Consider the following 55,598-nt stretch of genomic DNA (forward strand, 5'->3'; position numbering starts at 1 on the left):
TCCGTCAGCGCTTCGCGCTGCCACCTCCCCATGGCTTCGCCACAGGGAGGATCATGGGTTCAAGCCGCCACCGCCTGCTGCGACGCGAGGAAATTATACGGATCGATCCCGCGGCTGCGGTAGGCGCGGTGCGCTTCGTGATATAGCGTCGGTTCACCAATCCCCAACCGCGCGCGCGCCGCGTCTAGTGGCTCGGCGAGCAGGGCGCGGATGTCCTGTTCGATGATCGCCTTCGCCGCCTTGCCATGGCGCTGACCCTGACGGATCGCGCCGAACACCGGCGCCTTGGCTTTCACGCCGCGCTTCACTTCATAGCCACCGGCATAGGCGATGAAGAAATTGCCGTAATTGCCCGTCTGGCCATAGGTGAAGCCGAGCACGCACTGTTCGCCCAGCGCGTCGCGGCCATAGCCGGTCAGGATGTGGAACAGATCATGCGTGTCGCGCAGGCGGTTGGCGTACCATTGCACCTGATCGTCGAACTTGGGGCGTCCCATCTTATCGGCTTCGGCGACAAGACCTGCGGCCGAAAGCCCCTCGCGGCGCATGAAGGTGACATAGGCGTGGCCGACGCTGCCCTCGGGCAATTCGTCAATCCACGCATGATCGTCGAGCAGGTCGGGCAGATAGGGCTCGCTGGCCATCAACTGACGGCCCTTGTCGCTCTCAACGAACGCGCGGGCGTCGTCCATGAAGCCCTTGCGCGGCAAGCTTTCGAAGATGTGGAATACCTGCTCGGTATCTTCCTTGTCCTTGATCAGTTTGCGAAAGTGCGACAGCGCCTTGAACGGGCGAAAGGTCGGCATCTTGCGGTCGGGATGGGAGAAGATGGTCGGGGTCATGGCTGCTCTCGTGCGAATCTGGCGATGATGATCAGATAGCATTACTGACATGGATGTCAATAATGAGTTAATCGCGAGGCCTGTGTTTCAGAAACCGCTCGACGCTGGCAGCGATGAACGATAGCCCCTGTATCGATATCGGAACGGGGATTGGGCATGATAACGGGGACGAGAATAGAAAGTCTCGACGCGATCCGCGGCGTTGCGGTGATGGGCATATTGGCGATGAATATCGTCGCCTTCGCGCTGCCCTTCCCGGCTTATTCCAATCCTGCCGCGGGCGGGCCGCCGGGCGATCTCGACCTGGCGACCTGGTTCTTCAACTTCGTCTTTGTCGATTCCAAGATGCGCGGCATGTTCTCTTTGCTGTTCGGTGCAAGTACCTTGCTCGTGATCGACAGCGCCGTGGCGGCAGGGCGCGCGCCTGCAGGAGCACATTATCCGCGCATGTTCTGGCTCGCGCTGTTCGGCCTCGCCCATTTCTACCTGATCTGGTTCGGCGACATCTTGTTCCTCTACGCCATTTGCGGGCTGTTGCTGTTCCTGTTTCGCAACCTGTCGGTCAAAGCATTGCTGCTCTGGTCGCTGCCGTTTTTCCTCATCGGCATCGGCATTCCGGCAAGCCTGTGGGCCATGCTGTCGATGGCGCAGGCCGGAACGCTGCCCGCTGAGGCGGCGGCGGGGATGCAGGAGGCGCTGCGTCAGATGAACGCCGAAATGGGGCCTTCGACGCCACTTCATGCTCAGGAAACCGCGCTTTATCTCGGCAGCTACGCCAGCATCCTGGGCCACCGCACCGGTGAAATGGCGGGCGACCCGCTGTTTTTTGTCGGGATGTTCCTGTGGGAAACAATGGGGCTGATGCTGATCGGCATGGCATTGTATAAATCGCGGATGCTGACCGGCGAATGGGATATGGCGCGCTATCGCAAATGGGCCGTCATTTGTTTCCTGATCGCAACCCCGCCGCTGGTTGCTTTGGCGCTATACCAAATGCAGTCGGGCTATGGCGCGGTGTCGATTTTTGGCGCTTCGATGGCACTGTCGATTCCCTTCGACACCCTGATGACCGTCGGCTGGACGGCGCTGATCATGCTGCTGATCAAATCGGTGGCCGGAGACGCGGTGCGCGCGCGGCTCGCGGCCACCGGGCGCATGGCGTTCACCAATTACCTCGTCACCTCGATCGTCATGACGACGATATTCTACGGCTATGGGTTGGGGCTGTTCGGCAGCGTCGGGCGCACTGCGCTCTATCTGTTCTGCTTCGGCATGTGGGCGGCGATGCTGCTCTGGTCGAAACCCTGGCTGGACCGCTTCCATTATGGGCCGCTCGAATGGCTGTGGCGCAGCCTGGCGCGCTGGCAGGTGCAACCGATGCGGAAAGCGGCGCCGGTTCAGTAACCGACGGCGCGGCCGAATCCGGCTGGGCGGCGCTGGACGAGCGGATTGGCTTCGCGCTCCAGCGCGCTCAGCGTTTCCTCGAACAGCCGCCGCAGCTCGACGACGCGCGGCAGATATTCTTCGGGGCTGATCTGGCTCTCGACGCAGTGGCGCCCGAACATTTCGATATCTTCGGCAACCGCGCCGAGTTTTTCACCGCCGAACTGGCGCGCTTCGCTTTTCAGCGTGTGCGCGGGCATCACCAGACCGCGCGCATCGCGGGCGCGCATCGCCTCTTCGATCGCCGCCACCGATTTGGTGCCGTCTTCACGGAAATAGCCCAGAATGCGCACGAACGCCGCCCCCAGCTGGGTGCGCGTGGCGCGAAATTCATCCCAATCGACCAGGATTTCGTCCAATGTAATGTCCCTTGGTATGCAAAGTCGGTCGTGGTCCCATCCGACCCATGCCCAAGTTCGGTAAAAAAGAGGTTACGACCGGCGGCGCATGCGACCGAAACCGGCCCATTTTGGGTCAGCGGTGCACGCGCCAGCGGCCAGCGTCGTCGGTCGCGGCTTCCTCCTCGACCAACCAGCCATGCTCGTTCGCGAGCGCGACGACTTCGCGCCCCGCCTGCGGGTCGTCGGCGATCAACAGCACATCGGTCGCATCGCGCATCGCGCGCGCCAGCCGCAGCGCCGGCCAGGGGCAGCGCATCCCGCGCGCGTCGACGATCAGCGTCTCCCCGGCGTTACGTCCGGTCATTCGTCATAGGGGTTGCGCGAATTGCGGAAATTCAGCCGCACCGGCACGCCCTGAAACCCCAATTCCTTGCGCATTCCGTTAACCAGATAGCGGGTGTAGCTGCCCGGCAGGCTGTCGGTGCGCGTCCCGAACACGACAAAGGTCGGCGGCCGGGTGCGCGCCTGGGTGATGTAACGCAGCTTGATCCGCTTGCCGCCCGGCGCCGGCGGCGGATTGGCATCAACCGCGCGTTCGAACCAGCGATTGAGCGCCGAGGTCGAGACGCGGTTGGTCCAGATCGCCCGCTGTTCGAACGCCACGCGGACCAGCGTGTCGATGCCTTTGCCAGTCGCGCCCGAAATCGTCAGCACCGGCACGCCCTTGACCTGGCTGAGCCCGTCTTCCAGCGCGGCACGCACGCCGTTGAACAGCGACGATGGTTCTTCGGCGACATCCCATTTATTGAGCGCGACGACCAGCGCGCGGCCTTCCTGTAGCACGCGGTCGGCGATGTGCAGGTCCTGCGATTCCAGCCCCTTGGTTGCGTCGAGCAGCAGCACGACGACCTCGGCAAAATCGACCGCGTGCAGCGCGTCGGCGACCGACATCTTCTCCAGCTTGTCCTGCACCTTCGCGCGCTTGCGCATCCCGGCGGTGTCGAACAGCTGAATCTCGTGAACTTCGCCGTCGTCTTCCCATTTCCAGTCGACGCGGATCGAATCGCGGGTAATCCCCGCTTCGGGTCCGGTGATCAGCCGGTCCTCCCCGATCATCCGGTTGATCAGTGTCGATTTGCCCGCGTTCGGTCGGCCGACGATGGCGAGCTTCATCGGGCCGAGCGGCGCGTCCTCGTCTTCGGAGGCGGCGGCGACTTCCTTCTCGATTTCGTCAAACGGCTCGACGATCGGGCGCAGCAGGTCGAACAGATCGACCATCCCGTCGCCATGTTCGGCGCTGAGTGCGACCGGATTGTCGAAGCCAAGCGAATAGGATTCCATCAGGCCGTTTTCGCCCTGTTTGCCTTCGGCCTTGTTGACCACCAGGATGATCGGCGTGTCCTCGCTGCGCAGCCAGCGGGCGATTTCCTCGTCAAGCGGCACAACCCCGGCGCGGCCGTCGATCATGAACAGCGCCGCATCGGCCTCGCGCACCGCCTTTTCGGTCTGGACGCGCATCCGCCCCGGCAGCGTCGCGGCGTCCTGATCCTCGAAACCCGCGGTATCGACGATACGAAATTCCAGCCCGAGCAGATTGGCGTCGCCCTCACGCCGGTCGCGCGTCACCCCGGGCTGGTCGTCGACCAGCGCCAGCCGCTTGCCGACCAGCCGGTTGAACAGCGTCGATTTGCCCACATTCGGGCGGCCAACAATGGCGATCGTCGCGAATCGCGACATGACAATTTATCCCTGTAGTTGCGCCGGGCCGCCCCGGCCCGGACGCGTGTCAGCGCCAGGCCGTGATCTGCCCGTCGTCCGCCAAAATATACAAAATATTGTTCGCCACCACCGGCGCCTGCGACAGTGATGATTTGAATTCGGTCGATCCGAGCAACGTCCCATCGGTCGGCGAATACTCCGCCATAATCCCTTCGCTGTTGACCGCGATCAGGCGGCCACCCGCCAGGATCGGCCCGGTCCAGCGGATCGGATCCTTTTTCTTCTTTTCGGTTTCGATACGAAAACGCGAAAGCTGCTGAAGCCAGCGTACCTTGCCCGACGTGCGCGCGACGCACAGCAACTTGCCGTCGTCGGTCATCGCATACACCCATTCGCCAACCACATAGGGGGTCGAGATGCCGGCGATCGAGATTTCCCACGTGCGCTGCCCGGTGAGCAGTTCATAACTCGCCATGCGGCCACCCTGGCCCAGCGCAAAGACGCGGCCATTGTCCACCACGGGATCGGCATCGACGTCAGTCAGCGTCGATACTGACAGCGCCATCGAGGTGCGCGCCAGCGCGTCTTCCCACAGGTCGCGGCCGTTTTCGTAGCGATAGGCTTGCACCTCGCCCGACGAGAAGCCGGCGACGATCGTCCCCTGCCCCGCCGCGGGCGACGCGGCGCCAAACACGCTGCCGGGTTCCAGCGACGCCGTCGCCTGCCACAGCACCCCGCCGTTCGCCGCGTTGAGCGCGATGATCTGATTGTCCTGGCTGATCACATAGACCCCGCCAAAGGCAATCGTCGGCGCACCGCGCAGCGGCCCGGCGGGCTTCACTTTCCAGATCACCGATCCATCGGCGACGTTCAGCGCCGCGACATCGCCCGCGCCGCTGGTGGCGTAGACGACATTGCCATCCACCCCCGCGCCGCCGCCGAACAGCGAATCCTTGAAATCCTTGCCCGTGCTGCCGATCGCGGTGCGCCACAGCGGCGCACCGGTGTCGGCGGCCAGCGCGGTCACGACGGCATCGGTGCCGACGGCGAACAGGCGATTGTCGGCGATCACCGGCGACGCGGCGAGCCGCTGTTTGTTGGTGCTCCCGGCGATATTGCCCTGCCACAGCATGCTGCGCGTCGCGCCCAGCGCCGGGTGGCCCATCGATTTCGACGCATTGCCGCCCGACTGCGCCCATGCGGCATTGACCGCGGGTTCGGGCAAGACAACTGCGATCGCCGCGGTCGCCGGATCGACCTTGATGCTGGCGTCATTCGACAGGATCGACACGCGATCGCCGATCGTGGGGGTCTTAGGCCCGCCGTCGCCCTTGAACACGCCGCAACCTGCGAGCGACAGCGCCAGCAGCGCTGCGGTCATTCCTAAACGCGTCTTCCGCATGTTATTTCGTTTCCTCAACTGGGGCGGCTGCCGCCGCTTTCGGCGCGGCATTGCCTGTCTGGTCTTTCGCGGCGCTTTCGGCCGCACGATCGGCGACGGCATCGACGCCGAGCATCCCTGCCATCTGGACCGATCGCGATTGCAGCGATTTGGCGACGCCGGGCAGCTTGGCGATACGGCCGTACAGCGCGCCCGCCTGATCATATTGGCCCAGTTGGTAATGGGCGGTCGCCGACAGTTCGGCGGCGCTGGCGAACCAGCTCGACACCGGATCCTTGGCATCGACCAGCGGCTTCATGCGCGCAATCACCGCTTCGGGTTTCAGGCTGTCATATTCGAACGCCGTCTGGCGGATCAGCGCCAGATCGCGCAGCGCCTGATCGAGCTTGGTATCGGCGGCGACTTTGGCCATCAGCGCCGCGGCCGCCTTCAGATCACCGGTCTGCGCCTTGATATTCGCCTGCTGCATCATCGCGACAGCGCGATAGGCAGGCTCACCGCCCGCGGCCAGCTTGTCGAGTTCGGTGGCCGCCGCGCGCGGCTGGTTCGTCGACAGCTTTTCGAACGCTGCGATCAGTTCTTCGGCCCGCTCGCCGCGCACCGCGTCCTGGCGATGGTCCCAGTACAGATAGCCGCCGAACGCCAGTACGGCGGCCAGCACCCCGCCAATGATCCAGCGGCCATAGCGCTGCATGATCGTGTCGAGCCGGTCCTTGCGGACGGCTTCATCGACTTCCTGCAACAGCGCGGCATCGTTGGTCGGGCTCAAGGCCAATCAAACCTCCATATATCGTTCAGGGCTTTGGGCATAAATCCCACCGCGGCTTCCTTAGCGACGGCGCAGAAAAAGGCCAAGCGATTCACTTGGCCTGAAATCCATACTGCACGCTGCGTCAGCCAGCGTAGATCTGATCCTCGGTCGGGAATGAACGAGACCTGACCTGATCGGCATATTCCTTCACCGCACCGCTGACCACGCCCGCCATGTCCTGATAGCGTTTGACGAACTTCGGGACGCGTTCGAACATGCCCAGCATGTCCTCGGTCACCAGCACCTGCCCGTCGCATTGCGCCGACGCGCCGATGCCGATGGTCGGACAGGCGACCTTGTTGGTCACTTCGATCGCAATCGATTCGAGCACACCCTCGATCACCAGCGAAAAGGCGCCAGCCTGCGCGACCGCCACCGAATCCTCCACGATCGACCGCGCCTCTTCCTCGCTCTTGCCGCGCACACCATAGCCGCCCAGGATATTGACTGCCTGCGGGGTGAGCCCGACATGCCCCATCACCGGGATGCCGCGCTGGGTGAGGAATTCGATCGTCGGGGCGAGCGCGCGCCCGCCCTCCATCTTGACAGCCGCGGCGCCGGTTTCCTTCAGCAAATGCGCCGCGTTGGTGAACGCCTGTTCGGGACTCGCTTCATAGCTGCCGAACGGCATGTCGACGATGACCGCGGCATGATAGCTGCCGCGCACCACCGCGGCGCCATGCAGCGCCATCATTTCCATCGTCACCCCGACCGTGTGCGGCAGCCCGTAAATCACCTGCCCCAGCGAATCGCCGACCAGCAGCATGTCGCAATGCGGGTCGAGCAGCTGCGCCATGCGGACGGTGTAGGCGGTCAGCATCACGATCGGCTCGCCGCCCTTGCGCTGGCGGATGCGCGGCACCGTCAGGCGCTTCATTGGCTGCGGCGTCGGGTTCGCGCGGCTGGTCGAGGTGTCGAAGGTGAGCGTTTTGGGCAGGGTGGACATGGGGCGCAGGCTTAGCGGCTAAACCCCGACCGCGAAAGCGCGAAGCATGCCAATGTAATTTCTTCTTGACTTAATGTTCGTCATAATTAACATTGCGTCACATTCAACGAACATCGGAAACTTCGCATATGTCATTTCGGGAAAAGACCCACTGGGCGGCCTTCATCGGCATCTTCGCTGCCTTTGGCTGGTATTTCGTCGCCTATCCCTGGCACATAATCGATACTCCGGCGGGTGTCGGCGCAGTCGCGGGGATGCTGGTACCGGTCACCATCATCATCATCGCGGCGATGGCGGCAACCGCGGCGTTCTTTGCCATCCGGGCGCCCAAGGAGGTGTATGTAAAGGAGGACGAGCGCGAACGCGGCATCCACCTGCGCGGCACCCATCTCGCTTATTATCCGCTGGTGCTCGGCTGCTGGGCGAATATGATCGCCATATTCTATCGCTTCACGCCCGGCGTCTATCTCAACATTCTGATCGCCACCGTCGTGCTGGCCGAACTCGTCCGCGTCGGCGCGCAACTCTATTATTACCGCCGGGGATATTGACCGGTGGCGCTTCCCTTCACCAACGATATCCGCACGCTGCGCTTTCTTGCCGGGGAAATGACACAGGGCGACCTTGGCGACCGCGTCGGCGTCACGCGCCAGACGATCGCGGCAATTGAGCAGGGCAAATACTCGCCGTCGCTCGAGGTCGCGTTCCGCATCGCGCATGTGTTCGGCAAGCCGCTCGAAGCGGTGTTCCAATGGGAGACCGACACCGATTGAGACAGCGCGGCCGCGCGGCCCGGCCCACGCCTCTCCCCGGGGGCGTCGGGCCGGGTTTGGAGCTGTTTTGGGGTGGTGAGCTGCCGTTCGTTTCTTCGTCACCCCGGACTTGATCCGGGGTCCATGAGGCCATACGCCGCCCGCTGCTGAGAGGGCGCATGGATCCCGGATCAAGTCCGGGATGACGAAAGTTTATGGCCGCAAATAGTCGTTAGCGGTCATTCTGCCGGCAGTCTGGATCAGCGCCGTACCGCCCCCACAGCCTCGCGCGGATTGTCGCTGAACAGCCCGTCGATGCCGGTGCGCAAATAGGCCGCGATCTCGGCGCCCAAGTCACCATGCCCTGCCGGGTTCACCCCGCCCTTGTCGCCCAGCGGCAGGAAATAATTCTCGCGGCGGAACGTCCACGGATGCACCTTCAGTCCCACGGCGTGGGCGTCACGCACCAGGCTGGTCGGTTCGGCCAGCGACCCCAGCGCGCCGCGCGGGATCACCATCGCCTTGTTCGGGCCGATCCCGTCGGCATAGGAGGCGATGGTTTTCAGACCCGCGGGTGACGCCATGGCGGCATAGCTGGTGTCGGGCCGGTCGGGTGGCCCGCCTGCCGCGTCCATCAACTGGATCAACGGCAGGTCGCTTTTCGCGCGCAGGTCGATCAGGTTCCGCACCTCGAAGCTCTGGATATAGACCGGCGCCTTGCGGCCGCGATAGCCGAAGCGGTCGAGCAGCGCGAGCAGCGGCGCCTCGTGCGGCAGGCCGATCGACGCAAAATAGCTGGGGTGCTTGGTTTCGGGATAGACCCCGACAGGTATCGTCCGGTCCTGATTCACTTCGGCCAACAGCGTCAGGATTTCCTCAAACGTCGGAATATCGAACTGGCCGTCATAATCGGTCGAGCGCAGTTTCGGCAGCCGCTCGCGCGCGCGCAGCGTCTTGAGCTCGGTCAAAGTGAAATCTTCGGTGAACCAGCCGGTCACCTCGCTGCCGTCGATCATCTTAGTCGTTTTGCGCGCCGCAAATTCGGCGCGATCGGCGACATCGGTGGTCTCTGAAATCTCATTCTCGTGCCGCGCCACCAGCACGCCGTCCTTGGTCAGCACCAGGTCGGGCTCGATAAAGTCGGCGCCCTGCGCAATCGCCAGCCGGTATGCCGCAATTGTATGCTCAGGCCGCTCGCCCGACGCGCCGCGATGCGCGATGACGATCGGCGGCCGGCCGTCCAAGGTGGATTGCGCCGTCACCGGATCAGCCGCGCAACCGGCGAGCAGCGTCAGGGCCAGCCAGGCCGCCATCCACCGGATCATGCCGCAAACCGCGCCTGCCAGTCGGCGGCTGAAAAGCCGACGCTGATACTGTCGGCTACCTCAACGACCGGGCGGCGGATCATCGCGGGTTGATCCAGCATCAGCGCCTTGGCCGACGCCGCGTTCAAGCCGTCTTTCTGCGCATCGGGCAGCTTGCGAAAGGTCGTTCCCGCCTTGTTGAGCAGTTTGTCCCACCCCAGCGCATCGATCCAGCTCTGCAGCCGTTCTGCGTCCAGCCCATCCTTGCGGACGTCGTGAAAGCGGTAGGCAACGCCCTGCTCATCGAGCCAGCGCCGCGCCTTTTTCACCGTGTCGCAATTCGAAATGCCATAGAGAATCATCGTCATGGCGCATGGATTAGCAGGCCGCGATGACAAGTTCGAGGCGGCGCGGCCGCAAATATGCTCATGCAATCGGCGGCCGATCGGCGAGCCGCGCGTTGGCACTGGCCAGCTTGCCGCGCAGCGCCCGGGCAAAGCCCTCGTGCAGCACGCTGGCGATCGCCGGGTTCGCCGCCAGATAGGCGCGGAGCGCCGCCGCCGGAACGAACCACAGCCGTGCATTGCTGCCCAGCAGCACCGTTCCCGTCGCGTGGGTGCCGTCGAGCACGGTCGCTTCGCCGATCAGCGCGCCGTCGGACAATTTGCCGACCTCGGCGCCCTCGCGGTGGATCGCCGCCTGCCCTTCGGCCAAATAGAAGAGGCTGGGTGCCGCCTGATTCTCGCGGATCAATATCTCGCCGCGCTTCGCCGAAATCCAATGCCCCTGATCGATCAGCCCGCGCGCTGCCACGGGGCTCAGCGCACTGAAATGCTCACGCCGCAGCGCCTCTTCTTCAGCCGAAAAACTGACCTTGCGCTCGCGGAGCCACAAGCGCGCCAGGATGCCGAGGTTGACGACGAGGATCGCCAGCACGAGCATGCCATAACCGACATCGGGTTCGCGGAACAAAACCAGCGGCACGGCCACCAGCGCCGCCGCGGCGAGCCCGATCCGGACATAGTCGATGCGCACGACAAAGCTGGTCGCCAACAGCAACAGCAATGCCCCATAAACAAACCATGCGGACTCGAAATTCGCCATAGCCAGTCGCTTTGCGTGGAGACCCGGAATCGGGTCGTTGCATGTATAACGTCGCCGATAGCCAGATGCCTTGGACCCGCGGATTCCATTCCAAAGCTGTGAAACAAACTATCAGTTTTTGGGCCCCAAGAAAAGCATAGGTGCGCAAATGTCACGATAATGCTAATTTTCGCGTTTGGAGGAAGGGTGCGCATTGCGTCCAAGCGACATTCGCGCCATGGCGGCGCCCGGTTTGAACAGTGAAGACACAGGCAGATGACGAAGAATTGGCAACCGCATAGCTGGCGCTCGCACGAAGCCCGGCAATTGCCCACATATCGCGACGCCGATGCGCTCGCGGCGGCGGAGCGCGAGCTCAGCAATTACCCGCCGCTGGTCTTTGCCGGCGAAGCGCGCGATTTGACCGCCGACCTTGGCCGCGTCGCCGAGGGCAAGGCGTTCCTGCTGCAGGGCGGAGACTGCGCCGAAAGCTTTGCCGAATTTCATCCGAACAACATCCGCGATACCTTTCGCGTGCTGCTCCAGATGGCGGTGGTGCTGACCTTTGCCTCGAAGATGCCCGTCGTGAAGCTCGGCCGCATGGCGGGCCAGTTCGCCAAGCCGCGCTCGGCCGACATGGAAGAGATCGATGGCGTGTCGCTGCCCAGCTATCGCGGCGACAACATTAATGACATTGCCTTCGACGCCGCAGGCCGTGAACCCGACCCGCAGCGTATGGTCAAGGCGTATAATCAGTCGGCGGCGACGCTGAACCTGCTGCGCGCCTTCGCCAACGGCGGCTATGCGAACCTGCACCAGGTCAACGCCTGGACGCACGACTTCATGGACCGCAGCCCGTGGGCGAAGAAATATCAGGAAACCGCAGGCCGGATTTCCGAAGCGCTCGCCTTCATGGAGGCGTGCGGCGTCACCCCCGAAACCGTCCCGCAGATCAAAGGCACCAGTTTTTACACCAGCCACGAAGCGCTGCTCCTCCCCTATGAGCAGGCGCTGACGCGGCAGGACAGCCTCACCGGCGGCTGGTACGATACCTCGGGCCATTTCCTGTGGGTCGGCGACCGCACCCGTTTCGAAGGATCGGCGCATATCGAGTTTCTGCGCGGAATCGGCAATCCGGTGGGTATGAAGTGCGGGCCGAGCCTCGAGCCCGACGTGCTGCTGCGCCTGCTCGACACGCTGAATCCGAACCATGTGTCGGGGCGGATGACGCTGATCACCCGCTATGGCCATGACAAGATCGAGGCGCATCTGCCCAAGCTGGTGCGCGCGGTGAAGGAATCGGGCCACCCCGTCGTCTGGTCGTGTGACCCGATGCACGGCAATGTCATCAAGACACCCAACGGGTACAAGACACGCCCGTTCGAACGCATCCTTGCCGAAGTGCGCGGCTTTTTCGCTGTGCACCGCGCCGAGGGTACGCATGGCGGCGGCATCCATATCGAGATGACCGGCCAGAATGTCACCGAATGCACCGGCGGCGCGATGGACGTGACGCAGATGGACCTTGCAGACCGCTATCATACGCACTGCGACCCGCGGTTGAACGCGGGGCAGTCGCTGGAACTGGCGTTCCTGCTGGCCGAAATGCTCAATCAGGAAATGACCGAGCGGGCGAAGCAGGCGGCTTAGCTCTCACCGTCGCCCCCGCGAAGGCGGGGGCCGCTGGAAGTTTACGGATCGACGCCGTGCAAGCCCGGTAGCGGCCCCCGCCTTCGCGGGGGCGACGGCGCAGCTACTTCCCCGGCCACGCCTTCACGTCGCCAAATGCCCGCCCCAACGCGACGTGCAAGTCGGCATCCTCTGCCGCGCCGCCCAACGGGATCGCGTCGCTGAAATTATCGCTCGGGCCGTGGTAGGCGCCGCCCAGAAACGACTGCAGCAGCGGCATGTTCGAAAAACTCCCCCCGACCATCAGCGACGTCACGCCCTTGGCGCCCAGCGCCCAGCCGTCCTGCCGCTGGATGAAGGCATCGGCCTCGCCATCCTCGTCGAGCTTGCGGCCGAGCTTCGTCGCGGCGGCGCGCACCACCGCGTCATAGGCGGGCTTGCCGCGGCCGATCGTCGCGACCGGTGTCCCGCGCGGTGAAATCGCGATCGTATCGACATTCAGCGCGACGGTGATGTCGGACAGCGGCACCACCGGATTATCGGCAAAATAATGCGCGCCGAGCAGACCCTTTTCTTCCGCCGTGGTCGCCAGGAAATAGATGTCGCGATCGGGGCGCTGCCCCGACGCCAGCCGCTTGGCGACCTCGATCAGCACCGCGATCCCGCTCGCATTGTCGACCGCACCGTTACAGATGCGATCGGCCTCGCCTTCCGCGCCGCAGATGCCGAGGTGGTCCCAATGGCCCAGAAACAGCACCGCCTTGCCGTCGGGCTTGGCGCCGGGCAGCTTGGCCAAAACATTGTTGCTGACAAAAGGCCGGATTGCCGATTGAGTCGCCAGATCGGCGGTCACCGGCAACGCAATCCCCTTGTAATCGGGCGACTTGGCGGCCTCGCGAACCGCGGCGCCATCCTGCCCCGCTTTTTTCAGCAGCGCATCGGCGGCCTCAAGCGACAGAAAGCCGCTGACCGGCGCGCCGGGTTTGGCGCTGGCCAGCCGCATCGCCGTGCTGCCCGCACTTTCGCGCAGCTGCGCCCATGGGACCGCATCGGTCGCGATCACCAGCACCGCCGCGGCGCCCGCATCGGCCAACATCTGCCGCCGCTCGCGATAACGCGGCAGCTTGTCGCCGAACGGCGCATTGTCGAACAACATGATCGCCAGCTTGCCGGTGACGTCGGCATTGACCTTGCCCGCGCCATCGACGCCATAGCCGACAAATACCGCGGGGACGTCGGACAGCGACATTGACGCGTCGCGCCCGGTCAGGATGATGCCGTCATCCTCGATCGCGAAATCGCGGCCGTGCACCTTGAACTTGGCGTTGCCGCTAACGGCGCGACTCTCGACAAACGGGATCGGCTGCAACCAAGGCGTTGTGCTGCCCGGTACGGCTTCGAGGCCAGCCTTGGCCCATTCGCCGACGATATAGGCGATGGTGCGATCCTCGCCGTCGGTGCCCGGGGCGCGCCCTTCGAACGCGTCGTCCGCCAGCACCTTGATATGCGCGGCGAGCTGGGCCTCCGTGACCGGCGCGTCAGCCTTGGCGGGCACGGCGGAGGCGGCGGAGGGCAAGCTGGAGATGAGGGCGACGGCCGCGATAGCGGCGTGGAAACGAATGAACTTCATGGGGCCGCCGCATGGCATTTCCGCCGCGGGCAGGCAAGGCGCGTTCGTCGAACGACGAATGGCGTCAACAAAGCCCCTCCCCTTCAGGGGAGGGGTTGGGGTGGGGTCTCGCGGCGTAGCGCAAGGCCGACAGACCCCCCCCCGCTGCGACTAGGCAGCAAGCTGCCAAGTCTTGCTGCCCCTCCCCTAAAGGAGAGGGGCTTAAACATTATCGCCCCGCCCGCACCAGCAGCGCCCGCGCCGCCGCGACGTGCATATCCTCGATCATCCGTCCGTCATGCCGCTGCGCCCCGCCGGTGGCGGCGGCAACCAACGCCTCAGCAGCGGCGATCTCACGCGCCGACGCGGCAAAAGCGGCGTTGCACGGATCGACCTGCGACGGGTGGATCAGCGTCTTGCCGTCGAAACCGAGCCGGCGTCCTTCGGCGGCTTCGGTAGCAAAGCCAGCAGCGTCGTCAATCGCGTTGTAAACTCCGTCGAACGCCCAAACGTCCGCGGCGCGCGCCGCCATCACAATCCCCTGAATCGCGTGGCTCATCGCGCCGCGATCCATGCCGTCGGGCAATTTCAATTCATGCGCAAGGTCATTCAGGCCCGCGATCAACCCAGCCACCGCAGGGTCCGTCGCGATGTCCCGCGCCGCATAGATTGCCGTGGGCGTTTCGATCATCGCCAGCACCGGCAGCCCCAGCCCGCGCACCGGACCCAGATCAGCAGGGGCATCGACCTTGGGCAGGACCACCGCATCAAGCTTCAGATCGGCAAGCGCGTCGATATCCGCCGCCTGCTCCGCCGTCCCGGTCGCGTTGATCCGCACCGCGACGCGCTTGCCCGGAAAGCCCGCCAACACCGCGGCGCGCATCGCGGCGCGCGCTTCGGCCTTGCGATCGGCCGGAACGGCGTCCTCCAGGTCGATGATCAGCATGTCGGCGGCCAGCCCACCCGCTTTTTCCAGCGCGCGGGCGTTCGAGCCGGGAACATAGAGCAGCGAGCGGGGCGCGAAGATGTCTTGGGTCATGCGCTTTTGTCTGGCGCAACCGGGCCATTCTCGCAATAAAGGAGTGAGGCCTCACGGTCAGGTTCGCAGAGGGGATTTTCGATGGACTATTGGTTTCCGATCGCACTCGTCGTGCTGGCGGCGGTGTTCCTGCTGTGGGCGCTGACCCCGGTTCGTCAGGGTTTCAGCTACACCATCGAACGCTTCGGCCGCTACACCCACACCGCTCAGCCGGGCTTGAACTTCATCATGCCGATCTTCGATCGCGTCGGCCGCAAGGTCAATATGATGGAGCAGGTGCTCGACATTCCCGGCCAGGAAATCATCACCAAGGACAATGCGATGGTCGCGGTCGACGGCGTCGTCTTCTTCCAGGTGCTCGACGCCGCCAAGGCCGCCTATGAAGTCAGCGACCTGTATCTGGCGATCATGAACCTGACCACGACGAACCTGCGCACCGTCATGGGATCGATGGACCTCGACGAAACATTGTCGAAGCGCGACCATATCAACGCCCGCCTGCTCGTCGTGGTCGATGAGGCGACGACGCCGTGGGGGGTGAAGATCACCCGCGTCGAGATCAAGGACATCCGCCCGCCCGCCGACATTTCGAACGCCATGGCGCGGCAGATGAAGGCCGAGCGTGAGAAGCGCGCCAACATCCTGGAAGCCGAAGGCATGCGGGCATCGGAAATCCTGCGCGCCGAGGGCGAGAAGCAGGGCCAGATCCTGCAGGCCGAGGGTCGCCGCGAGGCCGCCTTCCGCGACGCCGAAGCGCGCGAACGCGAAGCCGAGGCCGAAGCCAAGGCAACCCAGATGGTGTCCGACGCGATCGCGGGCGGTAACGCGCAGGCGATCAATTACTTCATCGCCCAAAAATATGTCGAAGCCGTCAGCCAGTTCGCGACCAGCCCGAACAGCAAGACGATCCTTTTCCCGGTCGAGGCGACGCAGCTGATCGGCACGCTCGGCGGCATCGGCGAACTCGCCAAGGATGCGTTCGAGCGCGGCCCGACGCCGCCGACAACCCCGGGAGTGCGCTGAGATGCCCGATTGGCTGTCGAACATGGAGCCGCATTGGGCGTGGCTCACCGTCGGGGTGCTTCTATGCGCCGCCGAAATCGTCGCGCCGGGGTTCTTCCTCGTCTGGCTGGGGGTCGCGGCGATCGCGACCGGCGTTCTCGCCTTCCTTTTGCCGATCGGCGTCCCGATGCAGCTTGGCGTCTTTGCCGTGCTGGCGTTCATCGCGCTCTACAGCGCGCGGCGCTGGCTCAGGAATAACCCGATCGTGTCGACCGACCCGCTGCTCAACCAGCGCGGCGGGCGGCTGATCGGCGAAGTGTTGACCTTGGTCACCGCAATCGAAAACGGTCGCGGCCGCGCCAAGGTCGGCGACGGCGAATGGCCGGTGCGCGGGCCGGATGCCGCCGAGGGGACCAAGGTCCGCGTCGTCAGCGCCGACGGCGGGGTGCTGGTGGTCGAGGCGGCCTGACAAAGCCGTCGCCCCCGCGAAGGCGGGGGCCGCTGGAGGTTTACGTAGCATCGACCAATAGGGCCGACAGCGGCCCCCGCCTTCGCGGGGGCGACGATTTTGCATTCAGCAATCAGCCGCCTTTGGGCCGCGCATAAATCCCCACGACATGGCCCAGCGCATCGCTCTGGCCGATGCGCCGAAACCCCAGCTTGGCCGCCACCCGTTCCGACGCATCATTGCCCGGATCGATGATGCAGCGCACCTCGGCGGCATCGAGGTTCGCATCGGCCCAGCCAAGCGCCGCGGTCATCGCCTCGGTCGCAAATCCCGCACCCCAATGGTCGGCGTCGAACGCCCAGCCCGCCTCGGGCAGCCCTTCCAGCTCGGGGATGCCGCGGCCGAAATAGCTTAGGCCCCCCATGCCGACGAGCGCATCGCTCGCCTTGTCGGCGAACACCCAATAGCCGAAGCCCATCACCGGCCACAGCCCGGCCGAACTCAGAAACTTGCCCCAGCTAACGTCGGGCGCGCGCGGTTCGCCGCCGATGAAGCGAGTGACGCGTTCGTCGGCCCACATTGCGATATGGACGTCCTTGTCGGACAGGCGGCCGGGGCGCAGCCGCAGGCGCTCGGTTTCGATGACGGGAGCAATATGGAACATGCGCGCGGATGTGCCGAAGCCCGCCCGGCGGGTCAATCGGGGATCAGATAATGGTCGAACAGGTCGTGCAGCACCGCCTTGCCGTCGACCTGCGCCTTGGCGCGCATCACCGCGAGCGTATCGACGCGGGTGAGCACGTCGACGTGCTTCAGCACGACATGATAATGTGGCCGATTGGTGAAATCGTGAAAGAGCAGGATGCAGTCGGGTTTGCAGTGAATGATCGCCTGCAACAGGCACGCGACACGAAAGCGCCCGTCGATCAGCACCGCATCGGGGCTGCCGCCCATGCCGCGCCAGATTTGCGTGTGATAGCGCGGCCAGTCGCGCAGGCGGCTTTCGTCGGCCGGATAGCCCCATTCGCCGACCGGGCCGACGTCGATGTGGACCGGCGTGAATTCGACCGCTTCGTCCGCGATGTCAGCCTGCACCTTGGCCAGCCAGGCTGGGTCGCTGTCAACGCTGACAATCCGCCGCACCTGCCGCGCCGCCACCAATGTGCTGCCGCCGCAGCCAAATTCCAGCAGCGACGACAGCCCCGCCAGTTGCAGCTCAAGCTGCGTGACTTCCGCAGCGGTCATTTGTGGTTGCATGGTCCCCTCCACTAGCATGGGATATGGGACGCGGGGGGCGGCGTCCAGTCGCCATTGGCGGGGATCGGGCTGGCTGATAGGGTGGAGCGATGTTGACGCCCCTCTGGCCGCAGCGCCTGCTCGCCCTTCCCTTTCTGATCCTCGGCGCCTGGTGCCTCGTCACACCGCACATGGTCGAACGGCTCGTGATCAGTCCGGAATATCAGCATCTCAGCACGACGAGCGCGCTCTTGATGGGCTGTTTCGGGGCGCAGGCGGTGCTGGGCGGGCTATTTATCGCGTTCAGCCGCTGGACGAAGGCTACGTTCGCGATCTACGCCGTCGCCCTGTTGCCCTTCTTCTGGTTCAACTATTATTTCGTGTTCGTCGTGCCGGTGATGACGCGCTTGATGGCGATCGATCTCGTCTCGAACCTCTTCATGCTCGGGCTGTGCGTCTGGGGCTACCGCATCGCGCCGCGGTCGCTCGTCGCTGCCGGCGACTGACCCTCAGGCCGCGGCGGCGACCCGATCCGGCCCCGACGCCTGCGCGGGCATCACCGCATCGGCATAGTCGCTTTCATATTTCTGGATCAGCGCGCGATCGTCGTGGTTCCACGGGTGGAAACCGGGCAGGAAATAGCTGAGCCACGGCAGGAAGCTTTTGCGCAGCACCCCCGGCGAGCCGAGCAGATACCACCAGATGCGCGCCGTGACGCGCCAGCCGGTGAGGCCGTCCTGCTTGAGCAGATTCTTCATGCCCTTGATCCGCTTCGGCCAGAAGCGGCTGGTGACAAGCAGCATCATGATCGACTTGGCGCGCCAGCGCTTGAACCGGCTCCAGTCCTTCGTCGCGTGCAGCCAGGTGTCGTAAGCAACGCCCTTATGCTCGATCTCTTCGATCGCGTGCCATTTCCACAGCGCCGCCCATTCAGGTTCAGCGCCCGCGTACATTTTTTCGTCGCGCAGCATCACCGATGCCATCATCGCGGTATAATGTTCCAGCGCGATCGTCGCCATCAGGTTGACGATCTGCGGCCGCGTCTTGATCAGGTCGAGCACCTGATTGACGTCGGCCTCCAGCTCCGAAAGGTCGTAACCCGCTTCGGCCGCTTTCTTGTTGAACACCACATGCTCGCGGCTGTGGATCACTTCCTGCTGCGTAAAGGCCCGGATTTCGCGCGCCAGCTTTTCGGGCACGCCCTCACGGTGCGCCTTGACCGCTTCGATGAACATCGCCTCGCCGCGCGGGAAAGTGACCGACAGCGCGGTGTGGAAAGCCGACGCGATCGGGTCGCCATTCAACCACCAGCGGCCCTGCTTGTCCTCACGGCCAAAGCGCATGTCGCGCGGCGTGATCGACAGGTCGACGGGGGTCGGGGAGAGGGAAAGGCTGGACATATGGTTCATACCGTCGAAAAGGGGCGATGGCGCCATGAATAGGGTTTACTTACATATATGTCAATAGTGAAGAAGCGCTTGAGTCCTGAGGAGAGCCGGTTCGTCGCCCTCCAGGCCGCGCGCGAAATATTGATCGAAACCGGGCCGGCCGCGGTGACGCTGAAGGCCGTCGCCGGACGCATCGACCGCACCCATGCCAATCTGCTCCACCATTTCGGCAGCGCCGCGGGGCTGCAAAAGGCGCTCGCCGCCTATCTCGCCGAAACCGTGTGCGCGACGATCGGCGAAAAAATGGCCGCATCGCCGCCGGGCGAGCGCAATGTGCGCGAGATTGTCGACCTGGCGTTTGACGCGTTCGACAGCGGCGGCGCGGGCGCGCTCGCAACCTGGATGGCGGCGACGGGCAATGAAGACGCGCTCGACCCGATCGTCGAGGCGATCCACAAGCTGATCGACGGCATGGCGCCCGACGCGCACGAAAAGCGCCTGATGCACGAAGACACGCTGGCGCTGGTGCTCATGGCGCTCGGCGATGCGCAGCTCGGCGGCGCCATGGCCGAAGCGCTCGGCCTGCCGCGGGACACCGCGCGTGCGCTGGCGTGCGAGCTGATCACCGGCCGTATCGCCAACTTCTGGGCGCAAAACACCAAATAAAAACGGCGGCCCCGGATATGGGACCGCCGTTTCCATGCTTCTCCGGGAGGGCGGGAGAAGGTCTTAGCTGGCGTTCAGCTGATGCTTGAGCGCCGACATCTGATCATGGCCGTCGCGAACCGAGGCAAAGCTGCTCTGGATCAGCTCCTGCACCGCGGGGTCGAGATCGCCGTCTTTCAACGCGCTTTCGAACTTCGCCTTGATGTGATCCTCGCCGCGCTCGACTTCGGCAACGACCGCCGAGTCGTCGCGGTCACCGGTCAGGGCGTCACGCAGGCCCAGAAACGCGCGGTGCGCCGATGCCAGCACGGTGCCGTCATCTTCGGGATTGCCGCCCAGCTCGCGAACCTTCGCCTGAAACGCGGTGACGATCGTTTGACGCTCGTTGGCACGGTTCAGAAACATTTCACGAAACTGCGCCGCATTGGCTTCTTCGGCGGCCTTGCGATAGCCATCGACGCTGTCGAGCGTGGTGGCGATCAGCGAATTGAGCGTGCTGACATTCTTGTTGTCAAACATTTGAAATCCTTTCGGGAAAATTCAGGTGCAAGCATCATGCGATGCCTTACCCACCCAACGAGCGCCAACCCGTAAAGTTGCGTCGGCCTGGCGCTGGCGCAGCGCATTTCATCGAACCGTTGGCTCGCGCATCACAAAACTGGCCATTTCGGCGCGCTGCGACTAAGGGGTGCGCAACCCAACCCCATAGTTCGTGCCGAGCGACGTCGCCAAAGGTGACGCCGCCACATGAACAAGGACCATCGCCGACGCCGCTTCACGCGATGCGAACGCGATGTTTTCCGCTCCAAAGGCTTCCCATGCATTTCCTCGACCAAGCAAAAATCTACATCAAGTCCGGTGACGGCGGCCCCGGCGCCGTGTCGTTCCGGCGCGAAAAATATGTCGAATATGGCGGCCCCGATGGCGGCAACGGCGGCAAGGGCGGCGACATCATTTTCGAAGCGGTCGCCGGCCTCAACACGCTGATCGACTTTCGCTATACCCAGCATTTCAAGGCGAAGCGAGGCACCCCCGGCGCCGGGCGCGACCGCACCGGTGCGGGCGGCCCCGATCTGGTCATCCAGGTTCCGATCGGTACCCAGATCCTCGACGATGACGAAGAGCGCACCCTGCTCGCAGATCTCACCAAGGAGGGCGAGACGCTCGTCTTCCTGCGCGGCGGCGACGGCGGCCGCGGCAACGCATCGTATAAAACCAGCACCAACCGCGCCCCGCGCCAGCACGGCCCCGGCTGGCCGGGCGAGGAAAAATGGGTGTGGCTGCGGCTCAAGCTGCTCGCCGATGCGGGCCTCGTCGGGCTGCCCAACGCGGGCAAATCAACCTTCATCAACGGCGTCACCAATGCGCAGGCCAAGGTCGGCGCTTATGCCTTTACCACGCTGCGCCCGCAGCTTGGGGTGGTCAGCCACAAGGGCAATGAGTTTGTCGTCGCCGACATCCCCGGCCTGATCGAGGGCGCCGCCGACGGCGCCGGGGTCGGCGACCGCTTCCTCGGCCATATCGAACGCTGCCGCGTCCTGCTTCATCTGGTCGACGCCAATGACGAGGATGTCGCCACCAGCTACCGCATCGTCCGCGACGAGCTCGAAGCCTATGGCGCCGAGCTGATCGACAAGCCAGTGATCGTCGCGCTCAACAAGATCGACACCCTCGACGATGAACTGGTTGCTGCGCTGTCGGCCGAGCTGGCCGAAGCCAGCGGCGCGCCCGTCATGGCGCTGTCGGGCGCCAGCGGTGCGGGCGTGCCCGCGATCCTCGACAAGCTGCTCGAAATCATCGGCCCCGAAAAACGCCCGGTTGTCCGCAACGAAGACGGCGAAGAAACGACCGACTGGTCGCCAGTCTAGAGTCAGAAGCTTAGGAACTTAATCGGGGCGCGCGCCTTGTAGCATAAACAACAAGGAATTCCGGATGTTCTCTCCCCGTCGTGCGATCAAGTTTCTGCTCTGCGCTTCGCCCATTCTCGGCGTCGCCGCATTTCCCGCCGACGCACAGGATACCACCAGCAGCGCCGAAAAGCGCACCCGCGTCATCCTCGGGCCGCAGCTGTCGCCGTCCTGGCCGGGATCGAAAGATCTGTCGTTCGGCCCCTATGTCGATGTCTCGCGTGAGCGCGTTGGAACCGACTTCACCTTCGAAGCCGCCGACGAGAGCTTTGGCGGACCGCTGATCCAGTCCGGCAATTTTGCTTTCGGGCCGGCGCTGGGCTTCATCGGCAAACGCACCGCCGCCGACATCGGCGCCGATCTGCCTAAAGTGGGCTTTTCGTTCGAAGCCGGTGGGTTTGCGCAGGTCAATGTGACCCCGGCGATCCGGGTCCGCGTCGAAGGCCGCAAGGCGCTGAGCGGTCACAAAGGCTGGGTCGGCGAAGTCAGCGCCGACTATATCGCGCGCGAGGGCGACGACTGGCTGTTCTCGATCGGCCCGCGCGTAACGCTGGGCGATGCCAAATTTTCTAACGCCTATTTCGGCGTGACCCCCGCCGCCGCACTGACCTCCGGGCTGCCCGCCTATGATACCGACGGCGGGATCCATTCGGTCGGTGTGACCGCCGGCTATCACCGGATGCTTGGTCGAAATTGGGGCGCCGCGATTTACGGTCGCTACGACCGGCTAGTCGGCGATGCGGCAGACTCGCCGGTGACGCGCCAACTCGGCAGCCGCAGCCAGCCGTCGGTCGGCGTCGCGCTCAGCTATACCTTCGGCGGCCCTCGCTGACGTAATAGCATTGGCGCGGGCGGCGGCGCGCGCTATCGGCGGCGTCATGTTGTTCGCGCCCACATCTTGCCCGAGGCTGATCGTCAAAATCGGGTCGGCGCTGCTCGTCGATCCCGACGGCGCGGTGCGGCGTGACTGGCTGGCGGGCATCGCCGCCGACATTGCTGAACGAACCCGCGCGGGCCAGCAGGTCGCGGTCGTTTCGTCGGGCGCCATCGCGCTCGGCGCGCGGCGGTTGGGACTGGCCAAGGGCGGGCGCGGGACGCTGGAGGATGCACAGGCAGCCGCCGCTACGGGACAGATCGCGCTGTCGCAGGTGTGGGCCGAGGTGCTGGCGGCCGAAGGGCTGACCGCGGCGCAGATATTGGTGACGCTCGACGATCTGGAGGACCGGCGGCGTTATCTGAATGCCGCGGCAACGCTCGACCGACTGCTCAGCCTAAGCGTCGTGCCGATCATCAACGAGAATGACAGCGTCGCGACCGAGGAAATCCGCTTTGGCGACAACGACCGGCTGGCGGCGCGCGTCGCGCAGGCGGCGGGCGCGGGCGGTGTCGTGCTGCTGTCCGACATCGACGGACTTTACGACAAGAACCCGGCGCTGCCCGGCGCGAACCATATCGCGCGGATCGAGCGCATCGACGCGGCTATCGAGGCGATGGCCGATACCGGATCGGCGTCAGGCATGGGATCGGGCGGCATGGTGTCGAAGATTGCCGCCGCGCGCATCGCCAACGCCGCGGGCGCGCATCTGGCGATCGCATCGGGACGCATCGACCGGCCGCTGTCGACCGCAGCGCGGCACAGCCTGTTCGTCGCCGAAAAAGGCGCGAGCGCACGCAAGGCGTGGCTCGCCGGTGGGCTGACCGCGAAAGGGCGGCTGACCGTCGACGCCGGGGCGGCGCGCGCACTGCGCGGCGGCGCCAGCCTGCTCGCCGCCGGGGTCAGCGGCGTTTCGGGCAGCTTTGCCCGCGGCGACGTACTCGACATCGTCGGCCCAGACGGCGCGGTGATCGCGCGCGGCCTGTCGGAGTATCCCGCCTCCGACGCCGCAACCATCGTCGGCCTTGGCCGCGAAGCGCAGGAAGCCGCACTCGGCTATGCGCCGCGCAGCGCGATGGTCCACCGCGACCATATGGTGCTGCTGTGACCGGGCGCGTGCTGGCGATGACCGGCGCGACGGGCTTCGTCGGCGGCGCGACGATGCGGCAGGCGATCGCTGCCGGTTGGCATGTCCGCGCCCTCACCCGCCGCCCGCAACCGGGTCGCGAGGGCGTGACCTGGATCGCGGGCGCGCTCGACGACATGGGCAGCCTGGCCGAGATGGCCACGGGCAGCGATGTCGTGATGCACATTGCCGGGGTGGTCAATGTCCCGACCCGCGCTGCGTTCGAGGCAGGCAATGCCTGGGCGACCGCCAATGTTATCGACGCAGCGCGCACCGCCGGGGTAACGCGCTTCGTCCATGTCTCGTCGCTCGCCGCGCGCGAACCCGGCCTGTCCGACTATGGCTGGTCGAAGGAACGCGCCGAGGCCGTCGTGACCGCCAGCGGGCTTGACTGGACGATCGTCCGCCCGCCCGCGGTGTTCGGTCCCGGCGACTCCGAAATGCTTGACCTGTTCCGCATGGCGCGGCGCGGCATCGCGCTGTTGCCGCCGCGCGGACGCATGTCGGCGATCTATGTCGAGGATCTGGCGCGCCTGCTCGTGGCGCTGGCCGCCGATCGCAGCGTGAGCATCGGCGCGATTTACGAACCCGATGATGGCCGACCGACCGGCTGGTCGCACCGCAGCTTTGCCCGCGCGATCGGACGCGCAGTGGGGCGCAGCCATGTTTCGACGCTTGCGGTCCCCGGCGCGGTGCTGAAGGCTGGCGGGCGGATCGACAGACTCGTCCGCCGCGGCCGCGCCAAACTGACCCCCGACCGCGCGCGCTATATCGCGCATCCCGACTGGGTGGCGACCGCGGGCGCGCAACCCCCCGCCGACCTGTGGCATCCCGAACACGGCACCGACGACGCACTCGCCGAAACGGTGCGCTGGTACCGCACCAAAGGATGGCTCTGACGTCGTCCATGGGGCCACATGACCCGCCGGTCGAAGCGTGCATTGCCAACGGCCAGCCGCATCCCTAGGTTCGCAGCCATGACCGAAACCACCGCCACCCCTCCGAACGATCCCGCCGGCCCCTGGGCGATCCCCGTGCGCCGCCCGCTCCCCGGCGACGACCAACCCAAATCGCGGACCAGTTTCCCGCGCAAGGTGTGGAATCTGCTCGTCGGGATCAAGGACGCGCTGGCGCTGATCTTTCTGCTGCTGTTCTTCGTCGCGCTGTTCGGCCTGCTCGCCGGACGCCCCAACGCCGGACTGCCGGTCAGCAAAGGCGCCTTGCTGATCGAACTCGACGGCGTGGTCAGCGAACAGCCGGCCGAGGTCGATACCATCACCGCGCTGTCGGGCGGCAACCAGCTCAAGGAAATCCGCGTCCGCGACGTCGTTCACTCGCTCGAAACCGCCGCGAACGACCAGCGCATCACCTCGGTCGTGCTCGATCTCGACCGTTTCCTCGGCGGCGGCCAGGTTTCGCTCGCCGAAATCGGTCAGGCGATCGACAAGGTTCGCGCCCAGAAAAAGCCGGTGCTCGCCTTTGCCACCGCCTACACCACCGACAGCTATCAGATTGCATCGCACGCCAGCGAAGTGTGGGCGGACAGCGTCGGCGGCGTTGCGATCGCCGGTCCGGGAGGATCGCGGCTTTATTACAAAGGCTTGATGGACCGGCTGGGCATCACCGCGAACATCTATCGCGTCGGCACCTTCAAAAGCGCGGTTGAACCCTTCCTCCGCGGCGACCAGTCGCCCGAAGCGAAAGAGGCCAATCTCGCCTACGCCAGCGTGCTGTGGGACAATTGGCTGACCGACGTCAAAAAAGCGCGTCCGGCGGCCAAGGTCGACGCCTATATCGCCGACACCGCGGCCGCGGTGCGCGCGGCGGGCAATGATATGTCGAAGGCATCGCTCGACGCGGGACTGATCGACAAAGTCGGCAGCCGCATGGCGTTCAACACCCGCGTCGCCGAAATCAGCGGCGCTTATGACGACAGCAAGCCGTGGGAATATAATGCGATCCCGCTGGAAAACTGGGTCGCCGCCAATCCCCCTGCAAAAAAGGGCAGCGCGATCGCGGTCGTCCCGCTCGTCGGTGAAATCGTCGATGGCGAGGCGCCGACAGGCGTCGCTGGCGGCACCACCGTCGCCCAGCACATCCTCGACGCCGCCGCCGACAGCAGCACCAAGGCGATTGTGCTGCGGGTCGACTCGCCTGGCGGGTCGGTGCTGGCGTCCGAAGAAATCCGTCAGGCGCTGCTTGCGGCCAAGGCCAAGAAGCTGCCGATCGTCGTGTCGATGGCCAATGTCGCGGCGTCGGGCGGTTATTGGGTTTCGACCCCCGCCGACCGCATCTTTGCCGAGCCCGAGACGATCACCGGGTCGATCGGCGTGTTCGGCATCCTGCCCAGCTTCGAACAGGCGCTGGGCAAGATCGGAGTTACCGCTGACGGCATTGCCACGACGCCGCTATCGGGCCAGCCGGACGTTTTCGGCGGCGTGAACGAGGAGTTCAACGCGCTGGCGCAGGCGAGCGTAGAGGACATCTACGCTCGCTTCACCGGGCTGGTAGCAAAGAGTCGCAAGCAGCCGCTGGAGAAGGTTCAGGCGATCGCCGAAGGGCGCGTGTGGGCGGGCGGCACCGCGCGCCAGCTGGGCCTGGTCGATCAGTTCGGCGGCCTGCCCGAGGCGCTGGCGGCGGCGGCGAAACTCGCCAAGGTCGAGGGGGATTTCCACGCGCGATATTATGAGGACGAGCCGAGCGAATTTTCGAAAATGCTCGCCAGCTGGGGCAGAGGCGAAGAAGAAACCGCCGCCGCCCCGCGCGGCTGGTTCGGCATCGCCGCGATGAACCGCCAGCTGACCGAACGGCGGCTGATGCAGGATATGGCGCTGCTGACTCAGACCGGGTCGGTGCAGGCCGCATGTCTCGACTGCCGCGGCTTTCTGCCCGCGGTGCCGCGGGCGGGTGCGGCGGAAGCGAAGGGGTTCTTTGCGACGATGGCGTTGTTGTTAAAATAACCGTTCGTCATTGCGAGGAGCGAAGCGACGCGGCAATCCAGAGTGTGCGGTAACCGCCCTGGACCGGTAGGCCTACGGCCGCCTACGGCTCCGCTTCGCTCGCAATGACGTATCACTAGACGACGGCTAACGCTCAGGCCGCCACCCCGACAGCCTTAGCATGGTCGGCAATCGCACCTGCCAATGTCTCGACAAGCGCCAGCGGCAGATCATGCCCCATGCCGGGGATCGTCAGCAACCGCGCGCCCGCGATATTGTCCGCGGTGTCGCGCCCCGCGGCGAGCGGGACCAGTGGATCATCCTCGCCATGCACGACTAACGTCGGTGCGGTGATCGTTTTCAGCAAGTCGCGGCGGTCGCCATCGGCAACAATTGCCGCCATTTGCCGCGCGACCCCCTGCGGGTACCAGCCGCGCTCGAAGTCGGCGCGGACGCGGCGCTGGAGCCGCTCCTCCGCCGCCGGATAGGCCGGGCTGCCGATCACCCGCGCGGCGCGCACGGAATAAGCGATCATATCCTCGGGATCGCCGCTCATCGGGCGGTTCGCGAGCACCTGCATCGCTTCCTTGCGCGCCCGCGGGAGACGGCGGTTGCCGGTGCTCGACATGATCGAGGTCAGCGACAGAGTGCGATCGGGGTAGCGCGCCGCAATATGCTGCGCGATCATCCCGCCCATCGACGCCCCGACAATATGCGCGCGATCGATCACCAGATGGTCGAGCAGGGCGATACCGTCGGCCGCCATGTCGGCGAGCGTATAGGCGGGACGCACGGGCAGGCCGATCGCCGCCTTCACGAACATCCATTTCAGGTTCGGCACCCCCGCAGCGTCAAATCGCGTCGACAGTCCGACATCGCGATTGTCGTAACGGATGGTGCGAAAGCCATGCGCGTTCAGCGCATCGACGAATTCGTCGGGCCACAGCGTCAGCTGCCCGCCCAGCCCCATCACCAGCAAGATCGTGGGCGCGTCGCGCGGTCCTTTGTCCTCATAGGTGATATTGATGCCGTTGGCAGTCGTCTGCGCGATAGTCATGCTGCGGAAATCCTTTGGCCGATTTCCGCCACCATGGCGCAGTTGACGCGAACGTCAAGCCAGCGCCTATGCCCCGGTTTTGCGATCGCGATAGGCGGGCAGCGCAAGCGACCAGCGGATCGCCGCGCCGCGCAGGATGAACCCGGCCACCGCGCCCACCACCGCCGCAACCGGCGTGCCGACCCCTAGCCACATGAGCAACAGGAAAAGCCCCGACGCGAGCGCCGCCGCGGTAACATAGATTTCCGGACGCACGATGATCGACGGCACGCCGGCCAAGATGTCGCGGATCGTGCCGCCGACGCAGCCGGTGATCACGCCCATCAGCAATGCCGGTGCAGGCGGCACACCCCACGCCAGCGCCTTGGCGGTACCGAAGACCGCATAGGCCGCCAGCCCGACCGCATCCGCCCATTCAAGCAATTGCCCCTGCCACCAGCGTTCGGGGGTGATCCACACGATCAGCGCGATCGCAATGCATACCGCAGAAATCGCGCCGTCCTGCACCCAGAACACCGGCGCACCGATCAGCAGATCGCGCACGCTGCCACCGCCAACCCCGGTAACCAGCGCAAAGAAGCTGGCGGTGACGAGCGTCTGGCGCAACCGCACCGCCATCAACGCCCCTGACAGCGCGAACACGCCGATACCCGCCAGGTCGAGCAAGCGGACGATCAGGATGTTGTCGATGTCGGGCACGTGTGGCCCCCTTCGTCAGACGTGGATCGGCTTGCCCGTGACCGCCATCGCCGCTTCCTTCACCGCCTCGCTGTGCGTCGGGTGGGCGTGACAGGTATAGGCGATGTCTTCGGACGTTGCGCCAAATTCCATCGCAATTGCGGCTTCGGCGATCATTGTGCCCGCAACGCTGGCAATGCACCACACCCCGAGCACGCGGTCGGTTTTCGCGTCCGCAATGATTTTCACAAAGCCGTCGGGTTCGTGGTTGGTCTTGGCACGGCTGTTGCCCGCCATCGGGAATTTGCCGACCTTGACCTCGCCCTTTTCCCTGGCTTGCTCTTCGGTCAGGCCGACCCCGGCGATTTCGGGCCAGGTATAAACGACCGACGGGATGACATCATGGTTCACGATGCCCGTCTGGCCCGCGATATTCTCGGCGCAGGCGATGCCCTCGTCCTCGGCCTTGTGCGCGAGCATCGGGCCAGGGATCACGTCGCCGATGGCCCAGATGCCCGGCACCTGGGTGCTGAAATCATGGTCGGTTTCGATCTGGCCGCGCGCGTTGACCGCAAGCCCCGCCTTGTCGAGCGCCAGCCCGTCGGTGTTCGGGCGCCGCCCGATCGACACCAGCACGACATCGGCCTCGAGCGTCTCCGCGTCGCCGCCCGCAGCTGGTTCGAGCGTCAGGACGGCCTTCTTGCCCTTGACCGCCGCGCCGGTGACCTTGGTCTTCAGCTTGAATTCGATGCCCTGCTTCTTGAAGATGCGGTTCGCATCCTTGCGAATATCGGCGTCCATGCCGGGCAGGATCTGGTCGAGAAACTCGACACAGGTGACCTTCGCGCCCAGACGGCGCCACACGCTGCCCAGCTCGAGCCCGATCACGCCGCCGCCGATGACGACCATATGATCCGGCACCTTGGCGAGTTCGAGCGCGCCGGTCGAATCGACGATGATCTGCTTGTCGTTATCGACGTTGACACCCGGCAGCGGAGTGACCGACGATCCGGTGGCGATGATGATGTTCTTGGCGCGATAGGTCTTGCCTGCGATCTCGACGCTGTCCTTGCCGGTGAAGGCGGCATAGCCTTTCAGCCAGTCGACCTTGTTCTTCTTGAACAGGAATTCGATCCCGCCGGTCAGCCCCTTGACTGCGTCGATGCGCTGGGCGTGCATCGCGGGCAGGTTCAGCTTGGGGGTCACGTCGATCCCCATCTTCGCCATCATGCCGTTGGCCGCGGCATCATAATATTCCGACGCGTGGAGCATCGCCTTCGACGGGATGCAGCCGACGTTGAGGCAGGTGCCGCCCAGCGTCGCGCGGCCGTCGGCGCAAGCGGTTTTGAGCCCCAGCTGCGCCGCGCGGATCGCGGCCACATAACCGCCGGGGCCGGCACCGATGACAAGGACGTCGTAGTCGTAATCAGCCATTTCAAACTCCGTTCGTCATCCCAGCGAAAGCTGGGATCGCTGGCTGCCAAGAGCGACGCCAGGGGGATAGCGGCCCCAGCTTTCGCTGGGGCGACGGCACTACAAATCGATCAGCAACCGCGTCGGATCCTCGATCGCTTCCTTGATCGTCTTGAGGAAGGTCACCGCCTCGCGCCCATCGATCAGGCGGTGGTCATAGCTGAGCGCCAGATACATCATCGGGCGGATCACAATCTCGCCGTTCCGCACAACCGGGCGATCCTCGATGCGGTGGAGGCCGAGCACTGCCGACTGCGGCGGGTTGATGATTGGGGTCGACATCAGGCCGCCGAACACGCCGCCGTTCGAGATGGTGAAGGTACCGCCGGTCATGTCGTCCATCGTCAGCGTGCCGTCCTTGGCGCGCTTGCCGAGGTCGGCGATCGCCTTTTCGATCTCAGCAAAGCTCAGGCCGTCGGCGTTGCGGACGACAGGCACGACGAGGCCGTTGGGCGCACTGACCGCGACCGAGACGTCGAGATAGTCGTGATAGACGATTTCGTCGCCGTCGATCCGCGCGTTGACCGCCGGGATGTCGTGCGCGGCGAGCGCGACCGCCTTGGTAAAAAAGCTCATGAAGCCAAGGCGGACGCCATGCTTCTTTTCGAACGTCTCGCGATATTTGTCGCGCGTCGCCATCACCGCCGACATGTCGACGTCGTTGAACGTCGACAGCATCGCCGCGGTATCCTGCGCCGATTTCAGCCGCTTGGCGATCGTCTGGCGCATCCGCGTCATTTTCACGCGTTCTTCGCGGCGGCCCGGCGTGCCCGATGCGGCAGGCGCGGCTGCGGGAGCCGGAGCGGCTGCGGGTGCCTCAGGCGCAGCATTTGCCGCAGCAAGAACATCTTCCTTGGTCAGGCGGCCGTCCTTGCCGGTGCCTTTGATCTTGCTGGGGTCGAGGCCATGTTCGAGCACCAGGCGGCGGACCGCCGGCGACAGGGTGGTCACGCCATCGCCGCTGTCCTCGGTCGCGGGCGCCGGAGCGGTCGCGGCAGGAGCAGGAGCAGCGGCTTCGGCTTTTGTAGCGGGCGCGGCAGCCTTGCCGTCACCCGCTTCGATCGTCGCAATCGTCGCTCCGACATTGACGGTGTCGCCGACCGCGGCGACCTGCTTGCCCATCACCCCGGCCACCGGCGACGGCACCTCGACCGCGACCTTGTCGGTCTCGAGGCTGGCGATCGGCTCGTCCAGCGCAACCGCCTCACCCGGCTGTTTCAGCCATTCGCCGATCGTCGCTTCGGTAACGCTTTCGCCCAGCGTGGGGACTTTGACTTCGGTGCTCATAGGTGCAGTTCCTTGGGAGGCTTAAGCTTGGGCTCAGGCTTTATTCTTGCTTCGGCGGATTTCGGCACGGACGCTCAGGCCCAGCGCATCAGCGACCAGCGCCGCCTGCTCGGTTTGGTGGCGGCTCATCAGGCCCGTCGCGGGCGATGCGGCGGCAGCGCGGCCGGCATAGCGCGGTCGCATACCCTTTTTGCCCGCTTCGGTCAGTGCGTTCTCGATCAGCTCGTTGACAAAGAACCAGCTGCCGTTGTTGCGCGGCTCTTCCTGCGCCCACACCACGTCCTCCAGCTTCGGCATGCGCTTCAGCCGCACGGCGAGCGGGTCGCCGGGGAAGGGATAAAGCTGTTCGATGCGGATCACCGTCGTGTCGGTCAGCCCCGCGGCGTCGCGCGCTTCCATCAGGTCGTACCCGACCTTGCCCGAACACAGCACGACGCGCTTGACGTCACCGTCGGCGGGCGCGGTGCGGTCGGACATGATGCGGCGGAAATGCGCCTCGCCGATAAAGTCGCTGCGCTGCGACACTGCCAGCTTGTGACGCAGCAGCGATTTCGGTGTCATGATGATCAGCGGCTTGCGGAACGGGCGCAGCATCTGGCGGCGCAGGACGTGGAAATAGTTCGACGGGGTCGAAATGTTACACACCTGGATATTGTCGCCCGCGCACAGTTGCAGGAAGCGTTCGAGGCGCGCCGAGCTATGCTCAGGCCCCTGCCCTTCATAGCCGTGCGGCAGCAGCATCACGAGCCCGTTGGCGCGCAGCCATTTGGCTTCGCCCGACGCGATGAACTGGTCGATCATGATCTGTGCGCCATTGGCGAAATCGCCGAACTGCGCTTCCCAGAGCACCAGGCTCTTCGGATCGGCCATCGCATAGCCATATTCGAAACCGAGCACGCCATATTCGGACAGCGGGCTGTCGAGCACTTCGAACCGGCCGTGCGGGACGGTGGTCAGCGGCACATATTTGCGCTCGTCCTTTTGGTCGACCCAGACGGCGTGGCGCTGGCTGAAGGTACCGCGCCCCGAATCCTGCCCCGACAGACGGACCTGATAGCCCTCGCTGAGCAAAGTACCGAAAGCGAGGCTTTCGGCGGTCGCCCAGTCGAACACTTCCTTGTCGCTCTTGTCGGCGAACATCGCGCCGCGCGCGTCGATCACGCGGCGGAGCGTCTTGTGGACGTCGAGATCGGCGGGGACGGTGGTCATGATCCGGCCGATCGAATCGAACAGCTTCTCACTGACCCCGGTCGAGATATTGCGGCGCGAATTTTCGGGATCGGCAGGAGCGTGCAGCCCCGACCAGCGCCCGGCAAACCAGTCGGCCTTGTTCGGCTTGTAGCTTTTGGCACCCTCGAAATCATCTTCGAGCCGCGCGATGAACTCGGCGCGGCGGGCGTCGGCCCAACCGGCGTCGATCACGCCTTCGCTTTCGAGCTTCGCGGCGCACAGCTGTGACACCGGCGGATGTTGGCGGATACGCGCATACATCAACGGCTGGGTGAACGACGGCTCGTCACCCTCATTGTGGCCAAAGCGGCGATAGCACCACATGTCGATCACGACGTCGCGCTTGAACTGCTGGCGGAAATCGATCGCGAGCTTGCACGCAAAGGTCACCGCTTCGGGATCATCGCCGTTGACGTGCAGGATCGGCGCCATCACGCCCTTCGCCACGTCCGACGGATAGGGCGACGAGCGCGCATATTGCGGGCTGGTCGTGAAACCGATCTGGTTGTTGACGATGAAGTGGATGCAGCCACCGGTATTGTAGCCGCGGATGCCCGAGAAACCGAGGCATTCCCACACAATCCCCTGCCCCGCAAACGCCGCGTCGCCGTGGATCAGCACGGGCAGCACCTGTTCATGCTTGGTCAGATCGTCGCGCACCACCTGCTGCGCGCGCACCTTGCCGAGCACGACCGGGTCGACCGCTTCGAGATGCGACGGGTTCGGGACCAGCGACATATGCACCGACGCGCCGCCGAACTCGCGGTCGGTCGAGGTGCCCAAGTGATATTTGACGTCGCCCGAGCCACCGATGTCGTCGGGGTTCGCCGATCCGCCGGCAAATTCGTGGAAGATGATCTTGTACGGCTTGGCCATCACGTTCGCGAGCATGTTGAGACGCCCGCGATGCGCCATGCCATAGACGATTTCCTTGACCCCGTATTGGCCGCCATATTTGATAATGGCTTCCATCGCGGGGATCATGCTCTCGCCGCCGTCGAGCCCGAAACGCTTGGTCCCGACATATTTCTTGGCGAGGAATTTTTCCCATTCCTCAGCCTCGATCACCTTGTTCAGAATGGCGCGTTTGCCTTCGACCGAAAATTCGATGATCTTGTCGGCGCCTTCCATCCGCTCCTGCAGGAACTGGCGCTCTTTCAAGTCGGCGATGTGCATATATTCGAGGCCGACATTGCCGCAATAATTGGCGCGCAGGATCGCGACAATCTCACGCACCGTCGCGCGCTCCAGCCCCAGCGTGCCGCCCAGCCACACCGGTCGGTCCTGATCGGCGCCGACAAAGCCATGATATTCGGGGGTGAGATCCGCGGGCAACTCGCGCTGGCTGAGCCCCAGCGGATCAAGATTGGCGGCCAGATGCCCGCGCACGCGATAGGTGCGGATCAGCATCATCGCGCGGATCGAATCATTGGCGGCGCGCTCGACTTCGGCATTCGACAGCGGCGCACCGCCCTTGGCGGCGGCGGCCTTGACCGCAACCTGCATCTGCTGCGGATCGAGCGCGGCGGTCAGGTCGTCGCTGTCCATCTGCGGCCAGTTCTTCGGCGCCCAGCTCGGGCCGGCCTGCGGCTCGTCGATGTCAAAGCTTTGTCGTTCGAGGTTCATTTCGCTAACCTATCCGTGCCCCTGCAAAGGCAGGGGCCCATCACCTACAGTTGAAATATGGCGCCGACGGGACTGACCTGCATCAGCCCTGAATTTCGAACCATAAATCCCGCCATTCAGGATTCATGTCCTCGATCATGCGGACCTTCCAACTGCGTTTCCATTTCTTGATCTGCCATTCGCGCTTGCGCGCTTCCTGCAGATCCTCATGCACTTCATACCAGACCAATAACGTACAGCCGTGGGACTTCGTAAATCCTTCGATCAACATCTCGCGGTGTTGAAAGACACGCTGCACCAAAATCGCGGTCGATCCTGTATAGATGGCGCCGTTTTTCCGGTTTGCCATCATATACACCGCGCCGCTCTTCATGACTCACCGCGTTGGGTGATGGGCCCCTGCCTTCGCAGGGGCACACGCAAGAGAGAGCGGTGTAGAAATCAAACGCGCTCTCTCAGCACTTCGACCAACGTCGTGCCGAGTTCGGACGGGCTGGCCGACATGGTGATGCCCGCGGCCTCCATTGCCGCGATCTTGCTTTCGGCGTCGCCCTTGCCGCCCGACACGATCGCGCCGGCGTGGCCCATACGGCGGCCCGGAGGAGCGGTGCGGCCCGCGATGAAGCCCGCCATCGGCTTTTTGCGGCCGCGCTTCGCTTCGTCGATCAGGAACTGCGCCGCCTGCTCTTCGGCGTCGCCGCCGATTTCGCCGATCATGATGATCGACTTGGTCGCTTCGTCGGCGAGGAAGAGTTCGAGCACGTCGATGAAATTGGTGCCGTTGACCGGATCGCCGCCGATGCCGACCGCGGTCGTCTGGCCCAGCCCCGCATTGGTCGTCTGGAACACCGCTTCATAGGTGAGCGTGCCCGAGCGCGAGACGACGCCGACGCTGCCCTTCGAGAAAATGCTGCCGGGCATGATGCCGATCTTGCATTCGCCGGGGGTCAACACGCCAGGGCAGTTCGGGCCGATCAGACGCGACTTCGAACCTGACAGCGCGCGCTTCACCTTGACCATGTCGAGCACCGGAATGCCTTCGGTGATGCACACGATCAGCGGAATTTCGGCATCGATCGCCTCGAGGATCGAGTCGGCGGCGAACGGCGGCGGAACATAAATGCAGCTCGCGGTCGCACCGGTCGCGGCCTTGGCTTCTTCGACGGTGTTGAAGTTCGGCAGGCCGATGTGCGTCGTGCCGCCTTTGCCCGGCGTCACGCCGCCGACCATCTGCGTGCCATAAGCCAGCGCCTGTTCGGTGTGGAAAGTGCCGGTGGCGCCGGTCATCCCTTGCGTGATGACCTTGGTATTCTTGTCGATGAGAATGCTCATAGGATTTCGTTCCGTTGCTCGTGCCCCTGCGAAGGCAGGGGCCCATCTCCAAATCTATCAGCCACCCGCCGCCCGTTCTGGCGAGCGCAGGTGATGGGCCCCTGCCTTCGCAGGGGCACAGACATTAAGCGAGGCTAGAATCGAGCGCCTTGCACGCGTCGAGCAGTTCCTTGACCGCGTCGACCGACACCTGCAGACCCGCCTTGTCTTCGGCATCGAGTTCGATCTCGACGATCTTTTCGACCCCGCCCGCACCGATCATTACCGGCACGCCGACGTAGAGGCCGTCAAGGCCGTACTGACCGTCGACATAGGCGGCGCAGGGCAAGATGCGCTTCTGGTCGCCCAGATAGGCTTCGGCCATCGCGATGCCGCTGGCTGCGGGCGCGTAGAACGCCGAGCCGGTGCCGAGCAGCGCGACGATTTCGCCGCCGCCGCCGCGGGTGCGCTTGACGATCGCGTCGATTTTGTCCTGGCTCGACAGGCCCATCTTGACGAGGTCGGGAACGGGGATGCCGTTGACGGTCGAGTAGCGGACGACGGGAACCATCGTGTCGCCATGGCCGCCGAGGACGAAGGTGTTCACATCCTTCACCGACACGTCGAATTCGTCGGCGATGAAGTGGCTGAAGCGCGCGGAGTCGAGCACGCCGGCCATGCCGACGACCTTGTTATGCGGCAGGCCCGAGAATTCGCGCAGCGCCCACACCATGGCGTCGAGCGGGTTGGTGATGCAGATGACGAAGGCGTCGGGGGCGTTGGCCTTGATGCCCTCACCCACGGCCTTCATGACCTTCAGGTTGATACCGAGCAGATCGTCGCGGCTCATGCCCGGCTTGCGAGCGACACCCGCGGTGACGATGATGACATCGGCGCCCGCGATGTCGGCATAGTCGTTCGAGCCGGTGATCTTCGCGTCAAAGCCCGCGATCGGGCCAACCTGCGACAGGTCGAGCGCCTTGCCTTGCGGTACGCCTTCGACGACGTCGAACAGGACGACATCGCCGAGTTCCTTTTGCGCGGCGAGCAGCGCCAGCGTCCCGCCGATATTCCCGGCTCCGATCAATGCGATCTTCTTGCGTCCCATGGCGCGCGGCACTCCCTTCCTGGCAAGCCCGGCAATGCTTCACAGACCGGCGGCACACGGGCTAAAGTGCCATCCCGATCCCAAGACTGGGGTCGCCCCTACGCCGATTCCCTTAACGAAACAACCGCGAAAAGGTCGAAAATCCGCCTTTTTTTGCAAATAGTTCGCAATAACAAAAAGCGGTGTTGCCGCTGACCTCGCGCGGGTTTGAATGGACAATGTTGTGCTTGCATGACAGGTTTAGGACCATCGGGGGATGGCCGCATGGCCGAGTTAACCCTCCTTTATCGCTGGGGTGCTAGGCGCGAGCGGATGACGCGGGCAATTATCAGTTTCGATACCGAATTATCGGCCGGACTGTACCAGCGCGGCGCCGACGCGCGCGCCAATTTCGAAAGCTCGATCCTCGGCCGCTGCCGCGACGGCGATTTCGGCATCCATTTCCAGATGGACATGCTCGAACGCCATGGGCTGACCGGGGTGTTCTTCATCGATCCGATGCCGGCGCTGGTCTATGGCCCCGAAGTCATCGATGCGATCGTGCGCCCCGTCGTCGAGCGCGGGCACGAGGTGCAGGTGCATATCCACACCGAATGGCTGGCCTTCGCACGTTTCAACCCGGTGGGGCGGCTGACCGGCCGCAACATCGGCGATTTTCCCCTGCCCGCGCAAAAGAAGCTGATCGCGCTGGCGCGGGACATATTGGTGGGCGCGGGCGCGCCCAAACCGAACGCCTTTCGCGCCGGAAATTTCGGCGCCAATGATGATACGCTGCGCGCGCTGGCCGCGCTGGGCTTTCGTTTCGACAGCAGCTTTAACGGCGCGTATCTGGGCCACGGCTGTGCGATCTCGCTCGATGCGAGCAATCTGGGGATGCGCGAGCATCATGGCATCGTCGAAGTGCCGGTCAGCGGCCTGATGGACCGCGCGAGTCGCTTTCGCCCCGCGCAGCTATGCGCAATGTCCGAAGAGGAAATGCGCGACGCGCTCGACCATTCGGCGGCCAGCGGCGCGATCCAGTTTTCGGCGTTCAGCCACAGTTTCGAATTGCTCAGCCGCGATCGCAAGGTAGCCAACCGGCTCGCCATATCGCGGATGGAGGCGCTGTGCCGCGCCGTGGCCAACGATCCGCGGGTGACCAGCGGCGGTCTTGCCACTCTGCCCGCACCGCCCCCTCGTCCCCGCCGCATTCAGGTTCCCGCCCCGCGCCCGCTGCGCACGTTGCGCCGCGTCATTCAGCAGGGGCTGGGCCATCTCGCGCATGAAGTGCGCTATGTCCGCGACGTCATTGCCGTGACGATCAATTCATCACGCTGGGGAAAAATTGTCAGCGGCGTCCTGTTGGCCATGGCCTAGCGCGAGATAGTCGTCGGACTGCATTTCGGACAAGCGGCTGGCGGTGCGTTCGAACTCGAACGCGCCATCGCCTGCGACGTAAAGATCATCCGGCATCGCCGCGGCGCTGGCCAGCAGCTTGACCTTATATTCGTACAGCGCGTCGATCAGGGTGACAAAGCGCGCCGCCTCGTTGCGGTTTTCCGGCCCCATGCGTGGGATGCCGACGATAATCACCGTGTGGAAATGCCGCGCCACCGCCAGATAGTCGGATGCGCCGCGCGCTTCTGCGCACAGCCGCTTGAACGAAAAAACCGCGACGCCTTTCAACGCTTTCGGCACGTGCAGCGCCCGCCCCCCGCCCAGGTCGAGATCGAGCGTCGGGACATGAGCGCGATCCTCGGGCGGATAATCGGTCAGGCGGAAAAAGGCCGCCGACAGCGCCGCACTCGCCGCCTCGTCGGCGGGCACGAACCAGCGCGCGCCATCGCCCAGCCGGTCGCGGCGATAATCGGTCGGGCCGTTCAAGCCCATCACGTCAAGCTTCGCTTCGACCAGCGCGATGAAGGGCAGGAAATGCTCACGGTTGAGCCCGTCCTTGTACAGGTCGCTCGGCGGACGGTTCGAGGTCGCGACCACCGTCACCCCGCGATCGATCAGCGCGGTGAACAGCCGCGAAAGGATCATCGCATCGGCGCTGTTGTTCACCACCATCTCGTCGAACGCGAGGCAGCGGGTGTTTTCAACGAGAGCGTCGGCGACCAGCGGGATCGGATCGCCCGCCTCGCTTTTGCGCACCTCGCGCATCCGCGCATGGACGTCGAGCATGAAAGCGTGGAAATGGACGCGCCGTTTGCGCTGGATATGGAGCTGGTCATAGAACAGGTCCATCAGCATCGACTTGCCGCGCCCCACCGCCCCCCACAGATAGACACCGCGCGGGCTCTCGGGCTTGCGCCCGGTGAGTCGCCACAGCAAGCTGCCACGCGGCGGCACCGCCTCCAGCTCAGCCTGCAACGCGTTCAGCCGCTCGGCGGCGGCGCGCTGTTCGGCGTCGGGGCGGAGTTCGCCGCCCGCGACGAGCGCGTCATAGGCCGCCAGCACCGACATCAGCCGCGATCCTTGCTCGCCTTGCGAATGGTCCCCGCAAAGCTGAGGACGATATGACTGTCGCCTTCACCCTGCACCACCAAGCCGCGCAGAAAGATCAGGCGACCCGTCTCGCGCACCAGTTCGACCACGGCGTCCAATGGCTCGCCCAGCCGACCCGCGCCGACAAATTGCGTCGACAGGTCGAGCGTCACCGAATGACCGGCGTTGAGTGATCCGAACTGATGCGACGCGGCGAACAACGCGATATCGACCAGCGCCAGCGTCACCGCGCCATGGACATTATCGCCCAAATTGCTGTGCTTGCGTTCGGGGATCATCCGCACCCGGGCGCAGGGGCGGCCATCGGGCGTCGGCGGCTCGACCCGTACCGTCAGCGGTTCGATAAAGCTGTTGAACCGCGTTGCGTCTTTGAGATCCCAGCTCAGCCATCCATCGTCCAGCGTCTCGGCGCTGAAATGGTCGGCGCGCTTTGGTTCTTCGATCCCGTCATTCATGCCTTACAATATCCATCCAGTTTTCCCGAGCGTATCAGCTCGCCATAATAGTCAGCCATCGCCTTCGCGCGTTCCTTGTCGTCTTCGATCCAGCGCGCGACACCGTCAAGCCAGCTCGCCGAACAGCTTTCGAGCGTTGCAGACCCGCGCGCGCACGCGACGAAATCGCCGAACGCCGAACGCCAATCGGCGAAGCCGGCCCGGTCCATCACTGGCCCGTGCCCCGGAACGACCTTTTCGGCGCCCGACGCGGCCACCGCACCGAGCGCGTCGATCCAGCCTTCGGGGCACGCGGTGTCGAGGAAGGGCGCCGGCAAGGTCACAAGATCGCCGACAATCGCGCGCAGCGCCGCTGCGTCAAACACCCAGAGGTCGCGTTCGGTCGCGGCACGATGCGCGACGCGGAGCGACAGCGCGCGGCCTGCCAGCAGGACGTCCCGCGATTCGTCGACTACCACATCTGGCCGCAGTTGTTGTCCTTTTGCTATGGTCGCGAGATCGCGTTTCACCCCGGCGACCGCCGTTTCGGGGATTTGGCCTGCCTCCAGCGCCTTGCGCGAGGCCGCTGCGCTTTCCGCAAGGAAGCCGGTCAGCGCCGCGTCGATCGCCGAAGTTCCATAAACCTGAATCTGCGGCCATGTGCGCTTGAGCATCGGATTGCCGCTGACGTGGTCAAGATGCCAGTGGGTGTTGATAATCGCGACCGGGCGGTCGTCGCCCAATCCGAAGATCGCGCCGGCAATCAGGCCCACATGCCCGACATTGCGGCCACTGTCGATCAGGATCAGCCCTTCGGGGCCTCGCACGATGACGCTGTTGCCGTCGTGCTGCTCGCCGACCGGATAGCGTCCGGGGACCAGCAAGCCGTCGCTGCCCAGTGCGACGACGGCTGGCGCTGTCACCGCCTCGGCGCGCGCGCCGTTCGCGGGCGTTAGGCTTGCCAGTGCCAGCGCGAGCAGCGCCAGCGCGCGCATCAGACCTGCCGCTCGGCCTCGAGCTTCTTGATCTCGGCGATCGCGCGGGCAGGGTTGAGCCCCTTCGGACAGGCGTTGGCGCAATTCATGATCGTGTGACAGCGATAGAGGCGGAAGGGATCTTCCAGCTCGTCGAGCCGCTCGCCGGTCATTTCGTCGCGACTGTCGGCGAGCCAGCGATACGCCTGGAGCAGGATCGCGGGGCCGAGGAACTTGTCGCTGTTCCACCAATAGCTGGGGCAGCTGGTCGAGCAGCAGGCGCACAGGATGCACTCGTACAGCCCGTCGAGCTTTTCGCGCTCGGCGGGCGATTGCAGCCGCTCCTTGCCGCTCGGCGTCGTCGTCTTGGTCTTCAGCCACGGTTCGATCGACGCATATTGGGCATAGAAATGGGTGAAATCGGGAACCAGATCCTTGATCACATCCATCGCAGGAAGGGGCGTGATCGTGATGTCGCCCTTCAGATCCTCGATCGCGGTGGTGCAGGCGAGGCCATTCTTGCCGTTCATGTTCATCGAGCAGCTGCCGCAGATGCCCTCGCGGCACGAGCGGCGAAAGGTCAGCGAGCTGTCCTGCTCGCTCTTCATCTTGATCAGCGCGTCGAGCACCATCGGGCCGCATTTTTCGGTGTCGATCTCGAAGGTATCGAAGCGCGGATTCTGGCCGCTGTCGGGATCGTAGCGATAGACTTTGAATTTTTTGACCGCAGCCGCGCCCTCGGCCTTGTGGACCTTGCCCGTCTTTTGCGGGCGGCTGTTCTTGGGCAGGCGAAATTCGGCCATGACACGAGCTCCTTGGGCAATTGCGGGCTGACTAGACCCGATTGGCGGGGACGACAAGGGGGTGATCGGGGGGTGAACGCGCGAAAGCCGCTGGCAGGCGCGCGGGCAAGGCGCTAGGGCGGCTGCGATGAGCGAAAGCGCCGCCCACCCCGCCGTTACCAGCCGCAGCGTCGCGCGCGGGCTTGGCACCACGGTGCTCGCGCGGCTGGGCGCGGTCGTCGAAATCGTGGCGCAGCCGCTGTATGTGCTGATGTTCGGTCTCGCGGGCTACGGGCTTTACGCGGTGCTGTGGGCGGCGATCAACCTGCTCGAAAACATTTTCGACATGGGCATGACCAGCGCGATGCAGCGCACGGTGCCGCAGTCGGCAAGCGATGTCGAGGCGGCGGCGGCGCTGCGCACGGCGATGATCTTTGGCGTCGGGCCTTGCATTGTGGTTGCAGCGATCATCGCGGCGTTCGCCGCCGATCTTGGCCCGTTGCTCAACGTCGCGGCACAGGACCGCGAACTCGTCACCCCGGCGATCCGCGTTTTCGTCTGGGCACTGCCGCTCTGGGCTTTCGTCGAGATCGCCACATCGGCGCTGCGCGCACGCATGGTGTTCGGCGCCGAAATCCGGCTGCGGATCGTCTGGGAACAGGTGCTGCGGCTGGTCTTCGCGGGGCTGTTTTTTGCCGGCGGACTGGGACTCAAAGGCCTGTTCATCGCGCATCTCTGCTCGCTTGCCATCACGGCCATCCTCTGCGTGCGCCTGCTCGGCCAACATTATGACCTGGAGGCATTTTGGCGCAGTCCCCGGGGCACCGATACGGCGCGCAACACCTTCTGGGCCGGGCTGTCGATCCTGCCGTCGAACATCATCGCGCGGCTGTTCGGTGACGCCCCGGCATTGATCCTCAACCTGTTACTGCCGGGCGCCGCGGGCGCCGCAGCGGCGGGGCTGTTCACGATCGCGCGCAAGCTGTCGAGCGTCGTACAGCTTGTCCGCATCGCTTTCGTTTATGTCATGGCGCCGCTAGCCGCCAGCGCGGAACGTGAGGACCGGGCGCAGGTCGCCGACATCTATGCGTATGCGACGCGGCTCATTTCGGCGATCGCATTGCCGCTCGCTGCAGTGCTGGCCGCGGGCAGCGCCTCGCTGCTCAGCCTGTTCGGCGCGCAGGCACAGGCGGCGCAGGCGGCGCTGATCATCCTGCTGTTCGCGCGCGCCGCCGAAGCGGTGCTGGGCATCTCTTCGCCGGTGTTGCAGGTCGTCTCCGCCTTTCGCCACCAATTGACCGCGAGCATCTTTGGCGTCGGCGTGGCGGTCGGTGCGGGCTGGCTGATCGTCGATCATATGGATGCGCTGACAGGGGTCACGCTCGCGACGTCGATCGGCTTGGTGGTGATGGCCGCGATCCCAACGCTCCAATTGGCGATGAATGAAAAATTGCATCCATTTGACCATCAGTTCCCGGTCGTGGCGATCCGCGGAATGACGCTGACCTTTGTCGCTGGCGGGGCCACGCTGCTGGTCGATCGGCTACCCGATCCGATCGCGCTGCCGCTGATCGTGATCATCGCGCTGGCGTCGATCTGGGCCGCGATCCGCTTTGCGCTGCCCTATGCCGACCGCGCCTCGCTGGGGAAGGCAGGGCGAAAACTGCGCCTGATCGGAAGCGAGCCGACATGACCGACCCGGCCCCGCGCGTCGCAATCTATGATCTTGACCGCACCGTGCTGCGCAAACCGACCTTCACGCTGTTCCTGCTGTGGGCCGCGGCGCGCGAGGCGCCGTGGCGATTGCTGCTGCTGCCCGCGCTTGCCGCGCTGATGATCGGCTATGCGCTGCGCCTTTATGGCCGCGACCGGTTCAAGCCCGCCGCGATCCGCCTGATGCTCGGACCGCATCTGACCGCCGCGCGCGCCGCGGGGCTTGCGACGAAGTTTGCCTCCTGGCGCGTACCGCGCGACGTTCCGCCGGGCGCCCAAGCCTGCGTCGCGCGCGACCGCGCGGAGGGATACCGTTTGCTGATGGCGACCGCAGCGCCGGAATTTTACGCGGGCGCGATCGCCGACGCGCTGGGGTTCGACGCGATCGTCGCCTCGCGCCACCAGCGCGACCCCGCCGGCAACTGGCTGCCGCAGCTCGACGGGCGGAATTGCTATGGCGCCGAAAAGGCGCGCCGTGTCGCCGAATGGCTGGCTGCCCATGCACCCGATGGCGCCGCGCATATCCGCGCCTATTCGGATCATGTCAGCGATGCGCCGACCTTTGCCCTTGCTGATCAAGCCTGGCTCGTCGGACGCGGCAACAAATTTGTCCGGCTGGCGGCGCAGCATGGCTGGCAGGTGGCCGATTTTGAAGAAGCGACGGCAGGCGCCGCCACCCAGGTTCGATAATGCGCATCCTGTTCCTGTTCATCGGCGAGCCGCACCAGATTTTCCACGCGCTGCCGATCGCGGCCGAAATGGCGGCGGCGGGCTCCCATGTCGAAGTTGCCGTTGCCAGCACCCGCCATCTGCCCGTGGTCGAGCAAGTCGCGGCCGCTTACCCCGGCTTTGCTCCCCGCATTAAACTGCTGGGGCAGCGGGGGATCAGCCGCTGGCTTCGCGCCCGCGCCATCATTCGCCATCCGCGTCTGCCGATCCTGTTCGGCGCCCTGCGCTTTTTGCGCCGGTTCGACGCGATCGTCGTGCCCGAGCGGACAACCACCGCGATCCGCCACTTCCTGCCGCGCCGCACGCGGCTGATCTTTACCCCGCACGGCGCTGGCGACCGCGCGATCATGCTCGATCCGCGGGACCGGCATTTCGATTTTGTGCTGGTTGCAGGCGAAAAGAGTGAACAGCGACTGCTCGATGCCGGGACGATCCGGCCTGGACACTACGCGCTCAACGGCTATGTAAAACTCGACCTGATGGCGCGTCTCGACAAGACGCGCGCGCCCTTGTTCGACAATGGTCGTCCTACGGTTCTCTACGCGCCGCACTTTCATCGCGGGCTATCGTCATGGGACCGTTTCGGGCGTGACATCATCGACTGGTTCGCGGCGCAGGATCGCTATAATCTGGTCGTTGCGCCGCACATTCGCCTGTTTGCCGAGGCGAGCGATGCCGACCGCGCCGCGGTGAAGGCGCTCGCCGTGCCGGGCAAGATTTTGATCGATCTCGGCTCCGATCGTCTGTTCGACATGAGCTATACCAGCGGCGCCGACATCTATCTGGGCGACGTCAGCAGTCAGGTGTACGAATTTCTGTCAACGCCGCGCCCGTGCCTGTTCCTCAACGCGCATGACGTCGATTGGGTGGGCGATCCCGACTATCTGTTCTGGACCTTGGGCGACGTGGTCGATGACCTTGCGGCGCTCCCCGGCGCGCTCGATCAGGCCGCCGCGCATCACCCGCGCTATATCGACGCCCAACGCGAACGGTTGGCCGAATCGATCGGCGGCGATCCGGCGGGAGCGGCGCAGCGGGGTGCCAAGGCGATTGCGCGCTTCCTTGCAAAGGACACAGCACAGGATAAGAGCGGCGGATGAGCGAACCAACGACCCTGCCCGCCCTGGCACTGATCGGCGACAATCCGACCCTGCTGTGGGGGATGACCATCGCCGAACGGCTGCGCCGGATGGCGCGCGCCGAAGGCTTGCCGGACACGCCGCCGCCATCGGGTGCCCGACTGTATGTCAATCTCGACTATGTCTTCGATCCGGTGTGGCTGCGCCACATCATCACCCTGCCTGGCACGGTGGTGATGGACGGCGACGCGCTGGTGATGGCGCACCTGACCGGCGGCATGACCCCCGATGATATCGCGGCGCATCGCGACGCGCTGACGCTCATCGATTACCGCGACAATCCGCAAATCTACAACCGCCAGCTGCGCAAGCTGGATACGCCGTTTATCCAGCGGCTGACCCCCGAGACGCGGCGCGAAATCGAGCGCAAAAGCTATTTTGGTGCCTACAAGGGCGTCACCGATTTGCTTACCAAATATCTGTGGCCCGAACTGGCGCTTTGGCTGACGCGGATTGCCGCCAGCATCGGCATGACCCCGAATATGGTCACGGCGATCGGTGCGGCGCTTTGCATCTACGCCACCTATCTTTTCGCTTACGGCCATTATTGGACCGGGATGCTCGCTGCCTTCATCTTCATGGTGTTCGACACCGTCGACGGAAAGCTCGCGCGCTGCACGATCACCTCGTCGAAATGGGGCAATATCGCCGACCATGGCGTCGATTTGGTCCACCCGCCCTTTTGGTGGTATTTCTGGGGCGTCGGCTTGGGCAGCTGGGGGCTCGCACTGTCCGACCAGACCTTCCTGCTGGTGATGATCGCGGTCGTCGCGGGCTATGTGCTTCAGCGCGTGATCGAGGGGATGTTCATCAAGGATTTCGGCATGGACGTCCACGTCTGGCGGCGGTTCGACAGCCAGTTCCGGCTGATCACCGCGCGCCGTAATCCCAACATCGCGATCCTGTTCTTCGCGACGCTCGCGGGTCGCCCCGACATCGGGCTGATCGCGGTCGCATGGTGGACGATCATCTCACTGGTCGTCCATGCGGTGCAGCTGGTGCAGGCCTATGCCCAGCGGCGCGCCGGGCGCCCGATTGTCAGCTGGATGGAGGAAGCATGAACGACACCATCGCCAAATTCGGCCATCCCGCGACGCTGATCGCCGAATATGAGCATTGGGTCGTGTTGCTGCGTCCGGCGCAGCCGACACTCGGCGCGCTGGTGCTGGCGGCGAAATCCGACGCGACGGCGTTCGGCGATCTGCCCGCGGCAGCGCATGCCGAGCTCAAAATCGCCACGGCGGCGATCGAGGCCGCGCTGAGTCAGGCGATCGGCTACACTCGGATCAATTATCTGATGCTGATGATGGTCGATCCGCACGTTCATTTCCACGTCCTGCCGCGCTACGATGGCGAACGGATGGGCGCAGGCCTGGCGGTCCCCGATACCGGTTGGCCGGGGCCGCCCGATCTGGCGCAGGCGGTGAAGCTCGGCGATGCACAGATCGCGGCGCTCACCGACTGGCTGAAGCCCTATTTCGCGTAACGGCCTTCTGCCGCCCATTTCGCGGTAAGCGCATCGGCGGCTTCGACATCCTGCGGGAAGTCGACCTCCTGCCACTCCAGACCTTCGATCGATACGGTGCCGACGCGATTGCCCTTGGCGATGACGTCGATCGCGCGCAGATACCAGCGCTCGACCCCTTCGGGGGTGCGCATCATCTGATCGATTTGGTTGCGAAAGATTGACGGGCCATCGCCGACAAAGGCCAGCATCCCGATCGATTCAGCGTTGGTGTCGGGGGGCAGCAGCCGCTTGCCGATATGATGCAGTCGCCCCGCGGCGTCGCGATTCACCTTCATATCGTCGTCGTCATAGTCGGGTTTGACGTCGACGGTGACGGTGATCGGTTCGTTCGCCCCGGCGATAAGCTTGGCGACGATCTCTTCCGAAACGATGGTGTCGCCGTTGAGAATGATGAAATCGCGGTCCATTTCCTCACGCGCGATCCAGCAGGTTCCTAGATTGTCGGCGACCTGGAAAAAGGGGTTGAACAAGGTGCGGATACGCACCCCGGTGTCGCGATAGAGTTGCAACGCATGATCCTCGACGCGTTCGGTGCGAAAGCCGGTGACGACGACGATGTCCTTGATGCCGTTGGCCGCGAGCGCCGCGACCTGCCAGCCGATCAGCGTGCGACCGTTCAGGTCGATCAGGCATTTGGGAATGTCGCGGGTCAGCGGCAGCAGGCGCGAACCCTGTCCGGCCGACAGGATGATGGCTTTTTCGATGGTCATAGGATTGGCCCTATAGCGGCTTGGCCCCGTGCGGCAAATATCCGCTCGATCAGCTCGATATCGGAAGGCTTGTCGGCGTCGATGCACGCCTCGGCCTCGGACATCGGTACGATCGCCGCCTTTAGCCCGAAGCGCAGCCCGGCGCGCGCCACCCCCTGCTGGATCGTGAACAGGCGGAGCAGCGCGCCGATCAGCAGCCATGGGCCGAACGCCGCAATGATCTTCAGTCCCTTTTTGCGGTCGCGTTCGATCCGCCCCCAGAAGTCGAGCAGCGGCAGCACGCGCCGCCCGCGCAGGTAGAACAAGTTCGCGCCCGACCACCCGCCGCCGCGGAATTTGAGCCAGGTGCGTCTGGATTCTGGATAGCGTTCGAACAGCACGGCGCGCTCAACCATCGCCACTGCAACATCGCTATCCGCGGCGCCGTGCAGGAATTCGGCGAGCATCGTCGGGGTGAGCAGGACATGGTCGGCCGTGGTCACGAGCAGCGGATCGTCGCCCGTAGGCAGCGCCGCCGCGAGCGAGCTGCTGATCCCTTGTCCCGAATCGACGAAATGCAGGTTGGCGAAATCCGCCAGCTCCGGCTGGACGGCAAGTTCGGCGCTGTTCTGCGCGAGGATCGTGATCGGGCCGACCTCTGGTGCGGCGCGCAGCGCGCGCACGACATGGACCAACATCGGCTGTCCCGCGATGGGCAGCAACGCCTTGGTCGATACCCCGCTGCCCGTGAGCAGTGGGTCGGGGCCGGGACGGCTACCCGCAAGGATGATCGCCGGAATCATTCGGCGATGGGTGCAGGCGCAACCGGGCGCGCGGTGACGCCGCGCAGGAAATCGGTCATCTCGGGCAGGATCGGGCCTTTGTATGCGAGGGGTTTCGTCAGCGCCATGACCAGGTCATTGTGGCTCAGCCCGTCATATTCGCGCAGCGCCGCCGAGCCGCCGACCTTCTGCATCGCTGCCGCTAGTCGCTGGCTGTTGCGCACGCGCACCACGGTGTCAGCGGTGCCATGGCCGAGCCACAGCGGCGGCGCATCGGCGCGCACGAAAGTGATCGGCTGGGTCCGCTCGACCGGGCGGATGTCGCCCATCGCGACATCGGCGCGGCCACCCTCCTCGAAGGGCGCGAAATCATAGGGGCCAGCCAGCGCCGCGACGCCGCGGATCACCGACGTGTCGCTGCCCGCCGCCTTCATCCACTGCGGGTCGAGCGCCAGCATCACCGCATTATAGGCACCCGCCGAATGACCCGACAACGCGATGCGATCGGGATCGCCGCCATAGTTCGCGATATTGGCGTCGGTCCATGCGACGGCGGCGGCGCTGTCGTGGAGGAAGTCGGGCCAATGCCCGTCGGGGACGATCCGGTAGTCGGGGATGACGACGATGAAGCCCTGTCGCGCAAAGGCGCGCCCGGCGAAGCCATAATCGTCGCGCTGGCCGCTGTACCAGCCGCCACCGTAAAGCCAGACGAGCACCGGCTGCTTGTCGGTCTTCTTGGTCCCCGTCGGCACCCAGATGTTGAGCTTGTTGCGCTCCCCCGCACCATAGGGCTGCCCCGCCACCTGCAAGGTCGCGCCGTCACTATCGCCGAGCAATCGGTCGCCAAGGTTGAGCGATTTCGCGCCGCCCGCGACAATGATCCGCGCCGCGCCCCCGAACAACAGGATCAGCAGGACCCCCACGAGCAGGAATTTGATCAAGCGTCGTCCTTTGGAAATCGGTGCTGCCATCCTTGCGCCCTACAAGGCGGTGGCGCGTGGAACAAGCGGCGGGGCATGACCGACACCTCACTTCGTCACTCCGGATTTGATCCGGAGTCTATGAATTCTGAGGAAGGGCATGCCGGAAAGGACCGATGGATCCCGGATCAAGTCCGGGATGACGAATAGGAGGAAAGCAATTCGGCCACCTTTTTCATCTTCATGCGTAGGACAGCGCGATGACCAGTTCCTTCACCCGCCCCGCCCTGATCTGTAACACCCAAAGTGGCAGCCATGACGCCGCTGTCCGCGAACAGATTGCCGAGCTTTGCCGCGCCCATAACGCGCCGCTTGTGGCGACCTTTGCCCTGCCCGACGGCGACATTCCCGATGCCGACGCGCTGAAGCAGCACGGCATCGACCTGTTGCTGGTGTGGACCGGCGACGGCACGATCAACGCGGCGGCGACGAAAGCCGCAGGTTGGGATGGCGCAATCCTGGCGCTGCCCGGCGGCACGCTCAACCTGTTGTCAAAGGCGCTGCACGGCGACCGGCCGGCACCCGACATTCTGTCCGATGTCCTGCAGGGCAATGCGCGGCGCAGCGCGATCCCGACGGTGCAGTCCGACACCGGCACCGCCTTCATCACCGTCGTCGCTGGTCCGGCTACGCGCTGGGCAGAGGTGCGCGAGACGATGCGGCAGGACGGGATTATCGAGGCGAGCCGCGCCGCACCCGAAGCGCTCGACGAAATGTTGAACGCCCCCGGCGTCCGCGTGGGACCGGACGGCGAAGCCTATCCGGCGGTCATTCTGACCCCGACCGCTGATGGCATTCGCGCCGACGGCATCCTGGCCGAAGGAACCGGCGACGTTCTGCGTCATGGCCTCGCGTGGCTCGGCGGCGACTTTCGCGACGGGCCGAGCGAGCCGATCACGACCGCCGACACGATCATGCTGGAGAGCGAGCAGCCGATCAGCCTGGAATTTGACGGCGAGCTGGACGCGGTGGCGTCCCCCGCAAAATTTTCGCTGGGGTCCAGCGCGGTCGATTTTATCGCGACGGCATGACGCGGCTGTTCCATATCAGCGACCTGCATTTCGGATTGGAGGATCGCACCGCGCTCGACTGGTTCCGCGAATGTGTGCGGCGCGAACAACCTGACGCGGTGCTGATTACCGGCGACCTGACAATGCGCGCGCGCAGCCATGAATTTGCCGCGGCGTGCGACTGGATCGAAGCGCTCGACGTGCCGGTCACGGTCGAGGTCGGCAACCACGACCTACCCTATTTCAACCCGCTCGCGCGATTTTTCTGGCCTTATCGCCGTATCCGCAGGATCGAACGACTGGTCGAGCGCGAGTTGAATCTTGCCGCGGTCGCCGTCGTGCCGCTCAAGACCACCGCGCGCGCGCAATGGCGGCTCGACTGGTCGAAGGGCTGGGTCACAGGCGACGCGCTCGCCAAGACGCTGGCCGCCATCGATGCGCTGCCAAGCGGGACCACCGCGCTCGTTACCGCGCATCATCCGCTGGTCGAAGCGGGAACGAAAGGTCGCGCCCTGACCCGCGGCGGCGCCCGCGCGCTCGAAGCCCTGGCATCGCGCGGCGTTGCGGCGGTGCTGACCGGCCATGTCCATGACGCGTTCGACCTGGTCGCGCCCACCGCTGCCGGACCGATCCGGATGATCGGTGCGGGGACCTTGTCACAACGCATCCGGTCCACCCCGCCCAGCTTCAACGAACTGCGAATCAAGGATGGTGACGTGGCCGTTCGGGTCCGCAATGTCGACGCAGTGCCGACCCCGGACATGCAGATTGCCGACGTGCCGCCCGATGCCCTGCCCCCGCGCGAGCCGGGCGAGCCGGTGGCCCCCATCCACGCCATTCCTCCCGTCGATCCGCCGGTGCATTGACGCGGGGCGGCGCGCGCCCACTGTCGCTAATGCGAGTGACTTTCAATTTTTCGCGCGTTCGGATACGGGTTGCAGTTGCCGCGCACGGCGCTTACGCCAGCCGACAAAAGGAGCCGTATTTCGATGACCACACCCACGCGTTTTCGTCCCTCGTTCGGATTGGCCCTTGGCGTTCTCGCCCTGCTCGCCGGCTGTTCGCAGGAGGCCGGGGACGACAAGGCGGCGGGCGGCGAGAAAGTCGTCAATCTTTATAGCGCGCGCCATTACGACACCGATCTTCCGCTCTATGAGCGCTTCACCCGCGAAACCGGCATCCGGATCAACCGGATCGAGGGCAATGCCGATCAGCTGATCGCGCGCATGAAGGCCGAAGGCGCGACCAGTCCCGCCGACCTGTTCATCACCGCCGATGCCGGCGCGCTGTGGCGCGCCGAACAGGCGGGGCTGTTCCAGCCGGTCGAATCGGCAGTAATTGCACAGCGCATCCCGGCCAATCTGCGCGAACCATCGGGGCTGTGGACCGGTTTCATGCGCCGCGCGCGCATCGTCGCCTATGACAGCGCCAAGGTTCGCCCCGAAGAGGTCGACAGCTATGACAAGCTCGCAGGCCCGCGTTTTCGCGGTCAGATTTGCGTCCGGTCGGCGGACAGCATCTATAATCTTTCGCTCGTCGGAGCACTGATCGAAGCTTGGGGGCCGGAACGCGCTCAAGCCTGGACGCGCGGCATCGTCGCCAATATGGCGCGCCCGCCCGAAGGCGGCGACCGCGACCAGATCCGCGCCGTCAGCGCCGGGGTTTGCCAGATCGCGCTGACCAACAGCTATTATTACATCCGCATGGCGAGTGGTGACGATGCGGCGGACAAGGCAGTGACCGACCGGGTCAAACTCGCCTTTACGTCGCTCGACGGCCAGGGCGCGCACGTGAATATCTCCGGCGGCGGGGTGGCGCGGGGTGCGCCCAACAAGGCGAATGCGATCCGCCTGCTCGAATTTTTCACCGAAGCCGCGACGCAGGAACATATCGCGCGCCACAATAACGAATTTCCGGCCAGTCCCGCGGTCAAGGCTCCCGAACCGGTCGCGGCCTATACGAACTTCACGGCCCATCCGATGGCGGTCGCAGCCTTTGCCCGGCGGCAGCCCGAAGCGCAGAAGATGATGAGCGCGGCGGGCTGGCGCTGAAACCGGGTCCACTCGGCCTCGCCGCCGCCTTCGCCGCGCTGATCGCGGCGCTGCCGCTGGTCGGCGTCGTGATAGCGGCACTGGGCAGCGGCGGCGACCAGATCGCCGCGTCCGAAATCGCGCGCTATGCAGCGACATCGGCGCTGCTGGCACTGGCGGTCGGGGTCATCACGGCAACCGTCGGGACGATCACCGCCTGGCTGACCGTGATGCACGATTTTCCGGGACGCCGTATCTTTACTTGGGCGCTCGTCCTGCCGCTCGCTGTCCCCGCATTTGCGCTGGCTTATGCCTATGGCGATGTGTTCGATGTGGCCGGTGCGCTGCGCACCAGTCTGCGCACACACTGGGGCTTCGATCTGCCGATCGCGATGCGCTCGGTACCCGGCGCGGCCTTTGTGCTCGGCATGGCCTTCTACCCCTATGTCTATCTCGCCATGCGCGCTGCGTTCCTCAACCAGTCCGTCGATCTGATCGATGCCGGACGAATGCTCGGCGCCTCCCGCTGGCGGATCGTACGCGCGGTGGCGCTGCCCGCCGCGCGACCTGCGCTGGCGGCGGGCGTGGCGCTCGCGGTGATGGAAACGCTCGCCGAATATGGTGCGCTCCAGTTTCTGAGCGTGCAGACGTTGACCACCGGCATCGTGCGCACCTGGTCGGTCTTTGGATCGACCGCCGGTGCGGCCCGGCTGGCGCTGCCACTGCTCGCCGCGGCGGCGCTGCTGCTGTGGATCGAACGGGCGGGTCGGCGTGGATCGGTGCAGGAAGGCGGGCGGGGCCGGATGCGGCCGATCCCGGTGGCGACCCTCAACGGCTGGCGCGCAGCAGCCGCGACCGCCACCTGCTTGCTGCCGATCCTCGCGGGCCTGTTGCTGCCGGTTGCCTGGTTGCTGACGCTTACTCTGGCGCAAGCGCCCGACTGGACGCGGTTGATAGCGGCGGCAGGACGCACCCTCTCGCTCGGGGTGGCGGGTGCGGTGCTGACGGTCATGCTGGCGACGGCGCTGGCGCTCGGCGCACGTAAGATGCCTTATGCCGTCCGGCTGGCGAGCCTCGGCTATGCCACCCCTGGCGCCGTTATGGCGATCGGCCTGCTCGTTCCCGCAGGCATGATATGGCGCGGCACAGGCATATCCTCGGGCGTCGCGGTTGGCGTCGGGCTGTTGCTATTCGCCTATGCCGCGCGGCTGATGGCGGCGGCGCTGGAGCCGATAGAGGCGGGGCTGGCGCGCATCGCGCCGTCCACCCGCGATGGCGCGCGATTGCTGGGCCGAAGCGAAATGCGCACCGCGTGGGACATCGATCTGCCGATCGCGCGCGGCGCGATCCTGACGGCGGGGCTTTTCGTGTTCATCGATATCGTCAAGGAACTGCCCGCGACGCTCATCCTGCGGCCATTCGATTTCGATACGTTGGCGGTGATCGCCAGCAATTATGCGCTCGATGAACGACTGGGACAGGCAGGGTTGCCGTCGATCCTGATTTTGCTGCTGGCGATCGGTCCGGTGCTGGTGCTGTCGCGCCGCATTGCCACCTCGCGTCCGGGATCTTAGGTCGCAGTCCATGAACAAAACTGCTGCCCTGACAATCGAAAATATCGGCAAGCGCTTTGGCGATGTCGTCGCCGTGACGGACGCGTGCCTGACGCTGGAGGCGGGCACGGTGACCTGCCTGCTCGGGCCATCGGGGTGCGGCAAGACCAGCCTGCTGCGGATGATAGCCGGACTGGAACGGGCCGACACAGGGCAAATCCATGCCTCCGGCCGGATGCTGGCGGGCGATTCCCACCATGTCGCGCCCGAAGACCGCGGCATTGGGCTGGTGTTCCAGGACTATGCGCTGTTCCCGCATCTCGACGTTGCGGCCAATATCGGTTTCGGATTGCGTACCTTGGATGCAGCGTCGCGGGCGGCGCGGGTCACGGCGCTGCTCGACCGGTTCCGGATCGCCCCCCTTGCCAGCGCCTATCCGCACAGCCTGTCGGGAGGCGAGCAACAGCGGGTCGCCATCGCCCGCGCGCTGGCCCGCGATCCTGCCGTGGTGCTGATGGACGAGCCCTTTTCGGGCATCGAGGGTGCGCTCCGGCGCGAAATTCAATCCGCGATCCTGGCGGCGCTGCGTGGATCCGGCGCGGCGGTGCTGATCGTCACCCACGATCCCGAAGATGCGATGCGCAACGGCGATCGGATCGTGCTGATGCATCGGGGACGGATATTACAGGCGGGTACGCCCCAGACCTGCTATCGCGCGCCGACCAGCCTCGCGGCCGCGGCCATGTTGGGTCCGATCAACGCGATACCGGGCGTCGTCAACGCCGGACGCCTGCAAAGCGCTTTGACCGCATATCCTGCGCCCGATGTCGCCGATGGACCGGTGTTACTGCTCGCCCGGCCAGAGGACGTCACGATTACGCCCAGCGACGACGACATCGCGAAGGCCGTCACCATCCTTGGCAATGCTTATATCGGCGGCAAATATGAGGTGACGATGGCCATCGATGACCTGACGCTGGTTGTCCATCAACCCGAGCCCGCCATCGACGGCCGATATGCGCTGGCCATTGATGGGGGCTCGGTGGTACCTGCCTGAAGGATTGCAGCCGACCGCGCTGCTACGCTGTGACCTTCGCCGCCGCGAGCGCATCGACAATCGCGTCGCAGAAAGCCGGCAGATCGTCGGGGCAGCGGCTGGTGATGATATGGCCATCGACCACCACTGCCTGATCGACAAAATCGGCCCCGGCGTTGACCATGTCGGTGCGGATCGACTTGTAACTCGTCATCTGCTTGCCCTTGACCAGCCCGGCCTCGATCAGCAGCCACGGGGCGTGGCAGATCGCGGCGACCGGCTTGCCGGCCGCGGCAAATTCACGGATCAGCGCGATCGCATCGGCATCTACGCGGAGCAGGTCGGGGTTCATCTGGCCGCCGGGCAGCACCAGCGCACCATAATCATCGGCTTTGACGTCGCTGATCTTCAGGTCGACCTCGATCTCGTCACCCCAATCGCCGTCGTCCCAACCGGCAATATCGCCCATTTCCAGCGATGCGATATCGACGTCCGCGCCGGCATCTTGCAGCCGTTCCAGCGGCACTTCGAGTTCGGACTGTTCAAAGCCGTGCGTGGCCATGATCAGGATACGCTGCGATGCGAGCGGTTCGGCGACGGCCATGCGATATTCCTTTCAACAATGAATATCCTGAACGCCGTCGTCGCCGCGCTTGTTGCATTGCCCCGCGATCATGGCGGCACAAAAAAAGGGCGGCCCGTCGCCGGGCCGCCCGCATTGTTTCGTCTGCCTTTGGTTTAGAAGTGGAAGGTCACCGAACCGCGATAGCTCTGGTTCGAGACATCCTTGCGTCCGATCGTCGTGTCGGCGCCGATCGACAGATCGACATTGCCGGTCACGATCGTGATCCCGCCACCAACCTCGAACCAGTCCTTGTCGGTCCCGGCGAGGCCGAAGATCGCGCTGGGTCCGGGTCCGCCGACAAAGGTTGCACCGAAGGATGCCGGGGCGTCTTCGAACTCATGGACATAATCGGCGCTGAGGTGGGGCTGGAAGCGGCTGCCCTTCTTGCCCGACAGGGCCAGACCGGCACGCGCTTGCAGGCTGTTGAAGTTCGACCGGTCGAGCCGCAGCGCCGGGCCGCCACCATTTTCCTTGATGTCGGAAAAGCCGATATGGCTGGCCCGTGCCGCGACCCGCGGCCCGAATTCAAGCGAGCCAAGGTCGAAATTCTTGGCCAGACTGACTTCGCCGGTGAAGATCAGCGAGGTGTCGTCGCCGGTCAGCGTGAACGGCGTCCCGATCAGGTCGGCGACCCGCGTGGTGCGCGAGTCGAACGCACCGGCGCTGATCTGCGTCGCGAGCTCGATTCCGCCGCCCAGCGCCGCCTTGCCGTAAAGCGTACCCTGATACAGGCTGCCGCTGGCGGTTTGCCCACCCACGGGGGTTGTGCCATCGACATCGGTATAGCTGAGCGAGAAACCAATAACGCTGCCCTCGTCCAGTGCTTTTTCG

General features: G+C 64.9%; 57 protein-coding genes (1 of these 57 only partly in view). 24 read left to right on the top strand and 33 right to left on the bottom strand.

Going from position 1 to position 55,598, the window contains the following annotated elements; all coding sequences use genetic code 11:
* Positions 1 to 59 precede the first annotated feature (59 nt).
* Positions 60 to 842, bottom strand: coding sequence for a Coq4 family protein (locus tag B4F07_RS12195; RefSeq protein WP_293700294.1), 783 nt, complete (start codon positions 840 to 842; stop codon positions 60 to 62).
* Between the two features lie 156 nt (positions 843 to 998).
* Between B4F07_RS12195 and B4F07_RS12200 the strand changes: the two genes are divergently transcribed.
* The gene (locus B4F07_RS12200) at positions 999 to 2,246 is read left to right on the top strand and encodes a DUF418 domain-containing protein (protein WP_293700292.1); all 1,248 of its coding nucleotides are present in this window, start codon (positions 999 to 1,001) and stop codon (positions 2,244 to 2,246) included.
* Here the strand turns inward: B4F07_RS12200 and B4F07_RS12205 are convergent.
* From B4F07_RS12205 to panB, 6 genes are all read right to left on the bottom strand, one after another.
* Positions 2,240 to 2,644 (bottom strand): Hpt domain-containing protein, encoded by a 405-nt coding sequence (locus B4F07_RS12205; protein WP_293700290.1) that lies wholly within the window; start codon positions 2,642 to 2,644, stop codon positions 2,240 to 2,242. The two genes, B4F07_RS12200 and B4F07_RS12205, sit on opposite strands and share 7 nt — an antisense overlap.
* Before the next feature lie 115 nt (positions 2,645 to 2,759).
* Positions 2,760 to 2,990, bottom strand: a complete 231-nt coding sequence (locus B4F07_RS12210) for a sulfurtransferase TusA family protein (protein ID WP_293700288.1) — start codon at positions 2,988 to 2,990, stop codon at positions 2,760 to 2,762.
* A complete protein-coding gene (gene der, locus B4F07_RS12215) occupies positions 2,987 to 4,363 on the bottom strand; it encodes a ribosome biogenesis GTPase Der (RefSeq protein ID WP_293700286.1) in 1,377 nt (458 codons plus the stop codon). Before der ends, B4F07_RS12210 begins: the two co-directional genes overlap by 4 nt.
* A 49-nt stretch (positions 4,364 to 4,412) precedes the next feature.
* The gene (locus B4F07_RS12220) at positions 4,413 to 5,747 is read right to left on the bottom strand and encodes a PQQ-binding-like beta-propeller repeat protein (protein ID WP_293700284.1); all 1,335 of its coding nucleotides are present in this window, start codon (positions 5,745 to 5,747) and stop codon (positions 4,413 to 4,415) included.
* A 1-nt stretch (position 5,748) separates the two neighbouring features.
* Positions 5,749 to 6,522, bottom strand: a complete 774-nt coding sequence (locus B4F07_RS12225) for a tetratricopeptide repeat protein (RefSeq protein WP_293700282.1) — start codon at positions 6,520 to 6,522, stop codon at positions 5,749 to 5,751.
* Positions 6,523 to 6,640: 118 nt separating this feature from the next.
* A complete protein-coding gene (gene panB, locus B4F07_RS12230; RefSeq protein ID WP_293700280.1) occupies positions 6,641 to 7,504 on the bottom strand; it encodes a 3-methyl-2-oxobutanoate hydroxymethyltransferase in 864 nt (287 codons plus the stop codon).
* Positions 7,505 to 7,632: 128 nt separating this feature from the next.
* Here panB and B4F07_RS12235 point away from each other — a divergent pair, with 128 nt between their 5' ends.
* Both B4F07_RS12235 and B4F07_RS12240 read left to right on the top strand, forming a co-directional pair.
* Positions 7,633 to 8,055 (top strand): hypothetical protein, encoded by a 423-nt coding sequence (locus B4F07_RS12235; protein WP_293700278.1) that lies wholly within the window; start codon positions 7,633 to 7,635, stop codon positions 8,053 to 8,055.
* A 3-nt stretch (positions 8,056 to 8,058) separates the two neighbouring features.
* Positions 8,059 to 8,277, top strand: a complete 219-nt coding sequence (locus tag B4F07_RS12240) for a helix-turn-helix transcriptional regulator (protein ID WP_293700276.1) — start codon at positions 8,059 to 8,061, stop codon at positions 8,275 to 8,277.
* A 239-nt stretch (positions 8,278 to 8,516) separates the two neighbouring features.
* Here B4F07_RS12240 and B4F07_RS12245 read toward each other — a convergent pair whose 3' ends face one another.
* From B4F07_RS12245 to B4F07_RS12255, 3 genes are read right to left on the bottom strand one after another with little or no spacing between them, the layout of a single operon-like run.
* Entirely contained in the window at positions 8,517 to 9,581 is a 1,065-nt protein-coding gene (locus B4F07_RS12245; RefSeq protein ID WP_293700274.1) for a glycerophosphodiester phosphodiesterase, read from the bottom strand.
* Positions 9,578 to 9,928 carry an ArsC family reductase gene (locus tag B4F07_RS12250; RefSeq protein WP_293700273.1) on the bottom strand — a complete coding sequence of 117 codons (351 nt, stop codon included), beginning with the start codon at positions 9,926 to 9,928 and terminating at the stop codon, positions 9,578 to 9,580. Before B4F07_RS12250 ends, B4F07_RS12245 begins: the two co-directional genes overlap by 4 nt.
* A 58-nt stretch (positions 9,929 to 9,986) precedes the next feature.
* The gene (locus tag B4F07_RS12255; protein WP_293700271.1) at positions 9,987 to 10,664 is read right to left on the bottom strand and encodes a Crp/Fnr family transcriptional regulator; all 678 of its coding nucleotides are present in this window, start codon (positions 10,662 to 10,664) and stop codon (positions 9,987 to 9,989) included.
* Positions 10,665 to 10,919: 255 nt separating this feature from the next.
* On the opposite strand from B4F07_RS12255, the gene B4F07_RS12260 reads away from it, so the two are divergent.
* Positions 10,920 to 12,293 carry a class II 3-deoxy-7-phosphoheptulonate synthase gene (locus B4F07_RS12260; protein WP_293700269.1) on the top strand — a complete coding sequence of 458 codons (1,374 nt, stop codon included), beginning with the start codon at positions 10,920 to 10,922 and terminating at the stop codon, positions 12,291 to 12,293.
* 103 nt (positions 12,294 to 12,396) lie between these two features.
* Here the strand turns inward: B4F07_RS12260 and B4F07_RS12265 are convergent, their stop codons facing one another.
* Positions 12,397 to 13,902 carry a M28 family peptidase gene (locus B4F07_RS12265; RefSeq protein WP_293700267.1) on the bottom strand — a complete coding sequence of 502 codons (1,506 nt, stop codon included), beginning with the start codon at positions 13,900 to 13,902 and terminating at the stop codon, positions 12,397 to 12,399.
* A gap of 208 nt (positions 13,903 to 14,110) precedes the next feature.
* The gene (locus B4F07_RS12270; protein ID WP_293700265.1) at positions 14,111 to 14,920 is read right to left on the bottom strand and encodes an HpcH/HpaI aldolase/citrate lyase family protein; all 810 of its coding nucleotides are present in this window, start codon (positions 14,918 to 14,920) and stop codon (positions 14,111 to 14,113) included.
* Positions 14,921 to 15,001: 81 nt separating this feature from the next.
* Between B4F07_RS12270 and B4F07_RS12275 the strand changes: the two genes are divergently transcribed.
* On the top strand, positions 15,002 to 15,943 hold the full coding sequence (locus B4F07_RS12275; protein ID WP_088440393.1) for an SPFH domain-containing protein: 942 nt from the start codon (positions 15,002 to 15,004) through the stop codon (positions 15,941 to 15,943).
* Position 15,944: 1 nt separating this feature from the next.
* Entirely contained in the window at positions 15,945 to 16,391 is a 447-nt protein-coding gene (locus B4F07_RS12280) for an NfeD family protein (RefSeq protein WP_293700262.1), read from the top strand.
* 112 nt (positions 16,392 to 16,503) lie between these two features.
* On the opposite strand, the gene B4F07_RS12285 is transcribed toward B4F07_RS12280, so the two are convergent.
* Together B4F07_RS12285 and B4F07_RS12290 are read right to left on the bottom strand one after the other, a co-directional pair.
* Complete coding sequence (locus B4F07_RS12285) at positions 16,504 to 17,034, bottom strand: GNAT family N-acetyltransferase (RefSeq protein ID WP_293700261.1); 531 nt, start codon at positions 17,032 to 17,034, stop codon at positions 16,504 to 16,506.
* A 32-nt stretch (positions 17,035 to 17,066) separates the two neighbouring features.
* A complete protein-coding gene (locus B4F07_RS12290) occupies positions 17,067 to 17,615 on the bottom strand; it encodes a hypothetical protein (RefSeq protein ID WP_293700259.1) in 549 nt (182 codons plus the stop codon).
* 101 nt (positions 17,616 to 17,716) lie between these two features.
* Between B4F07_RS12290 and B4F07_RS12295 the strand changes: the two genes are divergently transcribed.
* On the top strand, positions 17,717 to 18,112 hold the full coding sequence (locus tag B4F07_RS12295) for a hypothetical protein (protein WP_293700258.1): 396 nt from the start codon (positions 17,717 to 17,719) through the stop codon (positions 18,110 to 18,112).
* A gap of 3 nt (positions 18,113 to 18,115) precedes the next feature.
* Here B4F07_RS12295 and B4F07_RS12300 read toward each other — a convergent pair whose 3' ends face one another.
* Entirely contained in the window at positions 18,116 to 19,006 is an 891-nt protein-coding gene (locus B4F07_RS12300; RefSeq protein WP_293700256.1) for a metal-dependent hydrolase, read from the bottom strand.
* Positions 19,007 to 19,063: 57 nt separating this feature from the next.
* Between B4F07_RS12300 and B4F07_RS12305 the strand changes: the two genes are divergently transcribed.
* On the top strand, positions 19,064 to 19,660 hold the full coding sequence (locus B4F07_RS12305) for a TetR/AcrR family transcriptional regulator (protein WP_293700254.1): 597 nt from the start codon (positions 19,064 to 19,066) through the stop codon (positions 19,658 to 19,660).
* Between the two features lie 63 nt (positions 19,661 to 19,723).
* Here the strand turns inward: B4F07_RS12305 and B4F07_RS12310 are convergent, their stop codons facing one another.
* Positions 19,724 to 20,179, bottom strand: a complete 456-nt coding sequence (locus B4F07_RS12310; RefSeq protein WP_293700253.1) for a PA2169 family four-helix-bundle protein — start codon at positions 20,177 to 20,179, stop codon at positions 19,724 to 19,726.
* 299 nt (positions 20,180 to 20,478) lie between these two features.
* Between B4F07_RS12310 and obgE the strand changes: the two genes are divergently transcribed.
* The 5 genes from obgE to sppA all read left to right on the top strand — a co-directional run bounded on the left by obgE (position 20,479) and on the right by sppA (position 26,527).
* Positions 20,479 to 21,528, top strand: a complete 1,050-nt coding sequence (gene obgE, locus B4F07_RS12315; protein WP_293700252.1) for a GTPase ObgE — start codon at positions 20,479 to 20,481, stop codon at positions 21,526 to 21,528.
* Between the two features lie 64 nt (positions 21,529 to 21,592).
* Positions 21,593 to 22,399 carry a MipA/OmpV family protein gene (locus B4F07_RS12320; RefSeq protein WP_293700250.1) on the top strand — a complete coding sequence of 269 codons (807 nt, stop codon included), beginning with the start codon at positions 21,593 to 21,595 and terminating at the stop codon, positions 22,397 to 22,399.
* A 46-nt stretch (positions 22,400 to 22,445) separates the two neighbouring features.
* Positions 22,446 to 23,549 carry a glutamate 5-kinase gene (proB, locus tag B4F07_RS12325; protein ID WP_293700249.1) on the top strand — a complete coding sequence of 368 codons (1,104 nt, stop codon included), beginning with the start codon at positions 22,446 to 22,448 and terminating at the stop codon, positions 23,547 to 23,549.
* 17 nt (positions 23,550 to 23,566) lie between these two features.
* Positions 23,567 to 24,466: an NAD(P)H-binding protein gene (locus tag B4F07_RS12330; RefSeq protein WP_293700941.1), complete on the top strand. Its 900-nt coding sequence runs from the start codon at positions 23,567 to 23,569 to the stop codon at positions 24,464 to 24,466.
* Between the two features lie 78 nt (positions 24,467 to 24,544).
* Positions 24,545 to 26,527, top strand: a complete 1,983-nt coding sequence (sppA, locus tag B4F07_RS12335) for a signal peptide peptidase SppA (RefSeq protein ID WP_293700247.1) — start codon at positions 24,545 to 24,547, stop codon at positions 26,525 to 26,527.
* Positions 26,528 to 26,660: 133 nt separating this feature from the next.
* Here sppA and B4F07_RS12340 read toward each other — a convergent pair whose 3' ends face one another.
* The 8 genes from B4F07_RS12340 to mdh form a co-directional block, all read right to left on the bottom strand.
* Positions 26,661 to 27,563 (bottom strand): alpha/beta fold hydrolase, encoded by a 903-nt coding sequence (locus B4F07_RS12340; RefSeq protein WP_293700245.1) that lies wholly within the window; start codon positions 27,561 to 27,563, stop codon positions 26,661 to 26,663.
* 66 nt (positions 27,564 to 27,629) lie between these two features.
* Positions 27,630 to 28,262: a trimeric intracellular cation channel family protein gene (locus B4F07_RS12345; RefSeq protein WP_414711696.1), complete on the bottom strand. Its 633-nt coding sequence runs from the start codon at positions 28,260 to 28,262 to the stop codon at positions 27,630 to 27,632.
* Between the two features lie 15 nt (positions 28,263 to 28,277).
* Positions 28,278 to 29,675, bottom strand: a complete 1,398-nt coding sequence (lpdA, locus tag B4F07_RS12350; protein ID WP_293700244.1) for a dihydrolipoyl dehydrogenase — start codon at positions 29,673 to 29,675, stop codon at positions 28,278 to 28,280.
* A gap of 99 nt (positions 29,676 to 29,774) precedes the next feature.
* A complete protein-coding gene (odhB, locus tag B4F07_RS12355; protein ID WP_293700242.1) occupies positions 29,775 to 31,001 on the bottom strand; it encodes a 2-oxoglutarate dehydrogenase complex dihydrolipoyllysine-residue succinyltransferase in 1,227 nt (408 codons plus the stop codon).
* Positions 31,002 to 31,034: 33 nt separating this feature from the next.
* Complete coding sequence (locus tag B4F07_RS12360; protein ID WP_293700241.1) at positions 31,035 to 33,857, bottom strand: 2-oxoglutarate dehydrogenase E1 component; 2,823 nt, start codon at positions 33,855 to 33,857, stop codon at positions 31,035 to 31,037.
* Positions 33,858 to 33,939: 82 nt separating this feature from the next.
* Complete coding sequence (locus B4F07_RS12365) at positions 33,940 to 34,230, bottom strand: GIY-YIG nuclease family protein (protein WP_293700239.1); 291 nt, start codon at positions 34,228 to 34,230, stop codon at positions 33,940 to 33,942.
* Positions 34,231 to 34,298: 68 nt separating this feature from the next.
* The gene (gene sucD, locus B4F07_RS12370) at positions 34,299 to 35,189 is read right to left on the bottom strand and encodes a succinate--CoA ligase subunit alpha (RefSeq protein ID WP_293700238.1); all 891 of its coding nucleotides are present in this window, start codon (positions 35,187 to 35,189) and stop codon (positions 34,299 to 34,301) included.
* Between the two features lie 124 nt (positions 35,190 to 35,313).
* On the bottom strand, positions 35,314 to 36,276 hold the full coding sequence (gene mdh / locus B4F07_RS12375; protein ID WP_293700236.1) for a malate dehydrogenase: 963 nt from the start codon (positions 36,274 to 36,276) through the stop codon (positions 35,314 to 35,316).
* A 312-nt stretch (positions 36,277 to 36,588) separates the two neighbouring features.
* On the opposite strand from mdh, the gene B4F07_RS12380 reads away from it, so the two are divergent.
* Positions 36,589 to 37,632 (top strand): polysaccharide deacetylase family protein, encoded by a 1,044-nt coding sequence (locus B4F07_RS12380; RefSeq protein ID WP_293704824.1) that lies wholly within the window; start codon positions 36,589 to 36,591, stop codon positions 37,630 to 37,632.
* Here B4F07_RS12380 and zapE read toward each other — a convergent pair.
* Genes zapE through B4F07_RS12400 form a run of 4 tightly spaced genes read right to left on the bottom strand, consistent with a single transcriptional unit; the run spans position 37,585 to position 40,974 of the window.
* Positions 37,585 to 38,724, bottom strand: coding sequence for a cell division protein ZapE (zapE, locus tag B4F07_RS12385; protein WP_293700939.1), 1,140 nt, complete (start codon positions 38,722 to 38,724; stop codon positions 37,585 to 37,587). The two genes, B4F07_RS12380 and zapE, sit on opposite strands and share 48 nt — an antisense overlap.
* Positions 38,721 to 39,218, bottom strand: coding sequence for a PaaI family thioesterase (locus B4F07_RS12390; protein WP_293700232.1), 498 nt, complete (start codon positions 39,216 to 39,218; stop codon positions 38,721 to 38,723). Before B4F07_RS12390 ends, zapE begins: the two co-directional genes overlap by 4 nt.
* Positions 39,215 to 40,192, bottom strand: coding sequence for an MBL fold metallo-hydrolase (locus B4F07_RS12395; protein ID WP_293700230.1), 978 nt, complete (start codon positions 40,190 to 40,192; stop codon positions 39,215 to 39,217). Before B4F07_RS12395 ends, B4F07_RS12390 begins: the two co-directional genes overlap by 4 nt.
* The gene (locus B4F07_RS12400) at positions 40,192 to 40,974 is read right to left on the bottom strand and encodes a succinate dehydrogenase iron-sulfur subunit (RefSeq protein WP_293700229.1); all 783 of its coding nucleotides are present in this window, start codon (positions 40,972 to 40,974) and stop codon (positions 40,192 to 40,194) included. The genes B4F07_RS12395 and B4F07_RS12400 overlap by 1 nt, the downstream gene beginning before the upstream one ends.
* 127 nt (positions 40,975 to 41,101) lie before the next feature.
* Here B4F07_RS12400 and B4F07_RS12405 point away from each other — a divergent pair, with 127 nt between their 5' ends.
* The 5 genes from B4F07_RS12405 to B4F07_RS12425 are packed head-to-tail and all read left to right on the top strand — an operon-like array spanning position 41,102 to position 46,020.
* Positions 41,102 to 42,646, top strand: coding sequence for a lipopolysaccharide biosynthesis protein (locus B4F07_RS12405; protein ID WP_293700227.1), 1,545 nt, complete (start codon positions 41,102 to 41,104; stop codon positions 42,644 to 42,646).
* The gene (locus B4F07_RS12410) at positions 42,643 to 43,356 is read left to right on the top strand and encodes an HAD-IB family phosphatase (RefSeq protein ID WP_293700226.1); all 714 of its coding nucleotides are present in this window, start codon (positions 42,643 to 42,645) and stop codon (positions 43,354 to 43,356) included. The genes B4F07_RS12405 and B4F07_RS12410 overlap by 4 nt, the downstream gene beginning before the upstream one ends.
* Positions 43,356 to 44,495, top strand: a complete 1,140-nt coding sequence (locus B4F07_RS12415; protein ID WP_293700225.1) for a hypothetical protein — start codon at positions 43,356 to 43,358, stop codon at positions 44,493 to 44,495. The genes B4F07_RS12410 and B4F07_RS12415 overlap by 1 nt, the downstream gene beginning before the upstream one ends.
* Positions 44,492 to 45,595 carry a CDP-alcohol phosphatidyltransferase family protein gene (locus B4F07_RS12420; RefSeq protein ID WP_293700224.1) on the top strand — a complete coding sequence of 368 codons (1,104 nt, stop codon included), beginning with the start codon at positions 44,492 to 44,494 and terminating at the stop codon, positions 45,593 to 45,595. The genes B4F07_RS12415 and B4F07_RS12420 overlap by 4 nt, the downstream gene beginning before the upstream one ends.
* Positions 45,592 to 46,020 (top strand): HIT family protein, encoded by a 429-nt coding sequence (locus tag B4F07_RS12425; protein WP_293700223.1) that lies wholly within the window; start codon positions 45,592 to 45,594, stop codon positions 46,018 to 46,020. The genes B4F07_RS12420 and B4F07_RS12425 overlap by 4 nt, the downstream gene beginning before the upstream one ends.
* On the opposite strand, the gene B4F07_RS12430 is transcribed toward B4F07_RS12425, so the two are convergent.
* Genes B4F07_RS12430 through B4F07_RS12440 form a run of 3 tightly spaced genes read right to left on the bottom strand, consistent with a single transcriptional unit; the run spans position 46,008 to position 48,474 of the window.
* Positions 46,008 to 46,772 (bottom strand): phosphocholine cytidylyltransferase family protein, encoded by a 765-nt coding sequence (locus tag B4F07_RS12430; RefSeq protein ID WP_293700222.1) that lies wholly within the window; start codon positions 46,770 to 46,772, stop codon positions 46,008 to 46,010. The two genes, B4F07_RS12425 and B4F07_RS12430, sit on opposite strands and share 13 nt — an antisense overlap.
* A complete protein-coding gene (locus B4F07_RS12435; protein WP_293700221.1) occupies positions 46,769 to 47,554 on the bottom strand; it encodes a nucleotidyltransferase family protein in 786 nt (261 codons plus the stop codon). Before B4F07_RS12435 ends, B4F07_RS12430 begins: the two co-directional genes overlap by 4 nt.
* A complete protein-coding gene (locus B4F07_RS12440) occupies positions 47,551 to 48,474 on the bottom strand; it encodes an alpha/beta hydrolase (RefSeq protein WP_293700219.1) in 924 nt (307 codons plus the stop codon). Before B4F07_RS12440 ends, B4F07_RS12435 begins: the two co-directional genes overlap by 4 nt.
* A gap of 239 nt (positions 48,475 to 48,713) precedes the next feature.
* Here B4F07_RS12440 and B4F07_RS12445 point away from each other — a divergent pair, with 239 nt between their 5' ends.
* The 5 genes from B4F07_RS12445 (at position 48,714) to B4F07_RS12465 (ending at position 54,163) form a co-directional block, all read left to right on the top strand.
* A complete protein-coding gene (locus B4F07_RS12445; protein WP_293700218.1) occupies positions 48,714 to 49,544 on the top strand; it encodes a diacylglycerol/lipid kinase family protein in 831 nt (276 codons plus the stop codon).
* Positions 49,541 to 50,389, top strand: coding sequence for a metallophosphoesterase family protein (locus B4F07_RS12450; protein ID WP_293700216.1), 849 nt, complete (start codon positions 49,541 to 49,543; stop codon positions 50,387 to 50,389). Before B4F07_RS12445 ends, B4F07_RS12450 begins: the two co-directional genes overlap by 4 nt.
* Before the next feature lie 123 nt (positions 50,390 to 50,512).
* Entirely contained in the window at positions 50,513 to 51,574 is a 1,062-nt protein-coding gene (locus B4F07_RS12455; protein WP_293700214.1) for an extracellular solute-binding protein, read from the top strand.
* A 68-nt stretch (positions 51,575 to 51,642) separates the two neighbouring features.
* On the top strand, positions 51,643 to 53,127 hold the full coding sequence (locus tag B4F07_RS12460; protein ID WP_293700213.1) for an ABC transporter permease: 1,485 nt from the start codon (positions 51,643 to 51,645) through the stop codon (positions 53,125 to 53,127).
* Positions 53,128 to 53,137: 10 nt separating this feature from the next.
* Entirely contained in the window at positions 53,138 to 54,163 is a 1,026-nt protein-coding gene (locus B4F07_RS12465; protein ID WP_293700211.1) for an ABC transporter ATP-binding protein, read from the top strand.
* A 22-nt stretch (positions 54,164 to 54,185) separates the two neighbouring features.
* Here B4F07_RS12465 and B4F07_RS12470 read toward each other — a convergent pair whose 3' ends face one another.
* Both B4F07_RS12470 and B4F07_RS12475 read right to left on the bottom strand, forming a co-directional pair.
* A complete protein-coding gene (locus B4F07_RS12470; protein ID WP_293700210.1) occupies positions 54,186 to 54,746 on the bottom strand; it encodes a type 1 glutamine amidotransferase domain-containing protein in 561 nt (186 codons plus the stop codon).
* Positions 54,747 to 54,880: 134 nt separating this feature from the next.
* Positions 54,881 to 55,598, bottom strand: the end of a protein-coding gene (locus B4F07_RS12475; RefSeq protein ID WP_293700208.1) for an autotransporter domain-containing protein. 2,708 nt of this gene lie beyond the right edge of the window; only the last 718 of its 3,426 coding nucleotides appear in the window; its start codon lies off the right edge, out of view; its stop codon occupies positions 54,881 to 54,883.

It is taken from the genome of Sphingopyxis sp. UBA6723, assembly GCF_002454115.1.
GTDB lineage: Bacteria > Pseudomonadota > Alphaproteobacteria > Sphingomonadales > Sphingomonadaceae > Sphingopyxis.

Coding starts and splice junctions, on each gene's coding strand:
- B4F07_RS12195 (WP_293700294.1), bottom strand. CDS start 842: ATGACCCCGACCATCTTCTCCCATCCCGACCGCAAGATGCCGACCTTT.
- B4F07_RS12200 (WP_293700292.1), top strand. CDS start 999: ATGATAACGGGGACGAGAATAGAAAGTCTCGACGCGATCCGCGGCGTT.
- B4F07_RS12210 (WP_293700288.1), bottom strand. CDS start 2,990: ATGACCGGACGTAACGCCGGGGAGACGCTGATCGTCGACGCGCGCGGG.
- der (WP_293700286.1), bottom strand. CDS start 4,363: ATGTCGCGATTCGCGACGATCGCCATTGTTGGCCGCCCGAATGTGGGC.
- B4F07_RS12220 (WP_293700284.1), bottom strand. CDS start 5,747: ATGCGGAAGACGCGTTTAGGAATGACCGCAGCGCTGCTGGCGCTGTCG.
- panB (WP_293700280.1), bottom strand. CDS start 7,504: ATGTCCACCCTGCCCAAAACGCTCACCTTCGACACCTCGACCAGCCGC.
- B4F07_RS12235 (WP_293700278.1), top strand. CDS start 7,633: ATGTCATTTCGGGAAAAGACCCACTGGGCGGCCTTCATCGGCATCTTC.
- B4F07_RS12245 (WP_293700274.1), bottom strand. CDS start 9,581: ATGATCCGGTGGATGGCGGCCTGGCTGGCCCTGACGCTGCTCGCCGGT.
- B4F07_RS12250 (WP_293700273.1), bottom strand. CDS start 9,928: ATGACGATGATTCTCTATGGCATTTCGAATTGCGACACGGTGAAAAAG.
- B4F07_RS12255 (WP_293700271.1), bottom strand. CDS start 10,664: ATGGCGAATTTCGAGTCCGCATGGTTTGTTTATGGGGCATTGCTGTTG.
- B4F07_RS12260 (WP_293700269.1), top strand. CDS start 10,920: ATGACGAAGAATTGGCAACCGCATAGCTGGCGCTCGCACGAAGCCCGG.
- B4F07_RS12265 (WP_293700267.1), bottom strand. CDS start 13,902: ATGAAGTTCATTCGTTTCCACGCCGCTATCGCGGCCGTCGCCCTCATC.
- B4F07_RS12270 (WP_293700265.1), bottom strand. CDS start 14,920: ATGACCCAAGACATCTTCGCGCCCCGCTCGCTGCTCTATGTTCCCGGC.
- B4F07_RS12275 (WP_088440393.1), top strand. CDS start 15,002: ATGGACTATTGGTTTCCGATCGCACTCGTCGTGCTGGCGGCGGTGTTC.
- B4F07_RS12280 (WP_293700262.1), top strand. CDS start 15,945: ATGCCCGATTGGCTGTCGAACATGGAGCCGCATTGGGCGTGGCTCACC.
- B4F07_RS12285 (WP_293700261.1), bottom strand. CDS start 17,034: ATGTTCCATATTGCTCCCGTCATCGAAACCGAGCGCCTGCGGCTGCGC.
- B4F07_RS12290 (WP_293700259.1), bottom strand. CDS start 17,615: ATGACCGCTGCGGAAGTCACGCAGCTTGAGCTGCAACTGGCGGGGCTG.
- B4F07_RS12295 (WP_293700258.1), top strand. CDS start 17,717: ATGTTGACGCCCCTCTGGCCGCAGCGCCTGCTCGCCCTTCCCTTTCTG.
- B4F07_RS12300 (WP_293700256.1), bottom strand. CDS start 19,006: ATGTCCAGCCTTTCCCTCTCCCCGACCCCCGTCGACCTGTCGATCACG.
- B4F07_RS12305 (WP_293700254.1), top strand. CDS start 19,064: ATGTCAATAGTGAAGAAGCGCTTGAGTCCTGAGGAGAGCCGGTTCGTC.
- B4F07_RS12310 (WP_293700253.1), bottom strand. CDS start 20,179: ATGTTTGACAACAAGAATGTCAGCACGCTCAATTCGCTGATCGCCACC.
- obgE (WP_293700252.1), top strand. CDS start 20,479: ATGCATTTCCTCGACCAAGCAAAAATCTACATCAAGTCCGGTGACGGC.
- B4F07_RS12320 (WP_293700250.1), top strand. CDS start 21,593: ATGTTCTCTCCCCGTCGTGCGATCAAGTTTCTGCTCTGCGCTTCGCCC.
- proB (WP_293700249.1), top strand. CDS start 22,446: ATGTTGTTCGCGCCCACATCTTGCCCGAGGCTGATCGTCAAAATCGGG.
- B4F07_RS12330 (WP_293700941.1), top strand. CDS start 23,567: ATGACCGGCGCGACGGGCTTCGTCGGCGGCGCGACGATGCGGCAGGCG.
- sppA (WP_293700247.1), top strand. CDS start 24,545: ATGACCGAAACCACCGCCACCCCTCCGAACGATCCCGCCGGCCCCTGG.
- B4F07_RS12340 (WP_293700245.1), bottom strand. CDS start 27,563: ATGACTATCGCGCAGACGACTGCCAACGGCATCAATATCACCTATGAG.
- lpdA (WP_293700244.1), bottom strand. CDS start 29,675: ATGGCTGATTACGACTACGACGTCCTTGTCATCGGTGCCGGCCCCGGC.
- odhB (WP_293700242.1), bottom strand. CDS start 31,001: ATGAGCACCGAAGTCAAAGTCCCCACGCTGGGCGAAAGCGTTACCGAA.
- B4F07_RS12360 (WP_293700241.1), bottom strand. CDS start 33,857: ATGAACCTCGAACGACAAAGCTTTGACATCGACGAGCCGCAGGCCGGC.
- B4F07_RS12365 (WP_293700239.1), bottom strand. CDS start 34,230: ATGAAGAGCGGCGCGGTGTATATGATGGCAAACCGGAAAAACGGCGCC.
- sucD (WP_293700238.1), bottom strand. CDS start 35,189: ATGAGCATTCTCATCGACAAGAATACCAAGGTCATCACGCAAGGGATG.
- mdh (WP_293700236.1), bottom strand. CDS start 36,276: ATGGGACGCAAGAAGATCGCATTGATCGGAGCCGGGAATATCGGCGGG.
- B4F07_RS12380 (WP_293704824.1), top strand. CDS start 36,589: ATGACGCGGGCAATTATCAGTTTCGATACCGAATTATCGGCCGGACTG.
- B4F07_RS12390 (WP_293700232.1), bottom strand. CDS start 39,218: ATGAATGACGGGATCGAAGAACCAAAGCGCGCCGACCATTTCAGCGCC.
- B4F07_RS12395 (WP_293700230.1), bottom strand. CDS start 40,192: ATGCGCGCGCTGGCGCTGCTCGCGCTGGCACTGGCAAGCCTAACGCCC.
- B4F07_RS12400 (WP_293700229.1), bottom strand. CDS start 40,974: ATGGCCGAATTTCGCCTGCCCAAGAACAGCCGCCCGCAAAAGACGGGC.
- B4F07_RS12405 (WP_293700227.1), top strand. CDS start 41,102: ATGAGCGAAAGCGCCGCCCACCCCGCCGTTACCAGCCGCAGCGTCGCG.
- B4F07_RS12410 (WP_293700226.1), top strand. CDS start 42,643: ATGACCGACCCGGCCCCGCGCGTCGCAATCTATGATCTTGACCGCACC.
- B4F07_RS12415 (WP_293700225.1), top strand. CDS start 43,356: ATGCGCATCCTGTTCCTGTTCATCGGCGAGCCGCACCAGATTTTCCAC.
- B4F07_RS12420 (WP_293700224.1), top strand. CDS start 44,492: ATGAGCGAACCAACGACCCTGCCCGCCCTGGCACTGATCGGCGACAAT.
- B4F07_RS12425 (WP_293700223.1), top strand. CDS start 45,592: ATGAACGACACCATCGCCAAATTCGGCCATCCCGCGACGCTGATCGCC.
- B4F07_RS12430 (WP_293700222.1), bottom strand. CDS start 46,772: ATGACCATCGAAAAAGCCATCATCCTGTCGGCCGGACAGGGTTCGCGC.
- B4F07_RS12435 (WP_293700221.1), bottom strand. CDS start 47,554: ATGATTCCGGCGATCATCCTTGCGGGTAGCCGTCCCGGCCCCGACCCA.
- B4F07_RS12445 (WP_293700218.1), top strand. CDS start 48,714: ATGACCAGTTCCTTCACCCGCCCCGCCCTGATCTGTAACACCCAAAGT.
- B4F07_RS12450 (WP_293700216.1), top strand. CDS start 49,541: ATGACGCGGCTGTTCCATATCAGCGACCTGCATTTCGGATTGGAGGAT.
- B4F07_RS12455 (WP_293700214.1), top strand. CDS start 50,513: ATGACCACACCCACGCGTTTTCGTCCCTCGTTCGGATTGGCCCTTGGC.
- B4F07_RS12465 (WP_293700211.1), top strand. CDS start 53,138: ATGAACAAAACTGCTGCCCTGACAATCGAAAATATCGGCAAGCGCTTT.
- B4F07_RS12470 (WP_293700210.1), bottom strand. CDS start 54,746: ATGGCCGTCGCCGAACCGCTCGCATCGCAGCGTATCCTGATCATGGCC.